Origin of the sequence: Thermus neutrinimicus (assembly GCF_022760955.1) — a bacterium.
In the GTDB taxonomy this organism is placed as follows: domain Bacteria; phylum Deinococcota; class Deinococci; order Deinococcales; family Thermaceae; genus Thermus; species Thermus neutrinimicus.
In genome coordinates, this window is sequence record NZ_JAKTNU010000006.1 from 55,185 (window position 1) to 104,294 (window position 49,110).

Below are 49,110 nucleotides of genomic sequence, written 5' to 3' on the forward strand. Positions count from 1 at the left end.
GCACGAAGAGCCGGGTACGGACCCTTTTTTCCTCGGCCCACGTGCCCTCCGTGTTGGCGATCAGGACCTCTTGCTCCCACTCCTGGAGGCTGGCCTCCACCTGCTTGATTTCCGGGGAGATGCGAGCGCCCGCCTCGGCTTCCAAGAGCCTTTCCAGGCGGTAGCGCTTGTCCTTTTCCCCGTAGGGCGTGCTGGGGGCGTGAAGGCCCCTGGGGAGAGCCTTGCGGAAGTCCAGGCCCCCAGCGCCCCTCTCGTCCACCTGGCCCAGGCCTCCCTTGGCCCGGAGAAGGGTTTCCAGGGCCTCCAGGAGGCCTTCAGGGGTGAGCTGGTTGGTGTAGGCGTAGACCACCTCGGTGCCGAAGAAAAGCCTTAGGCCTGCCCCGTAGTCCAGGCCGGAAATGGCTTCCTCCATTCGGCCCGCGCGCACCGTCATGCGCCGTCTTCTGGAGCGCTCCGCGTAGATCTCGGCGAAGTCGGCCCCGCCCTTTAGCGCCTGCCGCAGGAGGCTTTCCACCAGATCTGGGCTTAGCATGGAAGGAGGCTAACCCAGGGCTGACCTGTGGGTCAACTCCCTAGGCAGGGATTCCCCGGGGTGGTGTCATTGAGGCCCTGCCGGCGTGAGGCGGAGGAGGGTGTGGACCGCCCTTTCCAGGGCCAGCCAGGGATCCTTGCCTTCCTTGGCCCGGCGTTCCGCCTGGATCAGGGCGTCCAGGCTGCCCTCGAGGGTCTCCCTAGCCAGGCCTCGTGCCAGCTCCAGCGCCCTTTTGGCCGCATAGGGATGGGCCTCGAGGCGGGCGAGGTCCGCCTCCGTGGGCCTGGGGTTTTCCCGAAGGAGCATCCAGGCCCTGGCCAGAAGGGAAAACTGCCAGGCGAAGGCTCCGAGGAGCCTCAAGGGTTCCTCCCCCTCCTCCCTTAGCCGCCTGAGGTGGCGGAAGGCGGCCCTGGCATCCCGATCCAAGACGGCCCGCACCAGGTCAAAACCGCTTATGGGGGGTTTTAGGGCCACCACCCGCTCCACCTTCTCCAGGGTGAGGGGAGGTGGCAGGAGGGCAAGCTTTTCCAGCTCCCTCTCCAGGGCCTCGAGGTCCCCCTCCAGGGAGGCCAGGTACTGGGCGATGCCCGCGGGCAACCTAAACCCCAGGCGCTTGGCCCGGTTTTCCAGGTGGCGTACGAGGTCCTTACCCCTCGGGGTGGGGAAGTCCCGCCTTTCGCGGGTGCGGTAGAAGGCGGCCCGGGCGGTGGTGGGCTTGGGGTCAAGGAGGAGCACGGCCACCTCCTCGGGGACGTTTTCCAGGAGGGGTTTTAGCGCCTTCCATTCCCCGTCGCTCACCTCCCGCAGGTCCAGCATGGCCCCCGCCCCCCCGAAAAGCCCAGGGCTTAGGGCCTCTGAGAGGGCCTCGGGGGTGGGCTCGGTGAAGCGGCTAAAGCCCCTGAGGGAGGCCTCCTGGAGGAGCGCCTCCTTGGCCAGGAAGTGGTCTCCCGTGAAGGCGACGACCATGCCCGCCGTTTCCCGCCTCCTACAGGGCGTTCAGCCCCGTGGCCTCCCGCCCCAGGACCAGGGTGTGGATGTCGTGGGTGCCCTCGTAGGTGTAGACGGTTTCCAGGTTAAGCATGTGGCGGATGGCGTGGTACTCCAGGGTGATGCCGCTTCCCCCCAGGATGTCCCGGGCCAGGCGGGCCGCCTTCAAGGCCTTCCACACGTTCTGCCTCTTAGCCAGGGAGACCTGGGCGGGCTTAAGCTTCCCCTCGTCCTTGAGCCGGGCCAGGCGCCAGGCGAGAAGGAGCCCCTCCGTGTGGTCGGCAAGCATCTCCGCCAGCTTGGCCTGCAAAAGCTGCTTTTGGGCAAGGGGCGTTCCGAAGGTGCTCCGGCTTTTGGCAAACTCCACCGCCTCCGTGTACACGGCCTCCAAGGCCCCCAAGGCCCCCCAGGCGATGCCGAAGCGGGCCTGGGTGAGGCAGGAAAGGGGGGCTTTTAGGCCTATCGCCTGGGGCAGGCGTAGGGCCTCGGGCACCCTCACCTCCTCCAGCACCAGCTCGCTGGTCACCGAGGCCCTTAGGCTCATCTTGCGCTTCACCTCCCGGGCCTGGAAGCCTTTGGTGTCGGTGGGGACGATGAAGCCTAGGACCCGCCCCTCCTCGTCCTTGGCCCAGATGATGGCGATGTGGGCCAGGTTGCCGTTGGTGATCCACATCTTGGTGCCGTTCAGGACCCAGGTGTCCCCCTCGAGGCGGGCCTTGGTCTTCATGTTGCCGTAGGGGTCCGAACCTCCGTCGGGCTCGGTGAGGCCGAAAGCCCCCACCATCTCCCCCCGGGCCAGCCTGGGGAGGAACTCCCGCTTCTGCTCCTCGCTGCCGAAGGCGTAGATGGGGTACATGACCAAGGAGCTTTGCACGCTCACGAAGCTCCTAAGCCCCGAGTCCACCCGTTCCAGCTCGTAGGCGATGAGGCCGTAGGCGGCGCTGGAGACCCCTGCCCCCCCGTACTCCGGGGGCAGGGTGGGGCCTAGGAAGCCCAGCTCCGCGAACCGGGGTATGAGGTGGGTGGGGAAGACCCCTTCCTCCCACCACTGGCCGATGTAGGGCAGGGCCTCCCTTTCCAGGAAGCGACGGGCTGCCTTTTGGATCTCCTTCTCCTCCGGGGTAAGGAGGTCTTCTATGGCGTAGAAGTCCAGCATGGGGCACCTCGAGGGGAAGTTTACCGGAAAGGGTTGGCCCCATTCCCCTTCTCGCCCCACCCTGCCCCCAAAGGGTTCTAAACCCATGTGGGCAAGGGATTTGCCGGGGTCCCCACCGCGGTGGAGGCCAAGGGGGGTGGGATTAGAGCATCCCCGCCAAAAAGCCCTCTTCCCGGATGGTGCGGAGGAGGTCCATCACCGTGAGGACCTGGGGATCGTACTCCACCAGGACCTGGGCGGGGCCGGTGGCCTGGACCTGGGAGGTGCCCTCGAGGGCCCGTAGGGCCTTGAGAATCCGCTCCATCCCCTCGGGGGTAGGCTCCCCCCGGATGCCGATGAGAACCCGGTTCATGCTCCTCATTCTAGGACGCCCCGGGTTTCGCCCCGTTGCCCGCGGCTTCCCAGGACCCTCACCGCCAGGACCAGGGGTTCTACGGAGAATCCCTGGGCCTGTAGGGCCGCCTGGAGGTCTTGCCGTTTGGGGTCCAGGTGCAGGGCCACCTCGTAGACCCCAGCGTCGTAGGCGCTTTTCACCACGGCGGCCAGGAGGCCTTCCAGGACGGCCTGGCTCCTGCCCTCCACCCGGCTGACGAGGACCGTGATGGCCTCCCCCTGCCACACCGCCTGCGCCAGGGCAAAGCCCATGGGCTCCTCCCCCTCTTCCGCCAGGAAGGAGTGGCCGGTGCGGGCAAAAAAGCGCACGGCGCCCAGGCTCAGGGGCCGGCTTCCGGCTACGCGATTGAGGAGGTCCAGATCCAGCTCGGTGAAAGGACGGAAGCGCATGGGCCCATTATGCCTCCTGGGCCTGGGGTTTGGGGCGGAAGAGAAGGGCTTCCAGGAGGAGCACCAAGGCGGCGAGGAGGGCAAGGAACCGGCCTGCCCCTCCTTGGCTTTGCGGAAGGAAGCTGGGCCCAGGGGTGGGGAGAAGGGTTTCCCCTGGGGAAAGGAGGCCCGTGCGCACCTCCCGGTAGGGTTTGAGGAAGTTGTAGACCAGCAGGGGGAAGAAGGGGCGGTCCTGGATGGCGGCCAAGGGGGGCAGGTAAAGGCCTCCTTCCGTGTGGTAGATGAGGCCTACCCCGTCCTCCCCTTCCGCCAGGGACCGCCAGGAAGAGGGGGGTGGGGGAGGAGGGGAGAGGTGCTCCCCCACAAGGGTCACCCCTTCCAGGAGGGGGTGAGGGGTGGTGAGGAGAACCGGGGTGGGGTCTCCCCCGGAAGGGGCGAGTAAAAGGGTGGGCCCATCGGGGGGCCCTTGGGGCACCGCCACGCGCACCCGCACCTCCCTCCCTGGAGTTGCCCCCAGGAGGAGGAAGAGCCTTTCCAGGGCGGGGGTCCTGGGGTAGTCCACCCCAAGCCGCTTGAGGCCGAAGCCCACCTCGTCGTCCAGAGGGAGGGCATCCCCATTCAGGAGCTGGGCGGTAAAGGTGGGGGGCAGGTTTTCCAACCGGGCAAAGCCCCGGGGCGGAACCGGCACCTCCTCTACCTCACCGCCCACCTCCACCCGGGCGGTAAGGGTGCGGTTTGCGCTGTTGCCAAGGGCCAAAAACCCTTGGGCCACGGCCACGATTCCCAGGTTCTCCCTGGGGCTTCCCACCCCTAGGTACCCATCCGCCCCAGGGGGCGGAGGCCCGTCGCTGACCACCAGCACCGGGGCCCTGAGGAGCCTCCGCCCTAGGGCCATGGCCTCCTCCAGCCTGGCCTCCCGGTCCTTGGCCTCCAGCTCCAGAAGCCTGGCCCTCAGGACGATCCCGGGGGCGGGGCCATAGGCCTCGGGCTTTTCCCCAGCCCGCACCAAGACGGCCTCCGGGGTTCTTTCCAGAAGGGGGAGGAGCCTTTCCTTGGCCAGGTCCAGACGGGTCTTGGCCCCCTCCTGGGCGGCCATGCTGGCGGAGGTGTCCACCACATAGACCATGGGGGAAGGTCCTAAGGGGGGATCCTCGAGGGCCAGGACCACGAGGGCGGCCGCCAGGAGGAGGAGAAGAAGCCTTAAGTCCAGCCGGGGCCGAAGGCGTTGCCTCCTGCTCCTCTGCCATAGCCACACCCCGGCCCAGGGGCGGACCCGGGGCCTTTTCGCCCGGTAGAGGAGGTAGACCAGAAGGAGGACCGGAGGAAGAAGCCAGAGCATTGCCCTTAGCCTAGCCCCCGCCTGGGGGCATGGGCTAGAGTGACGGAAGGGGATGTTGTGCCGGGTGCCCGGGCTTCCCGAGGAGCCCTCTAAACCCCCGGTGCAGGACCTAAGGGAGGGGTAGACGTGTGGGTTTTGGGCATCGACACCTCCTGCGACGACACGGGGGTGGGCCTGGTGAAGGAGGGGGAGGTGGTGGTGAACCTGGTGGCGGGCCAGGTGGCCCTGCACCAGGCCTTTGGCGGGGTGGTGCCCGAGCTGGCCAGCCGGGAGCACCTGAAGGTGATCCGTCCCTTAGCGGAGAAGGCCTTGGCCGAGGCGGGGATAGCCCCTAAGGACCTTTCCCTGGTGGCCGCCACCCGGGGCCCAGGGCTCATCGGGGCCCTGCTGGTGGGGTACACCTTCGCCAAGGGCCTAGCCTGGGCCCTGGGGAAGCCCTTCTACGCCATCCACCACCTCGAGGCCCACATCGCCGCCGCCTGGCCTCCCGGCCTGAACCCCCCCTTCTTGGCCCTGGTGGCCTCGGGCGGGCACACCCACCTTTTCGCGGTGGAGGCTTTGGGACGCTACCGGCTTCTCGGGGCCACCCGGGACGATGCCGCCGGGGAGGCCTTTGACAAGGTGGCGAGGCTTCTCGGCCTGGGGTTTCCCGGGGGGCCTGAGATTGAGCGCCTGGCCCAGGAGGCCAGGGAGAAGGTGCCCTTCCCCGTCCCCCTCAAGGACCAGAAGGGGTACGAGTTCAGCTTCTCCGGCCTCAAGACCAAGGCGGTGCAGCTGGTGGAGGCCGGATATCCCGCCCCGGCCTTGGCCAAGGGGTTCCAGGAGGCGGCGGTGGAGCACCTGGCCCAGGTGGTCCTCCGGGCTGCCCAGGACACCGGGCTCCGGGTCCTTCTGGTGGCCGGGGGGGTGGCGGCGAACCGGGCCTTGCAGGCTCGCTTCCGGGAGGCGGGGCTTAGCGTGTACTTCCCCCCCAAGGGGCTTTCCCAGGACAACGGGGCCATGGTGGCCTTGGCCGCCTGGCGGCGCTACCAAGGGGGTTTTCCCCCTAGCCCCTTGTCCCTGGGGGCCGCCGCTTACTGGCCCCTCGAGGAGGCCTGAAGGCTTTCTCATCCTGTGGGGGTACAATCGGCCTTAGGATGCTGGGCCTCATACGGAAGCTGTTTGACAACAACGAGCGGGAAATCGCCCGCTACTACAGGCAAGTGGTGGAGCCCACCAACCGGCTGGAGCCGGAGGTGGAGAGGATCCCCGACCTAGCCGCGGCCTATGCGGAGCTTAAGGAGAGGCACGAGAGGGGAGCGAGCCTCGAGGAGCTTCTCCCCATGGCCTTCGCCTTGACCCGGGAGTCCGCCAAGCGCTATTTGGGCATGCGCCACTTTGACGTGCAGCTCATCGGCGGAGCGGTGCTCCACGAGGGCAAGATCGCCGAGATGAAGACCGGGGAGGGCAAGACCCTGGTGGCCACCCTGGCGGTGGCCCTGAATGCCCTGAGGGGCAGGGGCGTGCACGTGGTCACGGTGAACGACTACCTGGCCCGCCGCGACGCTGAGTGGATGGGGCCCGTGTACCGGGGCCTGGGCCTCACGGTGGGGGTCATCCAGCACGGCTCCACCCCTGAGGAACGCCGCAAGGCCTACTTGGCGGACGTCACCTACGTGACCAACTCCGAGCTGGGCTTTGACTACCTCCGGGACAACATGGCCATCAGCCCGGATCAGCTGGTGCTTCGCCACGACACCCCCTTGCACTACGCCATCATCGACGAGGTGGACTCCATCCTCATCGACGAGGCCCGCACCCCCCTGATCATCTCCGGCCCGGCGGAGAAGGCCACCGACCTCTATTACAAGATGGCGGAGATCGCCAAGAAGCTGGAGCGGGGCCTTCCCCCGGAGCCCGGGGTGCGCAAGGAGCCCACGGGGGACTACACCATCGAGGAGAAGAACCGGGCCGTGCACCTCACCCTCCAGGGCATCGCCAAGGCGGAGAAGCTCCTTGGGGTGGAGGGGCTTTTCAGCCCCGAGAACATGGAACTCGCCCACATGCTCATCCAGGCCATCCGGGCCAAGGAGCTTTACCACCGGGACCGGGACTACATCGTCCAGGATGGCCAAGTCATCATCGTGGACGAGTTCACGGGCCGCCTGATGCCAGGGCGGCGCTACGGGGAGGGCCTCCACCAGGCCATTGAGGCCAAGGAGGGGGTCAGGATCGAGCGGGAGAACCAGACCCTGGCCACCATCACCTATCAGAACTTCTTCCGCCTCTACGAGAAGCGGGCCGGGATGACCGGCACCGCCAAGACCGAGGAGAAGGAATTCCAGGAGATTTACGGCATGGACGTGGTGGTGGTGCCCACCAACCGCCCCATGATCCGCCAGGACTTTCCCGACGTGGTCTACCGCACGGAAAAGGGCAAGTTCTACGCGGTGGTGGAGGAGATCGCCGAGAAGTACGAAAGGGGCCAGCCGGTCCTGGTGGGCACCATCAGCATCGAGAAGTCTGAAAGGCTTTCCCAGATGCTCAAGGAGCCCCGCCTCTATCTGCCGCGGCTAGAGATGCGCCTGGAGCTTTTCAAGAAGGCCAGCCAGAAGCAGCAGGGGGAGGAGTGGGAACGCCTAAGGAGGCTTCTGGAAAAGCCCACCCAGCTTAGGGATGAAGACCTTGCGGCCTTTGAGGGGCTCATTCCCCCTAAGGGCAACCTGCGCGCCGCCTGGGAGGGCTTAAAGCGGGCGGTGCATACCCTTTCGGTCTTGCGCCAGGGCATCCCTCACCAGGTCCTGAACGCCAAGCACCACGCTAAGGAGGCGGAGATCGTGGCCCAGGCGGGCCGGAGCAAGACGGTTACCATCGCCACCAACATGGCGGGCCGGGGGACGGACATCAAGCTGGGGGGCAACCCCGAGTACCTGGCCGCGGCCCTTTTGGAGAAGGAGGGCTTTGACCGGTACGAGTGGAAGGTAGAGCTCTTCATCAAGAAGATGGTGGCGGGCCAGGAGGAGGAGGCCTTGGCCCTGGCCCGGGAGCTGGGGATCAAGCCTGAGCTTCAGGAAAAGATCCGCCAGATCCGGGAGGAGTGTAAGGCGGATGAGGAGCGGGTGCGACAGCTGGGGGGGCTTTTCATCCTGGGCACTGAGCGGCACGAGTCCCGCCGCATCGACAACCAGCTGCGGGGCCGGGCCGGGCGCCAGGGGGACCCGGGGGGAAGCCGCTTCTATGTGAGCTTTGACGACGACCTCATGCGCCTTTTCGCCTCGGACCGGGTCATCGCCATGCTGGACCGCATGGGGTTTGACGACTCCGAACCCATCGAACACCCCATGGTGACCCGCTCCATCGAGCGGGCCCAGAAGCGGGTGGAGGACCGCAACTTCGCCATCCGCAAACAACTGTTGCAGTTTGACGACGTGATGGCCCGCCAGCGGGAGGTCATCTACGCCCAGCGCCGCCTGATCCTCTTGGGCAAGGATGAGGAGGTGAAGGAGGCGGCCTTGGGGATGGTGGAGGAAACGGTGGCCGGGATTGCGGAAAACATCCTGAATCCCCAGGTGCACCCCGAGGACTGGGACCTGGATGCCTTGAAGGCCACGCTCCTGGACACCGTGCCCCAGCTGGCCGGCTTCCCCTTTGAGGAGCTTCGCACCCTAAAGCCTGAAGAAGGCGTGGAGCGCCTGGTGGAGGCGGCCTTGAAGGCCTACGAGGCCAGGGAGGAGGAGCTTTCCCCTCCCCTCATGCGGGCGGTGGAGCGCTTCGTGATCCTCAACGTGGTGGACTCCGCCTGGAAGGAGCACCTGCATAACCTGGACGTCCTCCGCCAGGGGATCTTCCTGCGGGGCTACGGCCAGAAGGACCCCTTCCAGGAGTACAAGATCGAGGCCACCCGGCTCTTCAACGACATGGTGGGTTTCATCAAGGGGGAGGTGGCCAAGTTCCTCTTCCGCCTCAAGGTGGAGGCGGAGCCGGTGCGCCCGGTGCGGGAGGCTCCTTATGTGCCCGTGCCCGCTCCTAAGGAGGAGGCCCGGCCCTTCGGCGTGGAGAAGAAGCGCCCCACCACCCCACCGCCCCAGCCCGGCCTTTCCCGGGCCGAGCGCCGAAGGCTCATGCGGGAGGAGAAGAAGCGCAAGAAGGAGTGAGCAAACCGGCCCGGGGTTAGCCCCGGGCCGGGGGGCCTTTCGGCTAGGCTTCCACCTGCAAGCTGGTGGGGTCCAGGTTGGTGTAGACGTGCTGCACGTCGTCCAGGTCCTCCAAAGCCTCCACCAGGCGCATCACCTTGGCGGCCTCCTCAGGGGGCAAGGCCACGGTGTTCTGGGGGTGTTGCACCACCTCCACGGCCTCCACGGGTATGCCCCGCCTTTTGAGCTCCTCGGCCATGCGGTAGGTTTCGCTGGGATCGGTGTAGATGGTGAGGCTTTCCCCTTCCTCCTCGAGGTCCAAAGCCCCCAGCTCTATGGCCACCTCCTGGGCGGCCTCGGAGTTCTGGCAGACCACCACGCCTTTGCGCTCAAACTGCCAGGCCACGCTGCCCGTGGCCCCCAGGGAACCCCCGTACTTGTTGAAGACGTGGCGCACCTCCCCGGCGGTGCGGTTGCGGTTTTCCGTGAGGGCGTAGACCAGAAGGGCTACCCCGCCTGGGGCGTAGCCCTCGTAGACGATCTCCTCGTACTGCTCAGCCCCTTCCCCACCCCCTTGCAGCTTCTGCAGGAGGCGTTCGATGTTCTCCATGGGGACATCGTCGGCCCGGGCGGCTTCGATGGCGTTGCGGAGCTGGACGTTGGCCTCGGGGTAGGGGCTTCCCCCAGCGCGGGCTGCCGCCTGGATGGCCCGTAGGTGCTTGGAGATGATCTTGCCGCGTTTGAGGTCGTTGGCGGCCTTTTTGCGCTTGATCTGTGCCCACTTGCTATGACCGGCCATGGCTCACCTCACCCATTATAGCCAGCTTTTCCAGCACCTTCTCCGCCAGGCGTTCCCCGGCCTCGCGGAAGGGGTGGAAGAGGAGGCTCACCCCGGCGCCTTCCAGAATGGGGTCCTCCTCCAGGTGGAAGCTGGTGGCGGCCAGGATCCCCTTAAAGCCCCGCTCCTTGAGCCAGCGGGCGGCGAGGACCTTGGCCTCCAGGTCCGGTAGGGCCAGAACCACTGCCCTAAGGCCCTTAAGGTCCAGGCGCTCCCAGAGCTCGGGGTCCTCCGCATCCCCATAGAGGACCTTCCGCCCCTTGGCCTGGTGGCGGGCCACCTTCTCGGGGTCGGCATCCAGGCCCACAGGGCTTTCCCCCCTGGCCTCCAGGATGCGGTAGACGGCTCCCCCGGTGCGGCCCATGCCCACGATGAGCACCGTGGCCCCTTCCAGGCGCTCGGGTTCCTGGTCGGGGTGGCGCCCCGGGCGCTCCAGGGGAAGGAGGCGGGCCTCGAGGCGTTTGTAAAGACCATGGCTGTAGCGGGCAAGGGGTGCGGAAACCGCCATGGAAAGGGCCACCACCAGGGCTAGGGTGGAGAGGCTATAGGGGAGAATCCCTGCCCGCTCCAGCACCACCCCCACGATGAGGGCAAACTCCGAGTAGTTGCCCAGGTACATGCCGCTGACGAAAGCGGTGCGGGCCCGAAGCCCCAAGAGGAGAAATAGGGCGAAGAAGAGAGGGGTCTTGACCAGGGCCAGGAGGAGAAGGGAGAGGACCACGCCGGGCTCCACGCCCCGGAGGCCTTCCCTAAGGCCGATATCCAGGAAAAAGGCCACCAAAAAGGCCTCTTTGAGGCTCCAAAGCCCCTTGGCCATCTCCCCCCCTTTTTCGTGGCCCGAGAGGAGGACTCCCATGATTAAGGCCCCCAGTTCCGGGGACAACCCTACCTGGCGGAAGCCCTCCCCCCCAAGAAGGGCAAGACCCAGGCCAAAGAGCACCAGTAGCTCGTCGTGGCCGCTTTTTTCCAGAAGCCAGGCCACGGCAAACCGCAGCAGGGGCAAGAGGAGAACCAGCCCTGCCCAGGGGCTTACCCGGTTCTCGCCATAGAGGGTGATGAGGCCCACCGCCACCAGGTCCTGCAGGACCAGGATGCCCACGCTGAGGCGGCCGTGGTAGGTGGTGAGTTCCTTCTTGTCCTCGAGGACCTTCACCACCAGCACGGTGCTGGAAAAGGCCAGGGCTAGGGCAAGGGGCAGGTTGCCGAGAAGGACAAAGGCCAAGGAGGCGAAAAGCACGAGGTGCAGACCCCCTGCCCCCAGGATGCGGGGCTTAAGAAGGTCCTGGAAGCGGAGCTTTAGCCCCACGGTGAAGAGCAAAAGGAGTACCCCTATCTCCGCCGCACGGTGCAGGAATTCCGTCTCCCTTAGGCCCATCCCGTGCAGGGCAAAGCCCGCTCCCAAATAGCCCACCAGGGGGGGAAGCCCCAGGCGGCTAGCCAAGAAACCTAGGGCAAAGGCAGCGGCCACCCAAAGGGCTTCCATGGCTTCCAGGGTAGCAGACCCGCACTAAGACCAGGGGGGTGTAGCCCCCCTGGTCCCTACACCAAAAGGTTCACCTCTTCCCTGCCAGGGCCTTGTCCAAGAGGGTCTTCCACTCCTCGTAGGGCAAGAAGCCCGTGCGCTTTTCCCCGGCGATGAAGAAGGTGGGGGTGCCGGTGAGGCCTAGGTCCGAGGCCAGCTTCTGGTCGGCCAGGACACCCTCGCGGTGCCTACCGGAGGAAAGGCACTGGCTAAAGGCCTTCTCATCCAGCCCCATCTGCCCCGCCAGGTCCACCAAATAGCGGTCCAACACGCTTCCCTGGAGGTTTCCCCAGCTGGAGCTGGCCCGGAAGAGAACCTCGTGGTACTCGTAGTAGCGCCCTTGGTCGGCGGCGCAGGCGGCGGCCTCGCTGGCCCGGATCACCTGGGCTTGGCCGGGGAAGGGGAAGTCCCGGAAGAGGTAGCGGACCTTTCCGGTGTCGATGTACCCAGCCTTAAGTCGGGGGAGAATGTTTAAGGCGTGGTTCTGGCAGTGAGGGCAGAGGTAGTTGGAAAAGTCCACCACCACCACGGGGGCGTTGGGGTCGCCCAGGGCAAAGCGGGCACCTTGGGTGGGGTCCAGCCCGGCTTTCCCTTTGGGGCCCCAGAGGATCCAGCCCAGGCCCAAAAGGGCCAGGGCCAGTACGACGAGCACTATAGCCCGCTGCATGGGTTTACTCTACCACGCTCCCGGTGAGAAGCCCTTAAGGATCTCCCCTCTAGCCCCGGTAGGGAGCTTGCCGGGCCTCCCCCTCAGGGGTCACGTAGAAGGGGTTTTGGTCGGTGGATACTAGGGTCTCCTTATCTATGGCCTCCTGGATGTCCTTGGGCAGGATGAACATGGCCTCGAGGTAGGGGGCGGAGAGGTGGCGCAGGGCCAGGCTCCGTTCCCGGATGCGGGCCTCGATGACCCCCTCGGAGAAGGCGGCGGGATCAAAGGCATCCGAGGCCAGGAGGAAGCCAAAGTTCAGGAAGAAGCCGGGGATGTGGTTCTTGTAGCTCCGCACATAGCGGAAAGCCTCCCGCACCGTGCGGTGCACCACGGGATGCACCCGGTGGTGGGTGAGCATGATCATGCCCGCCTGCATGCCCATGATCCCTCCCGGGTTTAGGTGGGCCTTCACCAGACGGTAGAACTCCACGGTGTAGAGAAGCCTTGCGGGGTTGTCCTCCCCCACGGGATCCGTGAGGTCGATGATGACCACATCGTACATATCTTGGGTATGCTCCAGGTAAGCCCGGGCGTCCTCGATGATCAGGACCGCCCGGGGGTCCTCAAAGGCCCCCTGGTGCCATTCGGGCATGTGGCGCTTGGCCACCTCCACCAGCTCCCCGTCGATGTCCACCATCACCGCCCGTTCCACGGTGGGGTGCTTGAGCACCTCCCTCAGGGTGGCCCCTTCCCCGCCTCCCACGATGAGCACCGTCCTGGGCTCGGGGTGGGAGAGCATGGCCGGGTGAACCAGGGTTTCGTGGTAGATGTACTCGTCCCTTTCCGTGCTCTGCACGTCCTTGTCCAGGACCAGCACCTTGCCGAACCCCTGGGTCTCAAAGAGGAAGTAGTCCTGGTACTTGGTGCGGCCGGAGGCGATCACCCGCTCCATGCGCCGCACCATGGTCTCAAAAGGGGTGATGTGCTCGAAAAAGTACATGCCGTAGTCCATAGCTATCCTCCTTGCTGGCCGCCAAAGGCCCGGCGCCGGATGGCGTGCTCCGTTCCCCGCCAGTAGCGGAAGGCCGATTCCTCCTTGGCCCCAAAGGCCCGGGAAAGCCCCTTCAAGACCTCCTCCGGGTTCACCCCATCCCGGTAAAAGTAAAGGTCCAAGGTGGCGGAGGCGTTGTCCTCGGGCCAGGTGTGGATCATCACCGCTGCCACCGGGCTCACCACCGCCGCGGAGAGCCCCTGGGGATGGAACTTGTACACCACCGACTGGGCCGAGCCCCTGGGTGCTCCCAGGCGCATCACCGCATCTAGGAGGGCTGCTTCCACCATCCTGGGGTTTTCCAGGACATCCAGGTCACAACCGTAGATCTCCGCCACCCAGCGCCCGCCCGGCACCGTTTCCACAAAGGGCCATGATAGCACACCTTTACCCGAAGAAGTCCTTGAGCTGCTCCTTGGTGATGAGGACTTCCCGGGGCTTGGAACCCTTGGAGGGCCCCACGATCCCCATGGCCTCGAGGGCATCCATCAGCTTCCCGGCCCGGGCGTGGCCGATGGAAAGGCGGCGCTGCAGGCGGCTTACGGAGCCGTAGCCCTCCTCCACCACGATCTCCGCCGCCTTCCGGAGAAGGGGATCGGAAAAGTCCACCTCGCCTGGGCCTGCCCCTTCCGGCCCCTTGGGGGGTTCAAAGTCCTGGCCGTAGGCTTCGGCGAAGCGGTCTTCAAAGCTTTGCCCCCTGAGGAAGCCCGCCAGGCGCCCCACCTCCTCCTCGGAGAGGTAGGGTACCTGCAGGCGCACGGGCTTGGTTAGCCCAGGCTGGTAGAAGAGGGCATCCCCCTGGCCGATGAGCTTTTCCGCCCCCTGGGTGTCCAGGATGGTGCGGGAGTCAAAGCCGCTGGACACGGCAAAGGCCAGGCGGGCGGGGATGTTCACCTTGATGAGGGAGGTGAGGATGTCCACGCTGGGCCGCTGGGTGGCCAGGATGAGGTGCATGCCCGTGGCCCGGGCCATCTGGGCCAGGCGCAGGATGGCGGACTCCACCTCCTTGGGGGCGGTCATCATCAGGTCGGCCAGCTCGTCCACCACGATGATCAGGTAGGGAAGGGTTTCCCCGCCCTCCTTTTCCATCTTGGCGTTGTACTGTTCCAGGTTTCTGGCCCCTACCCCGCTCAGGAGCCGGTAGCGCCTTTCCATGTGGGCCACCGCTCCTTGCAGGACCCCGGCGGCCTCCTCGGGGCTAGTGACCACGGGGCGCACCAGGTGGGGGATGCCCTCGTAGGGGGTGAGCTCCACCATCTTGGGGTCGATGAGGAGGAAACGCAAGGAGGTGGGGAGGTGTTTGAAGAGGAGGCTTGCGATAAGGACGTTGATGGCCACGCTCTTGCCGCTTCCCGTGGAGCCGGCGATGAGGAGGTGGGGCATTTTGGCGAGATCCCGCACCCAGATCTCCCCCTCAATGCTCTTGCCCAGGACCAAGGGCAGAAGGGCCTTGGCGTTTTGGAAGGCAGGGGAGAGGACCGCCTCGGAGAAGCGCACCAGCTCCCTTTTGGGGTTGGGCACCTCGAGGCCCACGGTGTTCTTCCCGGGGATGGGGGCCTCGATGCGCACCGCCCCCACTGCCAAGGCCCGGGCTAGGTCGTTTTGCAGGCTCTGGATGCGGCTGATCTTCTCCCCAGGGGCAGGAAGAAGCTCGTAGCGGATCACGGAGGGTCCGCGGGCATGGCCCACCACCTCCGCCTGCACCCCGAAGTGCTTGAGGGTGTCGGCGATGGTGCGCTTTAGCCTTTCCACCTCCTCCAGGCCCCGGGCGGTTCCTTTTGGCTCCGGGGGGTCCAGGAGGTCCGGGGTGGGAAGGGCCAAGGCGGTGGTTTGGGGCAGGGAGCGGGGCGGCGAGGGGGCATCCGGCGGGGCTTGGGGTGGGGAAGGTTCGGGAAAGACCAGGTCCAGGTCAAAGGCCTCCGGTTCAGGGGCAGGGGATGGGGGAGAGGAGACGGGCGGAGGATTCCCCGTGAGCAAGGCCCTTAGCCCCTCCGCCTGGGCCTCGGGATGGCGGGAGAGGAAGGATAGCCAAGAGGAGAGTTCCTCGTGGCGTGCCTCCAGGTCCTGCACCAAACCGGCAAGCTCCTCCCAACGGGCCTTGCGCTCCTCCCGAAGCCTTAGGCCCTGGACCAGCCCCCCCACGCTGGGCCTGGGGGCGGGAAAGGTGAGGAGAGCTTTTAAACGGGATAGGAGGGCCTGGGCCTCGAGGTGAAGGGCCGCCCGCCGTTCCTCCAGGGCATCCCGCAGGGGACCTTCCCCGGGTACAGGGGTTTTCAAGCCTTGGAGAAGGGCTTGGAGCCGGGGTTCTAAGGGGCGCTGGTCCTCCTCCATCTGCCGCTTCAGCTCGGCGGCCCGTTCCTTAAGGAATTCCCTTAGGGCCTTTTCCACCCCTGGAAGCTCCGCAGGGGAGAGGTTCTCTGCCAGGGCCTTCAGGGCGGTGTGTTCGGGGTAGAGGCGGGCGAGGAGGCGGATCCTTTGCTTAAGGAGAAGGGGTTTTAACCGATAGCGGACCCGCCGCACCCCCTCCACCCCCAGGTGCAGGCCGGTGAGGAGAAGGTGAAGGGGGGGTTTTCGCCGCCAGAGGTCCAGGACCAAGGAGGCCAGGATAGGGGGGAGGAGGAGGCCCAAGGCCCCGGCCTTGGCCTCCAGGAAGGAGCGCACCTCCTCCCCCAGCCGGCCCGCGAGGGGTCCCAGGAGGGGAAGGAGGGCGAAGGCCAGGAGGTGGAGGAAGAGGAGGTGGCGAAGGAGGGATTTTACGGGTTTGTTCCTGAAGAGGTAGGCTCCCAGGAGGAAAAGGCTTGGCGGTAGGAGGTAGGCGGGCAGGCCTAGCGTCTGGTAAAAGGCTTCCCGGAGGAACGAGCCGAAGGACCCCGTGGATAGGGGCAGAAGGGGAGCGGCGAAGAAGACCCCTGCCCCCAAGGCCAGGGTGCCCAGGGCCTCGAGGTCGCGGTTTCGGCTGGCACTGGCCGGCTTCCGCTTCGCCATCGGAAGGATTATAACCTGAGGGAACGGGAGGGAAAAGGGAAGCCCGGGGCGCGCTTTCCCCGGGCCTAGGGTTAGAGGGCTATTTCTTCAGCTCCCGAATCACCGCCTGGGTAAGCTCGGTGTCCTCGTCGGCGTAGACCACCAGCCCCGACTGGGCTGCCACCTGGCGGCTCATGACCACGGCGAAGCCCTGGGCCTTGGCCACCTTGGCGATGGCTTTGTCCACGTCTTCAAGGATGGGCTTGAGCACGGGATTCTGCCGGTCCTGCCATTTCTTTAAGGTGTCCTGGTAGGTCTTGAGGAGGGCCTCGTAGTCCTGGCGCTCCTTGGCCGTGGCCTGGCCCGAACGGATCTTCTGGTCCAGGGGCTTGAGTTTTTCCTCTAAGGGAGCCAGTTCCTTACGGGCCTGGGCCTGAAGGTCCTGCACCTTCTTGTAGTCGGGGTGGGCCTGCACCAGGGCATCGGCATCCACAAACCCCACCCGGGTGGCCACGTTCTTGTTCTGGGCCAGCATGGGGGCGAGGAGGGCGCCAAGGGCAAGAAGGAGGGCGGCTAGGGAAAAGCGCTTCATGGTAGAAAGCGTATAGCCTTAGGGTGAAGGGTGCGTGAGAGAAGGCTCTCTTTCGCTTGGCCCCAGAAGAGGGTAGTATGCGCGGAGGAGGTGGGTTATGCGGAAGATGCTCTTGGTTTTGGCGTTGTTGGCCCTAGGCACGGGCGCTTTTGCCCAGCGGGCGGTGTCCTTCCGCCTCTCCCTGCCCCCGGCAGGGCTGGGGCTGGGCCTCGAGGCGCCCCTGGAGCGCAACCTGGCCTTCCGGGGCTTCGTGGACCTCTTTCCCGGTGAGCCCAGCTTCCTTTTGGCGGGCGAGGTGCTGTTTAAGCCGGATCTGGGCCAGTTGGACCGGGACCTTCGGGGTATACGCCCGTATTTTGGGGGAGGCCTGGGGATGAGGTTTGGCACTCCGGAGGTGGGGCTTAACCTCTCCCTGGGGGTGGAGTTCCTCCTGGATGCTCGCACGGGGATCTTCCTGGACGGGGAGTACTTCTATGCCTTTGGGGGAGGCCGCTTCCCGCGCACGGTAATCGGGGCCAACCTGCGCTAGAACTACGCTTTGCCCCCGCCCAGTTTTGGGCGGGGACATTTTTCTTTTTGTCACCGGGTAGACTGGGAACCGGAGGTGAAGCCATGCTGGTCAGGGACTGGATGACCAAAGACCCCCTCACCGTGGCCCCGGATACCCCGGTGCTGGAAGCCATCAATCTCCTGAAGAACAAGGGTTTCCGGCGCTTGCCGGTGGTGAAGGACGGAAAGCTCATCGGCTTGGTCACCGACAAGGACCTCAAGGACGCCATGCCCTCCAAGGCCACCACCCTCTCGGTGTGGGAGATGAACTACCTCCTCTCCAAGCTCACGGTCCAGGAGGTCATGGCCAAACCCGTGATCACCGTGGAGGCCGACGCGCCCCTGGAAAAGGCGGCCCTTTTGCTGGAGGAGAAGAAGATCGGCGGCCTGCCGGTGATGGAAGGGGAGAAGCTTGTGGGCATCATCACCGTGACCGATGTCCTGAGGGCCTTCATTGAGGTCTTGGGGCTTAAGATGGGGGGTTTGCGCATCACCGTGGACATCCCCGACGTGCCCGGGGCCCTGGCCCAGATGGCTCGGGCGGTCCCCCCGGCCAACATCGTCTCCATCGCCACCGCCGCCCACTTGAATGGGTACCAGCGCCTGGTCCTGAGGGTGGTGGGGGAGGATGTGGAAGGTGTCCCTGAACGGCTAAAGGCTGCCGGGGAGCGGGTGGTGGACGTGCGCCCCGGTTAGGCCCCGTTGCGGTAGGCGGGATAGGAGCCCAGAACCTTTAGGAAGGCGGCCCGCCTGAGAAGGCCCAGAAGGGCTTGGGCGGGCCCGGGATCTTCCAGGTGGCCCTCGAGGTCCAGGTAGAAGAGGTAGCTGAAGGGCTTATCGCGCCTCGGCCGTGACTCCAGCTTGGTGAGGTTCACCCCGGCCTCGGCGAACACGGTAAGAGCCTCCAAAAGCCCTCCAGGCCGATGGCGCACCGCGAAGACGATGCTGGTCTTGTGGGGGCCTTCCTCCCTTTTGGCCTCCTCCCGCCCGATGACGAAGAAGCGGGTGTAGTTGTGGGGATAGTCCTCGATGTTTTCCGCCAGCACCTTTAGGCCGTAAAGCTCCGCGGCCCGCCGGCTGGCGATGGCCCCTACCCCGGGCTCAGGGTTCTCCGACAGGGACCGGGCTGCCCCTGCGGTGTCAAAAACCGGGATGGGGGTGAGGCGCATGCGGGCCAGGAAGCCGTCGCACTGGGCCAGGGCCTGGGGGTGGCTTTTGACCGCCTTGAGGTCTTTGAGCTCGGTCCCCTGAGGAGCGAGGAGGCAGTGCTCCACCCGGTGGATGATCTCCCCCACCACGTGGAGGTCGCTTTCCAGAAGCAGGTCATAGGTCTGGTTGATGCTGCCCGCGGTGGTGTTCTCCACGGGTACCACCCCGAGATCCGCTTCCCCCCCTTCCACCGCCTCAAAGACCTGGTGGAAGGTGGGAAAGCCCATGGGGGTGGAACCGGGGAAGTTCCTGAGCAGGGCCTCCTCGCTATAGGCCCCTTCTGTCCCCTGGAAGGCGATCCTCATGCCCTCCATCCTACTGCTTCCCGTAGACAGGGAAAAGGCGCCTCCCTTAGCATGGCCCTTGTGGCGCGGCTGCTTGTGGTGGACGATGATCCCCGCATCCGGCACCTGTTGGAGCTCCTCCTTTCCGGGGCCGGCCACCAGGTGGTGCTGGCGGACTCGGCGAAGGTTGCCCTGGAGTATCTGCGAAAGGAAACTCCGGATCTGATCCTCCTGGACATCATGATGCCGGATATGGATGGCCTCACCCTGTTGGGGCGCATCCGGGCGGTGCGCCGCTTGGCCAAGGTGCCGGTGATCATGTTCACCGGGGGCGGAAAGGAGCTGGAGGGACCAAGCCGGGCCTTAGGAGCCGATCTCTTCCTGGAGAAGCCCGTTTCCGGTCGCCGGCTTAGGGAGGTGGTGGAAAGCCTTCTTGCCCGGGAAGGGTATCTCTTGCCTGGTGGGGAACGGGTAACGAGCCTCGAGGAGGTGGCCCGCCGCTTGCGGCATGCCTTGCCCGAGGAGGCCCGTTTCAAGCTCCTTTGGCGAAAGACGGCAAGCCGCCGTGCCCTTCTGCAAAACCTTTTGGCCAAGGGCTGGACCGAAGCCCTTTTGCGGCGCATTCTTCCCGGTGAATACGATCTCTATGACCTCCTCGGCCACCTGGCCTTCGGCTGGCCCCTGGTGCCCTTGAGGGAGCGGGCGGCCAGGGTGCAGGACCCCCGCTTGGCCTCCCACCTGGAGGCCTATCTGGAGGCGAAGCGGCTACCCCTGGAGGGGGATGGCCTCCTGGAAGAGCTGGCCCAGGCCCTGTACGCTTAGGGGGTGGCCGAGCTTCTAGAGATCACCGATCCCGAGGCCTGGAACCGGATGGTTTCCAGCTTTCCCATCACCAGCGCCCTGCAGTCCTGGGGCTGGGGGGAAGTGAAGCGGCTTTCCGGCTGGGTGCCCAGGCGGCTTGCGGTCTACGGGAAGGAAGGGCTTTTGGGGGCGGCCCAGGTGCTGCTGCGCCCCCTGCCTGGGGGTCTCTTCCTGGCCTACGCCCCTAGGGGCCCCGCGCTTTTCCGCCTCGAGGACCTTCCCCTGGTGGCCAAGGCCTTGGCCTGGGGGGTGCGGGGTACCCACCTGGTCCTCGAGCCCGAGGCAGGCTTGCCGGCGGAAGAACCTCCCCCCACCTTCCCTGGCCTCCTTCCGGAGGAATCCATCCAGCCCGCCTATTCCCTATGGCTGGACCTCACCCAAGGGGAGGAGGCCCTCCTTAAGGGGATGAAGGAGATGCACCGCCGTAACGCCCGCCTGGCCCTCAAGCGCACGGAGCTTGGCGTGGAGGGGGAGGAGGCCTTTCCCGAGTTCTTCCGCCTCTTTGAGGAGACCAACCGCCGGGCCAAGCTTCTGCAACACGCAAAGGAGTACTACCAGGCGGTGCTTAGGGAGATGAACCAGCCCTATGGGGAGGCCTTCTTGGCCGTGGCCCGTAAGGAGGGGGAAGCCTTGGCGGCGGGGCTTTTCGTGGCCTTCGCCGGTAGGGTGGACTACCTCTATGGGGGAAGCAGCCGCGCCCACCCCGAGGCCAAGGCTCCCATGGGCATGCACCTGGCGGCCATCCGCCATGGGATGGGACGCGGCTACCGGATCTACGACCTCTGGGGGGTCCCCAGGACCCCGGAGGGCAGCCATGCGGAGGGGATATGGCGCTTCAAGGAGGGGTTTGGGGGTAGGCGCGTCCAGTTTCCCGCCTTCGCCCTGCCCCTTTCCCCCCTCTACCGCCCTTTGAAGCTCCTCTTACGCCTGCGCAAGACCTGGGTGAACCTGCGGGTACGGGGAAATGCGCGGGATGTCCTGGGGTGAAAGGGCTTGGGGGTCCTGTCATCTTTCTCAAGGGGCCTTGGGTAAGGTGGGAAGGTGGTGCGCCTCCTCCTCCTCCTTGTGGTCCTCGGTATGGTTTTCTGGTTCCTCCGGCCCCCGCCCAAGCCCTTGCCCCCGGAAGGCGTGCGCCTTAAGGGGGTGGAGTTCTACCTTTTCCCCGAGGAGGAGGGGGTGAAGTGGCGGTTCACCGCCCAGGAGATGGTGGAGGAGGGAGGGGTTTTCCGTATCCAGGGGGGGCTCGAGGGGGAACGGTACGTGGAGGGCCGGCTGGACCTGCGCCTTTTTGCCCCCCAGGTGGCGGTGGAGCCAGGGGATAACCTGCGGGCTCCCTTCGCCAGGGTGGAGATCCTGAAAGGATGCTTCCGCCTTCAGCTTTCCGCCCCGGGCAAGGGAGAGGTCCTCATCCGTCAAAAGGAGGGCTTTTTCGCCCCCTGGGTGCGGATCGAGGCCCCTAACCTCAGGGGAGAGGCCCAGGGCTTTCGCTCGGATTTCGGCATGGAGCGCATAGAGGCGGACAGCCCGCGGTTTGAGTTTCCCGCGGGTGGCACCTTTGGTCCTTGTACCGTGGAAGGAGGAAGCTCATGAGAAGGTGGGTTTGGTGGTCCCTTTTGGGTTTGGCCTTGGCCGCTTCCGGCGTCCGGGTTATTCAGGTGGAAGGGGGACGGCTTTCCGGGGACCTGCGTTACGGCCCCTGGACCTTTGAGGGAGAGGTGAGGGGACGGGTGAAGGACCTGGAAATCCGCTCCCCCAAGGCCACCCTCAGCGCCCCCAAGGGCAAGACCATGCAGGAGGCGGAAGGGGAGCGGGAGGCCCGCTTTGAGGGCGGGGTGGTGGTGCGCCGGGGCCGGGTGGAGGCCAGGGGGCCGGCTCTGGTCTATCGGGAGAAAACCGGGGAGGGGGAGCTTTTAGGCCCGGCCCGCATGCGCCAAGAGCCCAAACCTGGGGAGGACCCGGTGGAGGTGGAGGCGAGCCGGATGACCTTCCAGGTGGACACGGATACCTCCGGCAGCGAAAACGCCCTCCTAAGGAGCGGGAACCAGGAGGGGCGGGCAGCCTTTGTCTACTATGAGGAGGAGAAGGGTCTGGCGGTGTTCACCGACCCCAAGGAGGTGGTCCTCGTCCGCAAGCGCAAGGACGGGGACCTGGTGATCCGGGCCAAGGAGGTGCGAAGCCTCACCGGACCCAAGAAGCTCATCGCCACCGGGGGAGTAAGGCTTCAGGATGGGGATTTGGTCACCACGGGGGAAAGCCTCTACTACGACGACACCACCGGGGAGGCCATCGTTTTGGGCAGGCCCGCGGTGAGCGAGAACAGGAAGGAAGGGTTTAGGCTTTCGGGAAACACCCTCCAGCACAACGTGAACCGCCACCAGGTGCGGGTGTACGGCAAGGCCTTCCGCCTGCCGGTGGAGGAGTTCAGGAAGCTGGGGGAGAAGTGAGGACCTCGAGGTGACCCCTTCCCGCCCCTGGCGCCATCCCCAAAAGCTCCTCCTGGTTCTGGCTGCCCTTTTTCTCCTGGCCTTGGCCCAGGAGGTCTTCCGCCCCCAGGTGGAGCTCACCCGGAAGGAGAAAAAGGTGGTGGCCTGGGTGAGCGGGGAGGAGGGGAGCCTCTTCTATGCGGACTACGGGGACCTCCTGGTGGGGGAGCTGGAGTCCCTCTCCTCTGAAAGGGTCCAGGTGGGGGGCCGGGCCTTCTTCTGGGATCCGGGAAGCGTGGTGGAGAAGGGGCTAGGGGTGGGGGAAAGGGTGGAGGTGGCCTATAACCCCGACTGGGAAAAGGAGGGGCTTCCCTACCTGATGCGTTTGCGGAGGGCTGGAGCAGGGAAGGGGGAGCGCTACCTCCGGCTCGTCCTCTTTGACCCCAGGGGGGTGGAGGTGCGCCTGGGGGAAGAGGTGGAGGCCAGGGGGCCCCTGGCGGTGGTGGAGCGGGGTGGGGTGGAGGAGCTCTACCTCTCCGGGGGAGAGGCCCAGTACCTGGAGGAGGAAGGCCGGCTGGAGCTAAGGCCAGCTCCCGGGAAGGTGGCGGTGGTTCAAGGGCAGGTGCGGGTGGAGGGGCAGAGGCTTCGCTACCAAAACGACACCGGGGAGGCCCTCTTGGCGGGGCCTCTGGAGGTGCGGCGGGAAGGGGAAAAACCCCTTACGGGCAAAGCGGGAAGCCTGCGCTACCTTCTAGACGAGGACCGGCTTTGGCTTCTCGGGGGGGTGGAGCTTACCCAGGAGGGGCGCACCACCAAGGCGGAACGGGCCCTCCTGCGGGAGAAGGAGGGGTACGCCTACCTCTATGGGGGGGTGGAGAGCCGGGACGAAAAGGGCCTGGTGCGAGGGGAACGGGTGCGCTACGCCCTCAAAAGCGGGGAGGTGGTGGTCCTAGGCCAGGTGAGGGGAGAGTTTCGTGGGGACTAGGCAGAAATGCCAGCCATGAGAAGTCCCAGGCGCTCCTCCTTGGCCTCCTCGGGGGTAAGTTCCCCCACGATCCGCCCCTCATACATGACCAGGATCCGGTCCGACAGGCTGATCACCTCGGAGAGGTCCGCGGAGACCAGAAGCACCGCCAGGCCCTGGTCGCGGGCCTCCACCAGGCGCTGGTGGATGAACTCTATGGCCCCCACGTCCACGCCCCGGGTGGGCTGGGCGGCGATGAGGAGCCGGGGCCTCCGCAAAAGTTCCCTGCCCACCACGATTTTCTGCTGGTTTCCCCCGGAGAAGCGCCGGGCGGAGAGGTCCGTGGAGCGAGGGCGGACGTCAAAGGTTTCCACCAGGGTACGGGCATGCTGCTCCATGGCCATCCCGTCCAGAAAGCCTAGAAAGCCGCGGAAGGGCAAGCGGCGCTGGTCCCCCAGGATGGCGTTTTCCCGCACGGAGAAGTCCAGAACCAGCCCCCGGGCAAGCCGGTCTTCGGGGATATGGCTCACGCCCGCCTCCCGCACCTTAAGGGCCAGGTGGGGAAGAGGGTGGCCCAGGTAGCGCACGGTGCCCCGGTACCTGCGCAGGCCCGCCAGGGCCTCCACCAGCTCGGTCTGGCCGTTCCCCTCCACCCCGGCAATGCCCACGATCTCCCCCGCCCGCACGGAGAAGCTCACCCCCTTTAGCCTTGGGGGAGCCTCGAGGTCCTCCACCTCCAGGACCACCTCCCTTGGCCGGGCAGGGCCCTTTTCCACCCTCAAGACCACCTCCCTGCCCACCATCATCCGGGCCAGCTCCTCCAGGGAGGTTTCCGGGGTCTTCACCGTGCCCACCACCCTTCCGTCCCGGATCACCGTGACCCGGTCGGAGACGGAAAGCACCTCCTTCAGCTTGTGGCTGATGAAGATGGCGGCGTTCCCCTTGGCCACATAGGTCCTGAGGAAGCGGAAAAGCTCCTCTGCTTCCTGGGGGGTTAGGACGGCGGTGGGCTCGTCCAGGATGAGGATCTTGGCCTGGCGGTAAAGGGCCTTGAGGATCTCCACCCGTTGCTGTAGCCCCACGGGGAGGTTCTCAATGCGCTCGTCCAAAGGGACCTGGAAGCCCAGTTCCGCCATGAGGGCGGTGGCCCGCTTCCTGGCCTCCTCGAGGTTGAGGTAGAGGGAGCTTCCCGGCTCGAGGCCCAGGACCAGGTTCTCCAGCACGGTGAAGGGTTCCACCAGCATGAAGTGCTGGTGCACCATGCCGATGCCGTGGGCGATGGCGTCCAGGGGGCTTTTGGGCCGGTAGGGTTTGCCGTTCACCCACATCTCCCCTTGGTCCGGGGGCTGTAGGCCATAGACGATCTTCATCAGGGTGGACTTTCCCGCCCCGTTTTCCCCCACCAGGGCCAGGACCTCGCCCCAGTTCAGGTCCAGGCTGATGCGATCGTTGGCCAGGACCAGGGGGAAGCGCTTGGTGATGTCCTTTAGGACCAGGGCCTTTGAGGTAGTTCCGCCGACCTCCACGCCCGGAGTATACAAAAAGGCCGGGAGGTTCCCGGCCTTTTGCTGAGCCCGCCTTCCTAGCGTTTTTCGGGCACCTTAAGCTGGCCCTTGATGATCTGCTGCTTCAAGACCTCCAGCTTGCTGACCACGGCGGCCGGGATCAGGGCCTTGTTGTACTCGTCCAGGGCGTACCCCACCCCGTTGTTGGCCAGGCCGAACTCCCGCACCCCGCCCTTAAAGGCCTTCTGCACCACGCTCTTGATGACCTCGTAGGTGGCCACGTCCACCCGCTTCATCATGGAGGTGAGGCCGTGGTTCAGGGTGCTGGGGTTATTGTCGGTGTCCCCCAGGTAGTTCTGGTTGGCGTCCACCCCGATGAAGAAGAGGGGCGTGGCCTTGGTGCCGTCGGTGCCGCAGGTCTTGGTGTAATCCGCGTACTTGGGCACCTTGGCGTAGGGGTCGGCCTTGCGCACAAAGCGGATGGCCCCGCCCTCCTTGAGGCACTTGGCCTGCTTCACGTAGTCGATGAGGCCCAGGCCCGAGCCTCCGGCGGCGGCGTAGATGATGTCCGCCCCCTGGCGCACCTGGCTGGCGGCGATCTCCTTGGCCTTGGCGGGGTCGTTCCAGGCGGCGGGGGTGTTGCCCACATAGCCCACCAGGACCTTGCCCTGGATCTTGTCCTCCTTGAAGGCGTACTCCGCCCCGGCCCGGAAGCCCGCCTCAAACTTGTGGATGAGGGGGATGTCCATGCCGCCGATGAAGCCCACCACCCCGGTGCGGGTCATCTTGCCGGCGATGTAGCCCACCAGGAAGCTCCCCTCGTGCTCCCGGAAGACCAGGCCCACGGCGTTCAAAAGCTTGCCCTCCCCGGGGACGGCGTCAATGACGGCAAAGTTCACCTTGGGGAACTCCTTGGCGGTGGCGGTGATGGCGGGCTCGTTGGCGAAGCCCACCCCGATCACCAGGTCAAAGCCCTCCTCGGCGAAGGTGCGGATGCCCTGGCCTACCTGGGAGGGGTCGGCGGGCTCAAAGTCAAAGAGCTTGACCCCAAAGTCCTTGGCTGCCTTCTGCGCCCCTTCCCAGGCGGACTGGTTGAAGGAGCGGTCAAACTTACCCCCAGCGTCAAAGGCGATGCCCACGCGGACTTGGGCCAGGCTCAGGCCCAGGGCCAATACTGCCAAAAGGGTTACGATACGTTTCATCTACCACCTCCTATGGCGTTTCGCCGTAGGGCATTATACCGGGTTGGGTAAACTCAAGGCATGACCCTGGAGGAAGCCCGCAAGCGCATCAATGAGCTACGGGACCTGATCCGCTACCACAACTACCGCTACTACGTCCTGGACTCCCCCGAGATCTCCGACGCCGAGTACGACCGGCTTCTGAGGGAGCTGAAGGAGCTGGAGGAGCGCTTTCCTGAGCTCAAAAGCCCCGACTCCCCCACGGAGCAGGTGGGGGCAAGACCCCTCGAGGCCACCTTCCGTCCCATCCGCCACCCAAGCCGCATGTACTCCCTGGATAACGCCTTCACGCTGGAGGAGGTTAAGGCCTTTGAGGAGCGGATCGAGCGGGCCCTGGGGAGGAAGGGGCCCTTGGTGTACACGGTGGAGCACAAGGTGGATGGGCTTTCCGTGAACCTCTACTACGAGGAAGGGGTTCTGGTCTGGGGGGCCACCCGGGGGGATGGGGAAACAGGGGAGGAGGTGACCCAGAACCTCCTCACCATCCCCACCCTTCCCCGAAGGCTACAAGGGGTGCCGGAGCGCCTCGAGGTCCGGGGGGAGGTGTACATGCCCATAGAGGCCTTCCTCCGCCTCAACGAGGAGCTGGAGGAAAAGGGAGAGAGGATCTTCAAAAACCCCAGGAACGCCGCCGCCGGCTCCCTCAGGCAAAAGGACCCAAGGGTTACCGCTAAGAGGGGCCTTAGGGCCACCTTTTACGCCCTGGGGCTTGGTCTTGAAGAGTCTGGGTTAAGGACCCAGTATGAGCTTCTCCACTGGCTTAGGGAGAAGGGCTTTCCCGTGGAGCACGGCTTCGCCCGGGCCCAAGGGGTGGAGGGGGTGGAGAGGGTTTACCAGGCCTGGCTTAAGGAGCGGCGGAGCCTACCCTTTGAGGCGGATGGGGTGGTGGTGAAACTGGATGAGCTTTCCCTTTGGCGGGAGCTGGGCTATACCGCCCGGGCCCCGCGCTTTGCCATCGCCTACAAGTTCCCCGCCGAAGAGAAGGAAACCCGCTTGCTGCAGGTGGTCTTCCAGGTGGGGCGCACGGGTAGGGTCACGCCGGTGGGGGTCCTGGAGCCTGTTTTTATTGAGGGAAGCGAGGTGAGCCGGGTTACCCTTCACAACGAAAGCTACATAGAGGAGCTGGACGTGCGCATCGGGGACTGGGTCCTGGTGCACAAGGCGGGGGGGGTGATTCCCGAGGTGCTCAGGGTCCTGAGGGGAAAGAGAACGGGGGAGGAGAGGCCCATCCACTGGCCAGAAACCTGCCCCGAGTGCGGCCACCGCCTGGCCAAGGAGGGCAAGGTGCACCGCTGCCCCAACCCCCTGTGCCCGGCCAAACGCTTTGAGGCCATCCGCCACTACGCCTCCCGCAAGGCCATGGACATCGGAGGCCTTGGGGAGAAGCTCATCGAGAAGCTCCTGGAAAAGGGCTTGGTGAGGGATGTGGCCGACCTTTACCGGCTTAAGGAGGAGGACCTGGTGGGCCTCGAGCGCATGGGGAAGAAGAGCGCAGGGAACCTTCTCCGTCAGATTGAGGAGAGCAAGGGCCGGGGCCTGGAACGCCTCCTTTACGCCTTGGGGTTGCCGGGGGTGGGGGAGGTTCTGGCCCGGAACCTGGCGGCCCACTTCGGCACCATGGACCGCCTCCTCGAGGCCACGCTGGAGGAGCTCCTCCAGGTGGAGGAGGTGGGGGAGCTCACGGCTCGCGGGATTTACGAGACCCTGCAGGACCCCGCCTTTCGGGACCTGGTGAGGCGCCTTAGGGAGGCTGGGGTGGAGATGGAGGCCAAGGAACGTGGCGAAGAGGCCCTAAAGGGCCTGACCTTCGTCATCACCGGGGAGCTTTCCCGCCCCCGGGAGGAGGTGAAGGCCCTCTTGAGGCGCCTGGGAGCCAAGGTGACGGACTCGGTTAGCCGCAAGACCAGCTACCTGGTGGTGGGGGAGGCCCCGGGGAGCAAGCTGGAGAAGGCCCGGGCCCTGGGGGTGCCCACCCTGACGGAGGAGGAGCTTTACCGGCTCCTAGAGGAGCGCACGGGGAAGCGCCTGGAAGCCCTGGCCTCTTAGGCCTGGTGGCCGGGTGGAAAGAGCTTTTCCAGGGCCTCCTGGAGCCTGGAACCGGAAAGGCCAAGCTCCTTTAGGGCCTTTTCGTAAAGCTCCGGGGTAATAAGCCCCCGGAGGGCCTTTAGCTCCGTATGGGAGAGCTGGGCTCCCTTTAGAACGTGCTCCTCAAAGCTCCCCCAGGCCAGGGGTACATGGGCCTTCACCATCTCGGCGATGGCCTTGGCGTACTGCCTTATCTCCCACTGGGCGTGGGGGTCTAGGCGCAGGGCTAAGAAATGAAAGAGGTTGTGCAGGTCCTGCTTCCAGTAAAACTCCGTGTAAAGGTTGAGGGGCAGGACCATCCGGGCCATCTCCCGGGCGATCCCCTTTTCCAGAAGGGTTTGGTAGGCATGATAGGCTTCCCGCTCCACCCCCTTGAGGAGAAGGGAGGCCTCCTCATCGGAAAGCTCCCCCTCCGAGCCCTGCCTGTTCCGCCGAGCTTGTTGCCGCCAGGCTTCCGGTTCGTAAAACTCCTCCTTGAGGACGGAATAGCGCCCGGAGATCTCGTTCACGCTGGCGGTGCGGTGGCGGAACCACTGGCGCACCACGAAGATGGGGGCCTTCACGTGGAACTTGAACTCCACCATCTCAAAGGGGCTGGTGTGGCGGTGGCGCATGAGGTAGTCGATGAGGGCGGCATCCTCCCGCACCGTCTTGGTGCCCGGGCCGTAGGAAACCCTGGCCGCTTGGACGATGGAGGCATCGCTTCCCATCACCTCCACCAGGCGCACGAATCCCTTGTCAAGGACCGCAATCTCCATGCCCTAGAGTCTACTTGCCCTTTAGGGCAAAGGGGTCTACCCTAAGCTCATGCGGGTCCGCACCCCCTTTGCCTACAAGTGGCGGCACGGGCGCTACAGGCCTTGAGGGCCTTGGCTCTAAGGGCTTGCGGCTTGTAGGATGGATAGGCTTTGTGGCGCCAGCGCGCCCATTTTCGGAGCGAGTATGTTGAGGTTGCCAGACTTTCCCCTGCCCGACCCTCGAGGGCGCTTCGGTCCTTACGGAGGAAGGTATGTCCCCGAGACCTTGATCCCGGCCCTGGAGGAGGTGGAGGCTGCCTACAGGGAGGCCAAGAAGGACCCTGCGTTCTTGGCAGAACTGGAGTACTACCTCAGGACCTTTGCCGGCCGGCCCACCCCCCTTTACCACGCCAAAAGGCTTTCCGAGTACTGGGGTGGGGCCCAGGTTTACCTGAAGCGGGAGGACCTCCTGCACACCGGGGCCCACAAGATCAACAACACCCTGGGCCAGGCCCTCCTGGCCCGGCGCATGGGCAAAAGGCGGGTCATCGCCGAAACCGGCGCCGGGCAGCACGGGGTTTCCGTGGCCACGGTGGCCGCCCTTTTCGGCCTGGAATGCGTGGTTTACATGGGTGAGGAGGATGTGAGGCGGCAGGCCTTGAACGTCTTCCGCATGAAGCTTCTGGGGGCCGAGGTGCGCCCGGTGGCCGCGGGAAGCCGCACCCTTAAGGACGCCACCAACGAGGCCATCCGGGACTGGCTCACCCATGTGCGCACCACCTTCTACATCCTGGGCTCGGTGGTGGGTCCCCACCCCTACCCCATGATGGTGCGGGAATTCCAAAGCGTGATCGGGGAGGAGGTGAAGGAGCAGAGCCAAAAGCTTTTTGGCCGCTTTCCCGACGCCCTCATCGCCGCCGTGGGGGGAGGGTCCAACGCCATCGGGCTCTTTGCCCCCTTTGCCTACCTTCCCGAAAGGGAGCGCCCCCGGCTCATCGGGGTGGAGGCCGCCGGGGAGGGGCTTTCCACCGGTAGGCACGCCGCCAGCATCGGGGCGGGGAAGCGGGGGGTGTTGCACGGCAGCTACATGTACCTTCTCTACGACCACGACGGCCAGATCACCCCGGCCCACTCGGTGTCCGCCGGGCTGGACTACCCCGGGGTGGGGCCGGAGCACAGCTACTACGCCGACCAGGGCATCGCCGAGTACGCGGGGGTGACGGACGAGGAGGCCCTGGAGGGCTTCAAGCTCCTCGCCCGCCTCGAGGGGATCATCCCCGCCCTGGAGTCCGCCCATGCCATCGCCCACGCGGCCAAGGTGGTCCCGGAGATGGACAAGGACCAGATCGTGGTCATCAACCTCTCGGGCCGAGGGGACAAGGACGTGACCGAGGTGATGCGCCTTTTGGGAGGGGAACTATGACCACCCTGGAAGCCTTTGCCCGGGCCAGGGCCGAGGGCCGGGCCGCCTTGATCCCCTACCTCACCGCGGGCTTCCCCAGCCGCGAGGGGTTCCTGCAGGCGGTGAAGGAGGTGTTGCCCTACGCCGACCTTCTGGAGATCGGCCTCCCCTACTCCGATCCCCTGGGGGACGGCCCGGTGATCCAGCGGGCCAGCGAGGAGGCCTTGAGGAAGGGTATGAGCGTCCAGGGCGTTTTGGAGCTCTTCCGGGAGGTGCGCGCCCTCACGGAAAAGCCCCTTTTCCTCATGACCTACCTGAACCCCGTGCTGGCCTGGGGGCCGGAGCGGTTCTTCAGCCTGTTCAAGCAGGCGGGGGCCACGGGCCTCATCCTGCCCGACCTTCCTCCCGATGAGGACCCCTCCCTGGTGCGCCTGGCGCAGGAGATCGGGCTGGAAACAGTGTTTCTCCTGGCCCCCACCTCCACGGATAGGCGGGTGGAGACCGTGGTGGGCTACGCCACCGGGTTCATCTATGCGGTCTCCGTTACCGGGGTCACTGGGGAGCGGGAGCGCCTGCCCGAGGAGGTGCGGGACCTGGTGCGGCGGATCAAGGCCAAAACCTCCTTGCCCGTGGCTGTGGGCTTTGGGGTTTCCGGGCGGGAAACCGCGGCCCAAGCGGCGGTGGCCGACGGGGTGGTGGTGGGAAGCGCCTTGGTGCGGGCCCTCGAGGGGGGTAGGCCCTTGGCCCCCCTCCTGGAGGAGATCCGCCTAGGGTTATTGCAGAAGGAACCCGCTTAGGCCAGGGGAAGCCCGGCTTCCTCACCTAGGATGGCCCTGGGGTCCGGATAGCGCAGGATGCGGTAGAGGGGGTCCCGCTCCGCGGGCCGGAAGCCCGCATCCACGATGTGGCGCACGATCTCCCGCACCGTGGCGTGGGTGCGCCCATGCCCCCCGGCTGCCGAAACCACGTTCTCCTCCAGCATGGTGCTGCCGAAGTCGTCGGCCCCGTAGTAAAGGGCGGCCTGGGCCACCTTGAACCCCAGGGTGGGCCAGGAAGCCTGGAAGTGGGCAAAGTTGTCCAGGGCAAGCCTGGCGATGGCCAGGGTCTTCAGGTACTCATGGCTAGTGGCCCCAGGGGCCTTTCCTTTCAGGCGGGTGTGCTCCACCTGCAGGGTCCAGAGGGCGAAGGCGGCAAAGCCATTCCGGTACTGCTTCAGGGCCTTGTCCTGCTGGGCGCGGATGCCCAGGAGGTGAAGGGTGCGCTCCCTTGGGCCTTCCCCAAAGCCGATCACCATGCTGGCCAGGGTGTAAAGCCCCAAGGCCTGGGCGGCATCCACGATGCGGTACCAGTCCGCGGTCTTGATGCGGGCGGGAGCGGCCTTTTGCCGCACCTCGTCCACCAGGATCTCCGCCCCGGCCCCCGGCATCCCATCTAGGCCAGCCTCCATCAGCTTTTCCAAGATCTCCCCGGCCTTAAGCCCCGTGAGCCTTTCCAGTCCGAGGATCTCCTCGGGGCTGAAGGCGTCAATGCGCAGGTCGGGGAAGCGGTTCTTGAGGTAGCGGAGAAGGTCCAGGTACCACTCCAGGGGAAGCTCGGGGTTCACCCCCCCTTGCATCAGGATGCGCCTTCCCCCCACCTGGTAGAGTTCCGCTACCTTCTCGGCGATGGCTTCGTAGGTGAGGGTGTAGGCATCCTTCTGCCGCCGGGTGCGGTAAAAGGCGCAAAAGGCGCAACCCACCGTGCAGACGTTGGTGTAGTTGATGTTGCGGTCTATGAGAAAGGTCACCACCTCTGGATGGGTTTTCTGAAGGCGCACCTCGTGAGCGGCGGCAGCCAGCTCGGGCAGGGGGAGGTCAAAAAGGGTAAGCACCTCGGCTTCGGTAAGCCTCTCCCCCCCTACGGCCTTTTCCAGAACCTCCATGGGACCCATGCTACACCTTTCGGACCCCCTGGGGTTGGGTCTTGGGCCACGGATAAAATGGGGGCATGGAACTCAAGCTCATCCCCATAGAGAAGCCGGAAAACCTCAACGTCATCCTGGGCCAGGCCCACTTCATCAAGACGGTGGAGGACCTCCACGAGGCTTTGGTGACCGCCGTGCCGGGCATCAAGTTCGGCTTGGCCTTCTCCGAGGCCAGCGGCAAGCGCCTGGTGCGGCGCTCGGGCACCGATCCCGAGCTTACCGAGCTTGCGGTGAAAAACCTCCTCAACCTGGCGGCGGGACACACCTTCCTCATCTTTTTAGGGGAGGGGTTTTACCCCATTAACGTGCTCCATGCGGTGAAGGCCTGCCCAGAGGTGGTGCGCATCTTTGCCGCCACCGCCAATCCCCTCAAGGTGGTGGTGGCGGAGGAAGGAGAGCAGCGGGCCATCCTGGGGGTGATGGATGGCTTTACGCCCCTGGGGGTGGAGGACGAGGCCGAGGTGGCCTGGCGTAAGGACCTTCTCCGCCGTTTCGGCTACAAACTTTAGCGCCCCCTTATCCCTGCTCCGGGGGCTTGGGGTAAGATGCCCCCATGGAGCCTGGAACCCTTGCGTCCGACTTCGCCCTGCCGGACCAGGAGGGGCGGATTCACCGGCTTTCCGATTACCGGGGGAAGTGGGTGGTTCTCTACTTCTACCCCAAGGACGACACCCCGGGTTGCACCAAGGAGGCTTGTGGGTTTCGCGACCGCATGGGGGATCTACAGGAGCTGGGTGCCGTGGTGCTTGGGGTGTCGGCGGATGACGTCCAGAGCCACAAGCGCTTTGCCGAGAAGTACGGCCTAAACTTTCCCCTTCTTGCCGATCCCGAGCGGCAGGTGATCACCGCTTACGGGGCTTGGGGGAGGAAGAAGCTTTACGGCAAGGAGTACGAGGGGATTTTGCGCCAGACCTTCCTGATAGACCCCGAAGGGCGCATCGCCAAGGTATGGAAAAAGGTGTCCCCGGAGGGGCATGCCGAGGAAGTGGCCGAGGCCTTGCGGAGCTTAAGGGGGTTCTAGCCATGGAAAGACCCTTGGAATCGTATAAGAAGGAGGCGGCCCACGCCGCTGTGGCCTATGTCCAGGATGGCATGGTGGTGGGCTTGGGAACGGGGTCCACGGCCCGGTATGCCGTCTTGGAGCTGGCCCGGCGCCTCCGGGAAGGGGAGCTTAAGGGGGTTAAAGGGGTTCCCACCTCGGAGGCCACCAAGGACCTGGCCCTTAGGGAGGGGATCCCCTTGCTGGACCTTCCTCCGGAGGGGGTGGACCTCGCCATTGACGGGGCCGATGAGATCGCCCCGGACCTTTCCCTGATAAAGGGCCTGGGCGGGGCTCTCCTGCGGGAGAAGATTGTGGAGAGCAACGCCAAGGAGTTTATCGTGATCGCCGACCACACCAAGAAGGTGCCCGTGCTGGGCCGGGGGGTGGTGCCGGTGGAGATCGTGCCCTTTGGCCATCTGGCCACCTTGAAGGCCATCCGCGCCCTGGGCGGGGAGCCGGAGCTCAGGATGGAGGGGGATGAGTTCTACTTCACCGATGGGGGTCATCTCATCGCCGACGTGCGCTTTGGCCCCATCGGGGATCCCTTGGGCCTGCACAAGGCCCTCCTGGAGATCCCCGGGGTGGTGGAAACGGGGATCTTCGTGGGACTCGCCACCCGGGCCTTGGTGGCGGGGCCCATGGGGGTGGAGGAGATCCTCCCGTAAGGTGTAGAATCGGACCCATGAAGGGCATGCCCCATTCTTAGGGCGGGAGGGCCTTCCCGCCCGGGGCGCATGCCCCGGTTTTTCTTGGAGGAGGGATGGAAAAGGTTTTTTACATCACCACCCCCATCTACTACGTGAATGCGGAACCCCACCTGGGCCACGCCTACACCACGGTGGTGGCGGACTTCCTGGCCCGCTGGCACCGGTTGGACGGATACCGGACCTTTTTCCTCACCGGCACCGACGAGCACGGGGAAACCGTCTACCGGGCGGCCCTGAAGGCGGGAGAGGAGCCAAAGGCCTTTGTGGACCGGGTATCCCAGCGCTTCCGCAAGGCTTGGGAGCTTTTGGGCATCGCCTACGACGATTTCATCCGTACCACCGAGGAGCGGCATAAGCGGGTGGTGCAACGGGTCTTACAGAAGGTCTACGAGGCTGGGGACATCTACTACGGGGAGTATGAGGGGCTTTACTGCGTAAGCTGCGAGCGTTTTTATACGGAGAAGGAGCTTCAAGGGGATCTTTGCCCCATTCACGCCCGCCCCGTGGAGCGGAGACGGGAAGGGAACTACTTCTTCCGCATGGAGAAGTACCGGGAGTGGCTCATCGATTACCTCCAGACCCACCCGGACCTGATCCGGCCTGAGGGGTATAGGAACGAGGTGCTCTCCATGCTCTCCGAGCCCATTGGGGACCTTTCCATCTCCCGGCCCAAGGCCCGGGTACCCTGGGGCATCCCCTTGCCCTGGGATGAGGCCCACGTGACCTACGTGTGGTTTGACGCCCTCATCAACTACGTTTCCGCCCTGGGCTACCCCGAGGACCCTCGCTACGCCACCTTCTGGCCCCAGGCCTGGCATCTGATCGGCAAGGACATCCTGAAGCCCCATGCCGTCTTCTGGCCCACCATGCTGAAGGCGGCGGGGATTCCCATGTACCGGCACCTGAACGTGGGGGGGTTCCTGCTGGGGCCGGATGGGCGGAAGATGAGCAAGACTCTGGGGAACGTGGTGGATCCCTTTGCCCTCACGGAGAAGTACGGCCGGGATGCGGTGCGCTATTACCTTTTGCGGGAGATTCCCTATGGCCAGGATACGCCGGTGAGCGAGGAGGCCTTGAAGGCTAGGTACGAGGCGGATCTCGCCGACGACCTGGGCAACCTTCTCCAGCGCACCCGGGCCATGCTCTTTCGTTTCGCTGAGGGACGCATTCCCGAGCCGGTTCCCGGGGAGGAGCTGGAGGAGGGCACGCGCCTTGCGGGACGCCTCAGGGGTCTGGTGCGGGACCTTCGCTTCCACGTGGCCCTCGAGGAGGCCATGGCCTACGTCAAGGCCATAAACCGCTACATCAACGAGAAGCGTCCCTGGGAGCTATTCAAGGGGGATCCCAAGGAGGCCAGGGCGGCGCTCTACCGGGTGGTGGAGGGTCTGAGGATCGCTTCCATCCTCCTTACCCCGGCCATGCCGGGCAAGATGGCCGAGCTAAGGCGGGCCTTGGGCCTGAAGGAGGAGGTGAGCCTCGAGGAGGCGGAGCGCTGGGGCTTGGCGGAACCCCTCCCCCTTCCCCAGGAGGCAGGGGTTCTCTTTCCCAAGGAGGCCAGGGGTTCCGGAGAGGGCCAAATGGAGGATCATCCAGAGGATCGCCTCATCGGCATAGAGGATTTCGCCAAGGTGGAGCTGAGGGTGGCGGAGGTGGTGGCGGCGGAGAAGCATCCCAACGCCGATAGGCTTTTGGTGCTCCGGCTTTCCCTGGGGAACGAAGAGCGCACCGTGGTTTCCGGCATCGCCCGGTGGTACCGCCCCGAGGAGCTCGTGGGGAAGAAGGTGGTGCTGGTGGCCAATCTGAAACCGGCCAGGCTCCGAGGAGTGGAGAGCCAGGGAATGATCCTGGCGGCTTCGGAAGGGGATAGGCTCACCCTGGTCACCGTGGAGGGGGATATTCCCCCGGGGGCGGTGGTGAGATAGCTTTAGGGGTGCAGCGGACCGCCAAGGCCCCACCTCGGCGGAGCCAGGGTGGGGTGGGCCAAAGAGGCCGGGGAAAACCCGGCCCCTTCGGCCATCCGCCCAGGCTAACGGGCGGCCTTAAGCTCCTCCAAGGCCCGCTTGAGGATGGCGTCTCCCTCCAGGTCCAAGACCGCCTGCCCCCGGTCTTCGGGAAGGGGCCGCTGGCGCTGGGGCTCGGCGTAGGTGAACTTACCCTCGGCATCGGCCTTCACCTTCACGGTCTTGCCGTTTAGGGTTACGCTGACCTCGGCCCCCGGGGGTGCCCCGACCCCTTGTAGGGAGAGGGGGGTGGGGAAGCGGGTGTCCTTCACCTCGATGTCGGGCTTCAGGCCCTCCTTGTTGATGGCCCGGCGCTTGGGGGTGAGCCACTCAAAGGTGACCAGGGTGAGCTCGCCCCCGTTGGCCAGGGTGTAGGGGGTCTGGCCCACGCCCTTGCCGAAGGTTTTCTCCCCGATGACCTTGGCCCGGCCGTGGTCCTGCAGGGCCCCGGCCACGATCTCGCTGGCGGAGGCGCTGTTCCCGTTCACCAGGACCACCATGGGGCCATCCCACAAGGGCCTCCCCGAGGCCTCGCACCAGACCCGGGTGAGGTTCTTGGTGCGGGTGTAGACGATGGGGCCTTCCTTAAGGAAGGCGCTGGCCACGGCGCAGCCCTGGTCCAAAAGGCCTCCTCCGTTGTCCCTGAGGTCAAGGATGAGCTTCTTGATGCCCTGGGCCTTGAGCCCATCAATGGCCTTCTTCAGCTGGTCCTCCACCTTGAAGTTGGCGAAGGTCTCCAAGGCCACATAGCCCACATCCCCGATCCTCCCCGTGGAAACCGAGATGATTTCCACCTTTTCCCGGATGAGCTCGAAGACCAAGGGGGCAGGGGCCCCTTCCCGCCGCACCTTGATGGTGACCTTGGTGCCCTCCCGGCCGCGGATTCTGGCCACCACTTCCTGGAGGGGAAGCCCGGTCACATCCTCCCCGTCCACCTCGAGGATCACATCCCCGGCCCGCATACCGGCCCGCTGGGCGGGAAGGCCCTTCATCACCCCTTCGATCCTCGCCCCCGTGCCGTCGGGGTTGGCGGGGGAGAGGGTGGCCCCGATGCCGAAGAACTCCCCCCTGAGATCCTCCTGCCGGAGGCTTGCCCGCTGGGGTGGGGAGTAGCTGGTGAAGGGGTCCTTCAGGGCGGAAACCATGCCCCCGATGGCCCCTTCCAGGAGGGCGTTGAGCTTCTCCCGGGGCAGGGGTTCCAGATAGTCCTGCTGGATCCTCTGGTAGACCTCCAGGAGGGCCTGGCCGTTGGGGTTTTGCAGGAGGTTTTCCGCTTGGGGACGAGGTAGCTGGGCGTATACCAGGGCCAGGATCACCCCGAGCCCGGCGATGAACCATGCGCGTCTTTTCATCTCTTCCCTCACCTAGCCTCCACTATAGCGCCCCACCATGAGAAACAACCGTGGTCTGCCTTCCGTATAGTAAGGGCATGATCGCCTTCCACCGGGTGGGCCTGGAGTACCCCCGCACGGGGACTAAGGCGCTTTACAACGTGAGCCTCGAGGTCAAGAAGGGGGAGTTCGTCTACGTGGTGGGCCACTCGGGGGCGGGAAAGTCCACCCTGCTTTCCCTGATCTTGCGCCGGCTTCTTCCCACCCAGGGGGCGGTGTACTTCGCCGGGCAAAACCTGAGGCTCCTCAAGGGGGACCAGGTGGCCCTCCACCGTCGCAGGATCGGCATGGTCTTCCAGGACCACCGCCTCCTTTCCGACATGACGGTGGAGGAGAACCTGGCCTTTGTCCTCCGGGTGCAGGGGGTTCCCCAGAGGGAGTGGGGGGAGCGGATCTTTACCGCCCTGCGCCGGGTGGGGCTTGCCCACAAGAAAAGGGCTTTTCCCGAGGAGCTTTCCGTGGGGGAGGCCCAGCGGGTGGCCCTGGCCCGGGCCCTGCTTTTGGACCCTCCCGTGATCCTGGCCGACGAGCCCACGGGGAACCTGGACCTGGATAACGCCCTAGGGGTGCTGGACATCCTCAAGGCCGCCCACCAGCGGGGGGCCACGGTGGTGGTGGCCACCCACAGCCGGGAGCTCCTGGAGGCCTACCCGGCCCGGGTGGTGGTGCTGAAGGCGGGGCAGGTGGTGCGGGACGAACGTCCGGGGGAAGGTGGTAGCATAAGGGTAAGGGAAAGCCCTGACCGGGGCGGAAAGGAGGGCGCATGAACGTCTACAAACTCATCGGTCGCAACCTGGAGATCACCGACGCCATCCGGGACTACGTGGAGCGGAAGCTCTCCCGCCTGGACCGCTACCAGAACGGGGAGCTCATGGCCAAGGTGGTGCTTTCCTTGGCGGGCAGCAATCACGTGGCCCGCAAGGCCAAGGCCGAGGTACAGGTGGACCTCCCCGGGGGGCTCGTGAGGGTGGAGGAGGAGGACGCGGACCTTTACGCGGCCATCGACCGCATGGTGGACCGCCTGGAAACCCAGCTCAAGCGCTTCAAGGAGCGCCGCTTTATTGGCAAGCGCCACTCGTACCAGGGGCCTCCGCCCCCGGAGGTGCAGGACCTCGAGGCCCTGCGCAAGCCCGAGGAGGAGGAAGGTCCCAGGATCGTCCGGGTCAAGCGCTTTGAGATGAAGCCCATGGGCCCCGAGGAGGCGGCCTTCCAAATGGAGGCCTTGGGCCACGATTTCTTTGTGTTCCGCAACGCCAGGACCGACGAGATCAACGTCATCTACCGCCGCAAGGACGGCCACTACGGGCTTATCGAACCGGCATAGCCTTAAAGGCCCCTAGTAGTAGGCGGAGGGATCCACGAAGCGGGTCTCTCCGCTCACGCGTACCGCCACCCTGAATTCCAGCTCCTCCGGGCGGATGAGGAGGCCGCCCCCCGTGTAGCCGAGGAGCTGGCCCCGCTCTACCCTTTGCCCCTCCTGCACCAGGGGCTCCTGCAGGTTGGTGTAGACGGTGGAAAGGGTTTCCGTATGCGCCAGCATCACCGTGTAGCCCAGGTTGGGCAGGTAGAGGATACCGGCCACGTATCCCTCGGCGGCTGCTTGCACGGGGCTTCCCGGGGCTGGGCCCTGGATCACCTGGAAGGGTCCTTCCTGCCCATAGGGCACCAGGATCCTGCCCCCGGGTACGGGGAAGGCCAGCCGGCCCACGGTGGCGGGCAGGGGGGGAGGGGGCACCACCACGCTGGCTTCCCGGGGCGCCCTTTGGGCCGCGGCTTGGCGGCGTTCGGCCTCCCGCCTTCGCCGTTCCTCCTCCTGGCGCTTGAGCTCCAGGAGGCGTTGCCTCTCCGCCAGGACCCGGGCCTGGAGCTGGGCCAGCTCCGCTTGCAGGCGCCCCCTTTCCTGTAGGGCGTCCCGCAGGAGGGCTCTTTTGCCCTGGGCTTCCCGCTCTAGGCTGGAGAGGGTAGCCTCCAGCTCCCTCTTCTGCCCCTCCAGGGCCTTTTGGGTTTCCCCAAGGGCCTTTTCCTTGGCGGTGAGGTCGGCGAGGAGAAGGCTTAGGCGCTCCCGTTCCTCCCTCAGGGCCTTCAGGGTGGCCTGAAGGGCGCGAACCAGGTCCGCATCCCGCTTGGAGATGTACCCCACCCAGCGGGCCCGCACCGCCAGATCGGTGAAGGATTGGGCCCTGAGGAGGGGTAGGTAGCGGCCCGCCTTTTCCCGGTGCAGGTTTCGCATCAGGGCCTGAAGCCGTTCCTTGAGGCTTTCCAGATCCATTTCCAGCTTGGCGATGCGCCCTTCTGTACGGCGTATCTCCTCTTTCAGCTGGGCGATCTGCCGGCTTAAGGCGGCGCGCTCCCTTTCCAACCGGGTGATTTCCCCCTCCAGGCGGGCCTTCTCCTTAAGTAGGTTCTCCACCCGACTGGAGAGGCGGGAGAGCTCCTGGTTTAGGATCCGGATCCGCTTTTGGCTTTGCTCCTCGAGGGCCTTAGCCCGGTTCAGCTGGCTTTCCAGGTTGCGCAGGGTGCCCTCTACCAGCTGGCTTTGCTGGGGGGCGGACACGTTCTGGCCCAAGGCCCATGGGAGAAGGCCTTGGCACAAAAGCACGGGGAGGAGAAGCCAGCTAAGGCGCATCCTAGACTTCCCTCAGATAGGCCCGGGTGGCCATGAAGGCTCCGCCAGCCCCCAGGATGGCTGCCAGGGCCAGGACCATAAGACCCGTCTGCCAGAGGTCCTTGGCCCCCAGCACGGGGAGGAAGGGAAGGAGCCCCTGGAGGGCCTGCGCCAGGCCCCGGTACAGGAGGCTACCCAAGGACACCGCCAGGAGGCTTGCCCCCAGGGTGAGCAGGAGCCCTTCCACCACGAAGGGGGCCTGGATGAACCGCCGAGTGGCCCCCACCAGGAGCATGATGCCCAGGGCTTCCTTGCGGCTTTCCAGGGATAGGCGGATGGAGCCCATGACGCTGAAGAAGGTGTTGAGGAGAAGGAGCCCCACCAGGACCCCCATGGCCAGCCGGCTTCCGGATAGCACCTGGACCAACCGTTCCGTGAGCTCCCCCCCGTACTCCACCCCTTCTACCCCGGGAAGCTTCCTGAGCCTTTCCGCCACCTGGCGCACCGCCTCCGGATCCTTAAGCCTCAGGCGCAGGGTGTCGGGCAAGGGGTTTTCCACCAGGTCCTTGGCCTCGGCCAGGTAGGGGTAGTCCAGGACCAGCTGGGCCAGGGCCTCCTCCTTGCTTTGCAGCCGCACCTCGCCCACTTCCGGCCAGCCCTGGATCTCGGTGAGAAGGGCTTCCACATCGGCCTTCTTTTGCAGGAAGGCCGCCACTTCCAGTTCCCGCTCCAGGGTGTGCACCACCCGCTCCAGGTTCCAAAGGACTAGGCCCAGGAAATGGAGGAGGGCGAAGGATACCAGGGCGGTGAAGAAGGTGGCGAGGCTGGCCGTGGGATGGCGGAGGATCTGCCGCAGGCCCTCGCGCAGGGCGTACATGCTCTACATCTTACGCCCCTGGCTTGAGAAAAGGCTTGGGAGGGGATAAAGGGGGCATTGGCAGGAGGTGGGGCGTGAAACGCGCTCCCTTTTTGAGCGGCTCTTGGCCCACCAGGACCCCCTTGACCCTAAGCGTGGCCCCTTGGGCCAGGGGGTACCCCCCTTCAGGACACATTTGGCCGGAGTAGGGCCTTGCCCTTGGCGGAAAGGGCCTTTGGCCAATCGGTGAGGGGGAAGATGCCCCCGATGAGGGCCTCGAGGCCTCGGAGCTCGGGAAGGAGTCCCACCGCCTGGGCAAACTCCTCGGGGCTATAGGTGTAGCTTCCCACCAGGCCCACCTCCTTGAACCAGAAGGGGGAGAGGTCGGCCCAGTCCAGCCCCGGGGCCCCCAGGAGGAGGACCCGGCCTCCTTCCTGGGCCAGGGCAAGGGCCTGGCGGAAACCCGCCCCGCTTCCCGAGGCCTCGAGGACCGCCTCGTACCCACCCCGGTATCCCTCAAAGAGGAGGTAGCGGTAGCGCCTGGCCCTTTCCCGCAGGGCCTCCTTGGCGCTCCCAAAAACCCCGTCCGCCCCGAAGGCCAAAGCCCGTTCCGCCTGGTGGGGGTACTTGGCCACGGCATAGACCCTTCCGGAAAACCCCAGGGCCCTAAGGGCCTGGAGGGCCAGGAGGCCCAAGGTACCCATGCCCAGGATCAGGACCTCCTTGGGCCAGGGCTTTAACTTCTTGAGGCCCCGCACCACCACCGCCAAGGGTTCGGCGAGCACCGCCCGTTCCTCGGGCACGCCTTCGGGAATGGGGTAAAGCCTTTCCGGCCGGGCCAGGACCCACTCCCCAAAGCCCCCGGGGAGGTCCCGGTTGTAGCCCAGCATGCCCGGGGCCAGGGACCCTTCCGCCACGTTTTGGCATAGGCCTTCCTCGCCCTCCTGGCACTTCGGGCAAGGGGGAAGGCCCCGGTCGGCGCAGGTGAGAAGGGGGTTCACCGCCACCAGGCTTCCCTCCACCTCCCCCAGGATCTCGTGGCCAAGGACGGCGGGAAAGGAGAAGAAGGGGCTGATGGATGGGGGGCTTTTCCCATAGAGAAGGGCCAGGTCCGAGCCACAGACCCCGCTAAGCCGCACCTTGACCCTTACGAAGCCTGGCCGCTCGGGAAGGGGAAGTTGGACGAGGCTTAGGGGCAGAAGGCCCTTGGGGAGTCGCTTGCCCAGGGCCCTGGCGGCGAGGAAGCGGGGAAGGGAAGGGGTGTAGAGGAGGGCCTTCATGACATGGGGACGGTGCGGACGAGCTTGCCCTCTATCCGCTCCATGATCTCGTCCAGGCTGCGCCCGGTGATGGTGAGGCCATGGTTCTTCAGGCCCACCACCGCCCGGGTGGGGTCTGGGGCCTGGCGCACCTTCTCCGCCACCGCCTGGGCCAGCTCGTAGGTGCCGCAGGGGTAGTTGAAGGGGGTGGCGGGAACCCCTTCCATCCAGGCGTGCACGTGCAGGATGGCCCCGACCCCGGGGTGCTCCCGGTAGATCATCCAGTGCTCGATGGCGTCCACGCTCACCCGCCTGGGTTCCACGTGGGGGGGCACGGAGAGGAGGATGGCGTTTTCCTGGGGGTCGTAGTCCTTCACCATCAGGATGTCCCGGCCGATCTCCTTGAGGTTGGCCTTGTCCACCCCGCTGGCCGACATCCAGAAGCGGCGCTCATCCTTGCGCACGGAGAGGTTGCCGTAGGAAAGCCCCCCGATGCCGTAAAGCCGTTTGACATGCCGGAGGTCCTCGGGGGGCAGGATCTCCTCGATGGGGAAGGGGGCAGGAAGAAGGTCCCACTCCTTGAGTTTCTTCCCTGCCCGGTACATGCTTGCCGTAAGCTCATCCCCCTGCCAGAGTTCGGGCTCGAGGTCCTTGTGGAAGATGTTGTTGATGACCAGGCGGCTGCAGGCGATGGGCCTTAGGCGCGCGGCCACCCTCTCGTAAAACCCTTCCCCGTTGGGCTCGTCGTAGTGCCCGAGCTCCAGGGTGAGGAACTTGACCCCCCGGCTGGGCACATAGGCCAGAAGCACGTTGGAAAGGGCCCGGACCAGGTAGGGATAGAGGGCCTGGAGGGGGTTTTCGGGAAAGTCGGGGAGCTCCAGCACCGAGGCCACGAAGGTGGCCTGGGCCCGCCGGCGGTAAGGGCGTGGGTTTTCCGGGGAGATGGCGTTCAGCACCAGGTTGGGAGCCTTGGCCTCGGGGTTGTAGCGGAACCCCTGGGCCTCCAGGGCTCTTCCCAGTCCTTCTAAAAAGGCTTGGACCCTAGGGGAAGGTTCGCCGTGGATCATGTACTCCCACATAATGCCCTCCTTGCTCTGGTCCTTAGCCTACCCCATACTGGTCCCATGGCGGAAGCCTTGGCAGGCAGCCGGGCCCTCCTTGCTGGGCTCGGGGTGGGGCATTTCACGGACCTCGAGGCCCTCACCGGCTCCACCGTGGTCCTGGCGGAGGAGGGCTGGGTGGGAGCGGTGGACGTGCGGGGGGCGGCCCCCGGTACCCGGGAGACGGACCTCCTCTTGCCGGAAAACACCGTGGAGAAGGTGCAGGCCATCCTGCTTACCGGGGGAAGCGCCTTCGGCCTGAGGGCGGCGGATGGGGTCATGCGCTACCTGGCGGAGAGGAAGAAGGGCTTCTTCACCCCGGGGGGCGTGGTGCCCATCGTGCCCGCGGCGGTCCTTTACGACCTGGGCCGGGGAAGAGCCCACCGCCCGCCGGGGGAGGACGCCGGGTACCAGGCGGCCTTGGCCGCGGGGGAAAGGGTGGAGGAAGGCAGCGTGGGGGCGGGAACCGGGGCGGTGGCGGGTGGGGTCAAGGGTGGGGTGGGCTTGGCGGGGTACCTTCTGGAGGAGGGGTACCAGGTCATGGCCTTGGTGGCGGTGAACAGCCTGGGCCGGCCCTTTGACCCCAGGACGGGGAAGCTTTACGGGGAGGATCTCCTGGCGGAGGAGGAAAGAGCCCTTCTTCCGGACCGCTCCCGTTACCAGGGGAGGCCTGAGGACTACCGCTACCCTTTCCTTTTGGGCCAGAGCACTACCCTGGCGGTGGTGGCCACGGATGCCCCCCTGAGCAAGGCCCAGGCCAAGAGGCTTGCCATCATGGCCCAGGATGGGATCGCCCGGGCCATCCGTCCGGCCCATACGCCCCTGGATGGGGACCTGGTCTTCGCCCTGGCCCTGGGGGAGGGGAAGGGGGTGGACCCCTACACCCTCTTGCGCCTTGGGGCCTACGCCGCCGATGCCGTGACCCGGGCGATCCTTCGGGCGGTTCTCCTTGCGGATGGTGTGCCGGGGATTCCCTCTTATCGGGACCTCATGGGGTGATCACCTGCCAGGAAAGGGGGCGAGCTCCGCCTCCACCTGTAGGACCTCCCCGCCCCGGCGCACGCTAAGGCGGATCCTGTCCCCCACCTGGTAGCGGCGCACCTCCCGCAGGAGGTCCTCGAAACTGTTCACCTTGACCCCGTTGACCTCGAGGATCACATCCGGCACCCCTCCTGCCTCCAACCCCCTTAGCCCTGCCCGGTGGGCGGCCCCGCCCGGAACCACCTCGCCCACCAGCACCCCACCTGGGGGCAGGCCCAGCTCCCGGGCCAGCTCCGGGGTTAAGGCCCTGGGCCCCCTCAGGCCCAGATAGGGCCAGTAGCTTCGCTTACCCCCTTCCATCCCCGACAGGACCTGGTCCCGGCCCAGGAGGGGGGTGAAGAAGCTGCGGAAGCCCTCCTCCGTCTGGCCGATGGCCACCGCCACCCCCACCGCCTTCCCCTCGAGGTCCAGCACAGGTCCGCCCGAGTCCCCAGGGGAGAGGGGCAGGCTGGTTTCCACCAAACCTGAAGGCAGGAAAGGCGAGGGGTCCACGAAAAGGCGGGTGATGCGCCCATACCGGGGGGCGATGAACTGGTTGCGCCCGTTGCCGATGTGCAAGACCGCTTCCCCCACCTGGGGGCGCCTTTGCGTTTCCAGGGAAAGGAGGGCGGGGGCTTGGGCCTCCGTGGCCAGGATGGCCAGGTCCAGGGGTTCGGCGAAACCCAGGAGGGTGGCCGTGGCCCGCTTTTGGTTGGCGAGCACCAGGGTATAAGGCCCGCCCTCCGCCACCACGTGGTAGGCGGTGAGGACCAGGCCCTCCCGGTAAAAGAACCCCGTGCCCCGGCCTCCCTCCGGGCCATCGATGCGCAAAACGGCGGGATGGGCCTTGGCGTACACCTCCTGCAGGCGTTCAGGTGGGGCCTGGGCCAGCTCCCAAGCCACATCTCCCGACCCACCCCAAGGCGGTGCGGGCTGGCTCCACAGGGCATAAAGGGCCCCGGCCAAGGGAAGGAGGAGGAGAATCCCCCAGGCTTTCCTCATGCTTACATTTTCCCAGGGAGCGGAAGGGGGAGGGTGGTTTTGGCCACCATGGGCCTCAGTGCCAAAGAAGGAGGAACCCCAGGAGGAGGAAGCCGACCCCGGGCCAGGGGTGGGGCTTTTTCAGGAGGAGGTGAAGGAGGGCCACCCCGATAAGGGCTAAAAGGGGGTGGGGAAGGGGTTTCCAGAAAAAGGCCAGGTAGAGGAGGCCCAAGAGGGCATTCAGGTCGTAAAGGCCCAGCAGGATGCGCACGGGCCTGTTGACCTCCTTCCGGAGGAGGAGGTAAAGACCTGCCAGAAAGGCCAGGCCCACCAGGGCCCATCCCAGGAACCGGTGCAAAAGGGGCACCCCCAAAAGGGCGGTGGGAAGGCCCTGGAGGGTGTAGCCCAAAGCGGTGGCCAGGACCACCAGAAGGCCAAAGCCCATCTGTGTCCAGCCGATGACCTTGGCTTCCACCGGTGGCCTTAAGAGGGCCAGACTTCCATACAGGGCCAGGAGGAAAAGGGCAAGGGTGGTGGGAGCGGGCAGAAGCCCCTGGCCTTGGAGGAGGAGGGCCAGGAGTAAGGAGGCCCAAAGGGCCAGGTGGGCGGGGTAAAGCTTAGGGTTACTTCCCCGGGCCCTGAGCACCTGGGTACGGGCGTAGTAGAGGGCGGCCACATCCCTCAGGGCCAAGGCCAGGAAGCTTCCCAAAGCGGTCTCCGGCCCAAGGCCCCCGGCCAGAACCCCGGCTGGGGCCAAGGAGGCCATGGCCAAGGCGGCGGCCACCTCGGGGAAAAGGTCCCGGGAGCGGTTTAGGGCATCCGCCCAGAGCATGTAGGCCCCCAAGGGCAGGGCCAGGAGGAGGGGAAGGAGGAAGGGGCCTTGCGCGGTCAGGGCGGTAAGGAGAAGGCCGAGAAGGGCCAAGGCGGAATAGGCCCCGCCCACCTTCAAGGCCAGTTGGGTACGGGGGTAGCGCTTCCCCTTCCGTAGGTCCTGGTAGGCCAACTTCAAGGGGTGCCGGGCCAAGAACCCGAAAAGGCCCAGGAGGGATAGCCCCAGGGTGTGGGGTCCCGGCGAGAGGAACAGGCCGAGGAGGAGGGGTTCTAGGGTAAACCCCCAGCCCCCGTGCTCCGTGGGGAGGGCCACGCTCTTAAGGGGAACACTGGTCGCACGCATACTCTTCTCCTTGGTAAGGTCCGAAGAACCCTTAGCGCCAGAGTACTTCCAGCATGAGGAGGACGAAGAGGCTCCCTGCCAAAAGCGAAAGGAGAGCGAAAAGCCCCCATATCTGGGTTCCAAGCCCCAGGCCCCAGGCTAAGGCCATCCCTAGAAGTCCGAGGTTGGCCAAGAGCACCTGGAAGAGAGCCAGTCCTGGCCTACGGAAGGCCACCCCTCGGAATCGGGGCAAGGCGTGGTAGGCCACCCCGTAGATCATTAGGCTCACGAAGCCCAGAAGTTGCATGTGGGCGTGGGCGGGCCTCCAGCTGTAGGGCACGAGGCCCAGGCCTAGAAGCAGGCCCACCAGCCCCGCGGCCAGGAACCAGAGGAGGGCGGTGGTGAGGGCCAGCCGGCTCGCCGGAATCATGGCCTGGGGGTGATGATGCCAAGCACCAAAAGGGTTCCCTCCCCGGCTTTGGCCCCATGGGCTTCCCCGGGCTCTACCGCCAGGAGGGTGCCCGGGGTGGCGGGGAGGGTGCGCTCCCCGGCCCACAGGACGCCCTCCCCCTCGAGGCAAAGGAGGTGCACCCTTGGCTCCCCTTGGCCCCGCACCTCCTGCCCTTTTTGCAGGCTAAAGAGGACCAGGCGTACCTCCGGGTGGTCGGCCAGGAGCTCCACCCCGCGGACCTCACCGTAGCGGGCCTTCTTCTGAAGGTTCATATCCTCGCCTCCCCAAAAAGGCCAGGAGGGCAGTTAACACCTCCTCTGGGTTCTTCCCCGCTTGGCGGGCGGCTTCTTCCAGGGGATCGGCCCCGCCGCAGCAGGTATCTATACCCAACTCGTTGAGTAGGCTCACCGCTTCCGGATAGCGTTGGAGCACCTCGTTTACCGTGGTCTTTAAGGTGAGTTCCACCATACCCTCCTAAGCTTGGCGCCCATGGGGGTTTACCGCCATGACCTGGGTCAAGCGGTCTTGGTGGTCTCGGGCAGGAGGTCCTTTAGGGTGAAACCTGCAAGGGTTTTCCGGATCTCCTGGTTCATGCGCACCAGGCTTGGCTTTAGGTAGCAGAATCCCCGCCTCTCCTCGGTGGGGCAGCGCTTTAAGGTGGCGCAAAGATCTATGGCCACGGGACCGGAGAGGCTTTCCATCACCCTGAGGAGGGTGATCTCCTCTGGGGGAATCCGGAGCCACACCCCCCCGGTCCGGCCCATGCGGCTTTCCACCAGGCCTGCCTTGGCCAGCTTGGAGAGAACCTTGGCCATGAAGGCAGGAGGGGCCTTGAGCTTGGCGGCGACCTCCGCCGCGCTTAGGCCGGGTTCCTCGGCCAACAACAAAAGCGCATGGAGAGCGTAGGACTCCTCGCGTCTTAAGAGGCTCCGCACCGGCATGCTTACATGGTAAACTCCCAGCAAGAGGGTGGCCATTTATGGAGGGCAGGGGAAGGTAAAGGCTCCCCCAAACTGGAAATTGTCCCCAAAGCTCCCAGGAAGGCACTTGACCGCTCCCAAACCGTGTCCGGGGAAAGGGAGCTCGTGCCCATCCCGGGAAGACCGGGATGGGCCCTTGGGTTTTCTAGCCCTCTGGGAGCTCTTGGTCTTTTGGGCCTTCCTCCGGCGCTAGGGTGGGGACCCGCGACCAGATGAAGTAGAGGCCATAGGCGATAAGGAGGAGCACGGCTACTTGGCCTGCAGGATGGGGTAGGCCGTAAGCGCTTATGCCCGCTGCCCCCAAGGCCAAGGCCGTGGCTAGGACCTTGGTCTTTTTGGAGATGCCCCGGCCTTCCCGGTAGTTTTTCACCAAGGGGCCTACCTGGGGTAGGGAAAGGAGCCAGGCCTCGAGGCGGGGGTGGCTTCGGGAAAAGAGATAGGCCGCTATCAGGAAAAAGGGGGTGGAGGGGAGGATGGGGAGGAAAGCCCCTAAGAACCCTAGCCCCGTGAAGAGCAAGCCTAAACCCACAAAGGCTAGCCTCATGACCTCGAGGATATCCCTATCCCTGCATGCAACGCTTTGACCGAGGTCAAGGGTAGGTAAGGTGTTCGGCGCGAGTATCCTACTTTGGGACATTTGTCACAAGGACACCTGTCCTTGGGAGGTGGTGCTAAAACACGGATGTAGAGGTCCGAGTAAGGACCTAGGAGGTGAAAGATGCGCAAAGTTTTAAGCATACTCGTAGGGTTGGTTTTAGGGGTTCCGGGCATAGCGGTGGAAAGGCACTTTACCCTCGAGGCCCGCTCTAGCATCTTCGAGGTGGATAAAGGGGTTTACCTCAGGGGCTTCTCATTCAACGACATGAGCCCTGGGCCCATGCTGGTGGTGGAGGAGGGGGATACCGTATACATCACCCTTCGGAATTCGGATAGCGTTACCCATGGTCTGTCCATCCATGCCGCCAACACTCAGACCTCGAGGTTCCTGGGCAATGTCCAACCGGGGGAAACCCGGGGGTTCAGCTTTACGGCAGATTTTCCTGGGATTTTTATGTATCACTGCGCCCCTGGGGGTCACGGCATTATGGCCCACACCATGGGGGGCCAGTTTGGGATGATCGTGGTGGAGCCCAAGGAGAAGTATCGGATGGAGCGGGAGCTCGGCCGGGGGCCGGACCTCAAGCTCTACATAATCCAGAGTGAGGTTTACGCTTCAGGGCGCGATTTTTACGATGGAAAGGCCCTTTACGTGATGTTCAATGGTAAGAACTTCCGTTATGTACACGAACCCATACCAGTTCGTCCCGGGGACTATCTGCGCATCTACTTTCTTAACGTTGGGCCTAACCTTACCAGCACGTTCCACATAGTGGGCGGGGTCTTTGAGTACCTGTACTACCAGGGCAATCCGAAGAACCTTGTGGTGGGCTCCCAGACCGCTTTGGCGGGGCCGAGCGATTCCTGGGTCATCGAATGGCGGGTACCGCCGGTAGAGGGGGATTACGCTCTGGTAACCCATGTCTTCGGTACCGCTATCAAGGGGGCTTTGGGGATCCTGCGGGCCAAGAAGGACGCACCCCGGATCCCAGAGGTGCGGGCGGAAGGTATTCCCGGGGTAAAGGAAATCCCCGCTACCGCCAAGCGGGTGGTAGATCCGTATGGGCTTGCTTCCCCCAGCCACGAGCACACCGTGCGGGTGCCCCTGGATCCTGCCCTGGCTCAGCCTGTCGCTGTTGGGGCCAAGGCTTTAGAGCCCCTTCCCTATGTACACGTCAAAACCTCCATAGGGCATAACCCCAAGGGACTTCCGCGCCTTC

The 49,110-nt window shown here is 65.4% G+C and carries 50 protein-coding genes (1 of these 50 cut by a window edge); 20 read left to right on the forward strand and 30 right to left on the reverse strand.

Annotated elements, in window-relative coordinates:
* The 6 genes from L0C59_RS05500 to L0C59_RS05525 form a co-directional block, all read right to left on the reverse strand.
* A protein-coding gene (locus tag L0C59_RS05500; RefSeq protein ID WP_243090196.1) for a TldD/PmbA family protein crosses the window boundary here: on the reverse strand, positions 1 to 532 show its start. Its footprint begins 863 nt before the window's first position; only the first 532 of its 1,395 coding nucleotides appear in the window; it begins with the start codon at positions 530 to 532; its stop codon lies off the left edge, out of view.
* Between the two features lie 66 nt (positions 533 to 598).
* Complete coding sequence (holA, locus tag L0C59_RS05505; protein WP_243090197.1) at positions 599 to 1,498, reverse strand: DNA polymerase III subunit delta; 900 nt, start codon at positions 1,496 to 1,498, stop codon at positions 599 to 601.
* 19 nt (positions 1,499 to 1,517) lie between these two features.
* A complete protein-coding gene (locus tag L0C59_RS05510) occupies positions 1,518 to 2,675 on the reverse strand; it encodes an acyl-CoA dehydrogenase family protein (RefSeq protein ID WP_243090198.1) in 1,158 nt (385 codons plus the stop codon).
* Positions 2,676 to 2,817: 142 nt separating this feature from the next.
* Positions 2,818 to 3,027 carry a heavy-metal-associated domain-containing protein gene (locus tag L0C59_RS05515; protein WP_243090199.1) on the reverse strand — a complete coding sequence of 70 codons (210 nt, stop codon included), beginning with the start codon at positions 3,025 to 3,027 and terminating at the stop codon, positions 2,818 to 2,820.
* A gap of 5 nt (positions 3,028 to 3,032) precedes the next feature.
* A complete protein-coding gene (locus L0C59_RS05520; protein WP_243090200.1) occupies positions 3,033 to 3,458 on the reverse strand; it encodes a DUF1999 family protein in 426 nt (141 codons plus the stop codon).
* Between the two features lie 7 nt (positions 3,459 to 3,465).
* Positions 3,466 to 4,797, reverse strand: a complete 1,332-nt coding sequence (locus L0C59_RS05525) for a vWA domain-containing protein (RefSeq protein ID WP_243090201.1) — start codon at positions 4,795 to 4,797, stop codon at positions 3,466 to 3,468.
* A gap of 126 nt (positions 4,798 to 4,923) precedes the next feature.
* Between L0C59_RS05525 and tsaD the strand changes: the two genes are divergently transcribed.
* Positions 4,924 to 5,895 carry a tRNA (adenosine(37)-N6)-threonylcarbamoyltransferase complex transferase subunit TsaD gene (tsaD, locus tag L0C59_RS05530; RefSeq protein WP_243090202.1) on the forward strand — a complete coding sequence of 324 codons (972 nt, stop codon included), beginning with the start codon at positions 4,924 to 4,926 and terminating at the stop codon, positions 5,893 to 5,895.
* A gap of 38 nt (positions 5,896 to 5,933) precedes the next feature.
* Positions 5,934 to 8,930 carry a preprotein translocase subunit SecA gene (secA, locus tag L0C59_RS05535; protein WP_243090203.1) on the forward strand — a complete coding sequence of 999 codons (2,997 nt, stop codon included), beginning with the start codon at positions 5,934 to 5,936 and terminating at the stop codon, positions 8,928 to 8,930.
* Between the two features lie 43 nt (positions 8,931 to 8,973).
* Here secA and L0C59_RS05540 read toward each other — a convergent pair whose 3' ends face one another.
* The 7 genes from L0C59_RS05540 to L0C59_RS05570 all read right to left on the reverse strand — a co-directional run bounded on the left by L0C59_RS05540 (position 8,974) and on the right by L0C59_RS05570 (position 16,525).
* The gene (locus L0C59_RS05540; RefSeq protein WP_243090204.1) at positions 8,974 to 9,708 is read right to left on the reverse strand and encodes a YebC/PmpR family DNA-binding transcriptional regulator; all 735 of its coding nucleotides are present in this window, start codon (positions 9,706 to 9,708) and stop codon (positions 8,974 to 8,976) included.
* Complete coding sequence (locus tag L0C59_RS05545) at positions 9,695 to 11,230, reverse strand: cation:proton antiporter family protein (RefSeq protein WP_243090205.1); 1,536 nt, start codon at positions 11,228 to 11,230, stop codon at positions 9,695 to 9,697. The genes L0C59_RS05540 and L0C59_RS05545 overlap by 14 nt, the downstream gene beginning before the upstream one ends.
* Before the next feature lie 70 nt (positions 11,231 to 11,300).
* Positions 11,301 to 11,936, reverse strand: a complete 636-nt coding sequence (locus L0C59_RS05550) for a DsbA family protein (RefSeq protein WP_243090206.1) — start codon at positions 11,934 to 11,936, stop codon at positions 11,301 to 11,303.
* A gap of 49 nt (positions 11,937 to 11,985) precedes the next feature.
* Entirely contained in the window at positions 11,986 to 12,930 is a 945-nt protein-coding gene (gene speE, locus L0C59_RS05555; RefSeq protein WP_243090207.1) for a polyamine aminopropyltransferase, read from the reverse strand.
* Positions 12,931 to 12,932: 2 nt separating this feature from the next.
* Positions 12,933 to 13,334: an S-adenosylmethionine decarboxylase gene (gene speD, locus L0C59_RS05560; protein ID WP_243090208.1), complete on the reverse strand. Its 402-nt coding sequence runs from the start codon at positions 13,332 to 13,334 to the stop codon at positions 12,933 to 12,935.
* Positions 13,335 to 13,356: 22 nt separating this feature from the next.
* Complete coding sequence (locus L0C59_RS05565) at positions 13,357 to 15,954, reverse strand: FtsK/SpoIIIE family DNA translocase (protein ID WP_243090209.1); 2,598 nt, start codon at positions 15,952 to 15,954, stop codon at positions 13,357 to 13,359.
* 79 nt (positions 15,955 to 16,033) lie between these two features.
* Entirely contained in the window at positions 16,034 to 16,525 is a 492-nt protein-coding gene (locus L0C59_RS05570; RefSeq protein ID WP_243090210.1) for an OmpH family outer membrane protein, read from the reverse strand.
* A 97-nt stretch (positions 16,526 to 16,622) separates the two neighbouring features.
* Between L0C59_RS05570 and L0C59_RS05575 the strand changes: the two genes are divergently transcribed.
* Both L0C59_RS05575 and L0C59_RS05580 read left to right on the forward strand, forming a co-directional pair.
* Complete coding sequence (locus tag L0C59_RS05575; protein WP_243090211.1) at positions 16,623 to 17,054, forward strand: hypothetical protein; 432 nt, start codon at positions 16,623 to 16,625, stop codon at positions 17,052 to 17,054.
* An 83-nt stretch (positions 17,055 to 17,137) separates the two neighbouring features.
* Complete coding sequence (locus L0C59_RS05580; RefSeq protein ID WP_243090212.1) at positions 17,138 to 17,770, forward strand: CBS and ACT domain-containing protein; 633 nt, start codon at positions 17,138 to 17,140, stop codon at positions 17,768 to 17,770.
* Here L0C59_RS05580 and pheA read toward each other — a convergent pair.
* On the reverse strand, positions 17,767 to 18,588 hold the full coding sequence (pheA, locus tag L0C59_RS05585; RefSeq protein WP_243090213.1) for a prephenate dehydratase: 822 nt from the start codon (positions 18,586 to 18,588) through the stop codon (positions 17,767 to 17,769). The genes L0C59_RS05580 and pheA overlap by 4 nt on opposite strands.
* A gap of 51 nt (positions 18,589 to 18,639) precedes the next feature.
* Between pheA and L0C59_RS05590 the strand changes: the two genes are divergently transcribed.
* The 5 genes from L0C59_RS05590 to lptC are packed head-to-tail and all read left to right on the forward strand — an operon-like array spanning position 18,640 to position 22,836.
* Complete coding sequence (locus L0C59_RS05590; protein WP_243090214.1) at positions 18,640 to 19,389, forward strand: response regulator; 750 nt, start codon at positions 18,640 to 18,642, stop codon at positions 19,387 to 19,389.
* A 3-nt stretch (positions 19,390 to 19,392) separates the two neighbouring features.
* Positions 19,393 to 20,415: a lipid II:glycine glycyltransferase FemX gene (locus L0C59_RS05595; RefSeq protein WP_243090215.1), complete on the forward strand. Its 1,023-nt coding sequence runs from the start codon at positions 19,393 to 19,395 to the stop codon at positions 20,413 to 20,415.
* A gap of 54 nt (positions 20,416 to 20,469) precedes the next feature.
* Positions 20,470 to 21,018, forward strand: coding sequence for a hypothetical protein (locus L0C59_RS05600; RefSeq protein WP_243090216.1), 549 nt, complete (start codon positions 20,470 to 20,472; stop codon positions 21,016 to 21,018).
* Positions 21,015 to 21,872, forward strand: a complete 858-nt coding sequence (locus L0C59_RS05605) for an LptA/OstA family protein (protein ID WP_243090217.1) — start codon at positions 21,015 to 21,017, stop codon at positions 21,870 to 21,872. Before L0C59_RS05600 ends, L0C59_RS05605 begins: the two co-directional genes overlap by 4 nt.
* A gap of 10 nt (positions 21,873 to 21,882) precedes the next feature.
* Positions 21,883 to 22,836, forward strand: coding sequence for an LPS export ABC transporter periplasmic protein LptC (lptC, locus tag L0C59_RS05610; protein WP_243090218.1), 954 nt, complete (start codon positions 21,883 to 21,885; stop codon positions 22,834 to 22,836).
* On the opposite strand, the gene L0C59_RS05615 is transcribed toward lptC, so the two are convergent.
* Positions 22,833 to 24,341 carry an ABC transporter ATP-binding protein gene (locus L0C59_RS05615; protein WP_243090219.1) on the reverse strand — a complete coding sequence of 503 codons (1,509 nt, stop codon included), beginning with the start codon at positions 24,339 to 24,341 and terminating at the stop codon, positions 22,833 to 22,835. The genes lptC and L0C59_RS05615 overlap by 4 nt on opposite strands.
* 56 nt (positions 24,342 to 24,397) lie before the next feature.
* Positions 24,398 to 25,522, reverse strand: coding sequence for a BMP family lipoprotein (locus L0C59_RS05620; protein ID WP_243090220.1), 1,125 nt, complete (start codon positions 25,520 to 25,522; stop codon positions 24,398 to 24,400).
* Between the two features lie 60 nt (positions 25,523 to 25,582).
* Here L0C59_RS05620 and ligA point away from each other — a divergent pair, with 60 nt between their 5' ends.
* On the forward strand, positions 25,583 to 27,607 hold the full coding sequence (gene ligA, locus L0C59_RS05625; protein WP_243090221.1) for an NAD-dependent DNA ligase LigA: 2,025 nt from the start codon (positions 25,583 to 25,585) through the stop codon (positions 27,605 to 27,607).
* Here the strand turns inward: ligA and thyX are convergent.
* Positions 27,604 to 28,404, reverse strand: a complete 801-nt coding sequence (thyX, locus tag L0C59_RS05630) for an FAD-dependent thymidylate synthase (protein ID WP_243090222.1) — start codon at positions 28,402 to 28,404, stop codon at positions 27,604 to 27,606. The genes ligA and thyX overlap by 4 nt on opposite strands.
* Before the next feature lie 184 nt (positions 28,405 to 28,588).
* Between thyX and trpB the strand changes: the two genes are divergently transcribed.
* Positions 28,589 to 29,806, forward strand: a complete 1,218-nt coding sequence (gene trpB / locus L0C59_RS05635) for a tryptophan synthase subunit beta (RefSeq protein ID WP_243090223.1) — start codon at positions 28,589 to 28,591, stop codon at positions 29,804 to 29,806.
* Positions 29,803 to 30,582: a tryptophan synthase subunit alpha gene (gene trpA / locus L0C59_RS05640; RefSeq protein ID WP_243090224.1), complete on the forward strand. Its 780-nt coding sequence runs from the start codon at positions 29,803 to 29,805 to the stop codon at positions 30,580 to 30,582. Before trpB ends, trpA begins: the two co-directional genes overlap by 4 nt.
* Here the strand turns inward: trpA and mqnC are convergent.
* Positions 30,579 to 31,715, reverse strand: coding sequence for a cyclic dehypoxanthinyl futalosine synthase (mqnC, locus tag L0C59_RS05645; protein ID WP_243090225.1), 1,137 nt, complete (start codon positions 31,713 to 31,715; stop codon positions 30,579 to 30,581). The two genes, trpA and mqnC, sit on opposite strands and share 4 nt — an antisense overlap.
* Before the next feature lie 56 nt (positions 31,716 to 31,771).
* On the opposite strand from mqnC, the gene L0C59_RS05650 reads away from it, so the two are divergent.
* The 4 genes from L0C59_RS05650 (at position 31,772) to metG (ending at position 35,419) form a co-directional block, all read left to right on the forward strand.
* Positions 31,772 to 32,257: an adenosine diphosphatase gene (locus L0C59_RS05650; protein ID WP_243090226.1), complete on the forward strand. Its 486-nt coding sequence runs from the start codon at positions 31,772 to 31,774 to the stop codon at positions 32,255 to 32,257.
* 44 nt (positions 32,258 to 32,301) lie between these two features.
* The gene (bcp, locus tag L0C59_RS05655) at positions 32,302 to 32,769 is read left to right on the forward strand and encodes a thioredoxin-dependent thiol peroxidase (RefSeq protein WP_243090227.1); all 468 of its coding nucleotides are present in this window, start codon (positions 32,302 to 32,304) and stop codon (positions 32,767 to 32,769) included.
* Between the two features lie 2 nt (positions 32,770 to 32,771).
* Positions 32,772 to 33,455: a ribose-5-phosphate isomerase RpiA gene (gene rpiA, locus L0C59_RS05660; RefSeq protein WP_243090228.1), complete on the forward strand. Its 684-nt coding sequence runs from the start codon at positions 32,772 to 32,774 to the stop codon at positions 33,453 to 33,455.
* 95 nt (positions 33,456 to 33,550) lie between these two features.
* Positions 33,551 to 35,419 (forward strand): methionine--tRNA ligase, encoded by a 1,869-nt coding sequence (metG, locus tag L0C59_RS05665; RefSeq protein ID WP_243090229.1) that lies wholly within the window; start codon positions 33,551 to 33,553, stop codon positions 35,417 to 35,419.
* A 104-nt stretch (positions 35,420 to 35,523) separates the two neighbouring features.
* On the opposite strand, the gene L0C59_RS05670 is transcribed toward metG, so the two are convergent.
* Positions 35,524 to 36,849, reverse strand: coding sequence for a S41 family peptidase (locus L0C59_RS05670; protein ID WP_243090230.1), 1,326 nt, complete (start codon positions 36,847 to 36,849; stop codon positions 35,524 to 35,526).
* 77 nt (positions 36,850 to 36,926) lie between these two features.
* On the opposite strand from L0C59_RS05670, the gene ftsE reads away from it, so the two are divergent.
* Both ftsE and hpf read left to right on the forward strand, forming a co-directional pair.
* Complete coding sequence (gene ftsE / locus L0C59_RS05675; protein WP_243090231.1) at positions 36,927 to 37,655, forward strand: cell division ATP-binding protein FtsE; 729 nt, start codon at positions 36,927 to 36,929, stop codon at positions 37,653 to 37,655.
* Entirely contained in the window at positions 37,652 to 38,212 is a 561-nt protein-coding gene (gene hpf, locus L0C59_RS05680; protein ID WP_243090232.1) for a ribosome hibernation-promoting factor, HPF/YfiA family, read from the forward strand. The genes ftsE and hpf overlap by 4 nt, the downstream gene beginning before the upstream one ends.
* 12 nt (positions 38,213 to 38,224) lie before the next feature.
* Here hpf and L0C59_RS05685 read toward each other — a convergent pair whose 3' ends face one another.
* The 4 genes from L0C59_RS05685 to L0C59_RS05700 all read right to left on the reverse strand — a co-directional run bounded on the left by L0C59_RS05685 (position 38,225) and on the right by L0C59_RS05700 (position 42,687).
* Complete coding sequence (locus tag L0C59_RS05685) at positions 38,225 to 39,514, reverse strand: murein hydrolase activator EnvC family protein (RefSeq protein WP_243090233.1); 1,290 nt, start codon at positions 39,512 to 39,514, stop codon at positions 38,225 to 38,227.
* 1 nt (position 39,515) lies between these two features.
* A complete protein-coding gene (locus L0C59_RS05690) occupies positions 39,516 to 40,370 on the reverse strand; it encodes a cell division protein FtsX (protein WP_243090234.1) in 855 nt (284 codons plus the stop codon).
* A 164-nt stretch (positions 40,371 to 40,534) separates the two neighbouring features.
* Positions 40,535 to 41,629, reverse strand: a complete 1,095-nt coding sequence (locus tag L0C59_RS05695) for a zinc-dependent alcohol dehydrogenase (RefSeq protein ID WP_243090235.1) — start codon at positions 41,627 to 41,629, stop codon at positions 40,535 to 40,537.
* Positions 41,626 to 42,687 (reverse strand): class II aldolase/adducin family protein, encoded by a 1,062-nt coding sequence (locus L0C59_RS05700; protein ID WP_243090236.1) that lies wholly within the window; start codon positions 42,685 to 42,687, stop codon positions 41,626 to 41,628. The genes L0C59_RS05695 and L0C59_RS05700 overlap by 4 nt, the downstream gene beginning before the upstream one ends.
* A gap of 45 nt (positions 42,688 to 42,732) precedes the next feature.
* Here L0C59_RS05700 and L0C59_RS05705 point away from each other — a divergent pair, with 45 nt between their 5' ends.
* Positions 42,733 to 43,707 (forward strand): P1 family peptidase, encoded by a 975-nt coding sequence (locus L0C59_RS05705; RefSeq protein WP_243090237.1) that lies wholly within the window; start codon positions 42,733 to 42,735, stop codon positions 43,705 to 43,707.
* On the opposite strand, the gene L0C59_RS05710 is transcribed toward L0C59_RS05705, so the two are convergent.
* From L0C59_RS05710 to L0C59_RS05740, 7 genes are all read right to left on the reverse strand, one after another.
* The gene (locus tag L0C59_RS05710; RefSeq protein WP_243090238.1) at positions 43,708 to 44,730 is read right to left on the reverse strand and encodes a S1C family serine protease; all 1,023 of its coding nucleotides are present in this window, start codon (positions 44,728 to 44,730) and stop codon (positions 43,708 to 43,710) included.
* Positions 44,731 to 44,785: 55 nt separating this feature from the next.
* Positions 44,786 to 45,883 (reverse strand): YwiC-like family protein, encoded by a 1,098-nt coding sequence (locus L0C59_RS05715; protein WP_279232540.1) that lies wholly within the window; start codon positions 45,881 to 45,883, stop codon positions 44,786 to 44,788.
* Positions 45,884 to 45,914: 31 nt separating this feature from the next.
* The gene (locus tag L0C59_RS05720) at positions 45,915 to 46,292 is read right to left on the reverse strand and encodes a hypothetical protein (RefSeq protein ID WP_243090239.1); all 378 of its coding nucleotides are present in this window, start codon (positions 46,290 to 46,292) and stop codon (positions 45,915 to 45,917) included.
* Complete coding sequence (locus L0C59_RS05725) at positions 46,289 to 46,585, reverse strand: AraC family ligand binding domain-containing protein (protein ID WP_243090240.1); 297 nt, start codon at positions 46,583 to 46,585, stop codon at positions 46,289 to 46,291. The genes L0C59_RS05720 and L0C59_RS05725 overlap by 4 nt, the downstream gene beginning before the upstream one ends.
* A complete protein-coding gene (locus L0C59_RS05730) occupies positions 46,554 to 46,781 on the reverse strand; it encodes a DUF542 domain-containing protein (RefSeq protein WP_243090241.1) in 228 nt (75 codons plus the stop codon). The genes L0C59_RS05725 and L0C59_RS05730 overlap by 32 nt, the downstream gene beginning before the upstream one ends.
* Positions 46,782 to 46,828: 47 nt before the next feature.
* Entirely contained in the window at positions 46,829 to 47,254 is a 426-nt protein-coding gene (locus tag L0C59_RS05735) for an RrF2 family transcriptional regulator (RefSeq protein WP_243090242.1), read from the reverse strand.
* A 184-nt stretch (positions 47,255 to 47,438) separates the two neighbouring features.
* Positions 47,439 to 47,837 (reverse strand): YbaN family protein, encoded by a 399-nt coding sequence (locus L0C59_RS05740; RefSeq protein WP_243090243.1) that lies wholly within the window; start codon positions 47,835 to 47,837, stop codon positions 47,439 to 47,441.
* A 174-nt stretch (positions 47,838 to 48,011) separates the two neighbouring features.
* Here L0C59_RS05740 and L0C59_RS05745 point away from each other — a divergent pair.
* Positions 48,012 to 49,110, forward strand: a 1,099-nt coding sequence (locus L0C59_RS05745; RefSeq protein ID WP_243090244.1) for a multicopper oxidase domain-containing protein, incomplete at its 3' end; no start/stop codon positions are given.

Coding starts and splice junctions, on each gene's coding strand:
- holA (WP_243090197.1), bottom strand. CDS start 1,498: ATGGTCGTCGCCTTCACGGGAGACCACTTCCTGGCCAAGGAGGCGCTC.
- L0C59_RS05510 (WP_243090198.1), bottom strand. CDS start 2,675: ATGCTGGACTTCTACGCCATAGAAGACCTCCTTACCCCGGAGGAGAAG.
- L0C59_RS05515 (WP_243090199.1), bottom strand. CDS start 3,027: ATGAACCGGGTTCTCATCGGCATCCGGGGGGAGCCTACCCCCGAGGGG.
- L0C59_RS05520 (WP_243090200.1), bottom strand. CDS start 3,458: ATGCGCTTCCGTCCTTTCACCGAGCTGGATCTGGACCTCCTCAATCGC.
- L0C59_RS05525 (WP_243090201.1), bottom strand. CDS start 4,797: ATGCTCTGGCTTCTTCCTCCGGTCCTCCTTCTGGTCTACCTCCTCTAC.
- secA (WP_243090203.1), top strand. CDS start 5,934: ATGCTGGGCCTCATACGGAAGCTGTTTGACAACAACGAGCGGGAAATC.
- L0C59_RS05540 (WP_243090204.1), bottom strand. CDS start 9,708: ATGGCCGGTCATAGCAAGTGGGCACAGATCAAGCGCAAAAAGGCCGCC.
- L0C59_RS05545 (WP_243090205.1), bottom strand. CDS start 11,230: ATGGAAGCCCTTTGGGTGGCCGCTGCCTTTGCCCTAGGTTTCTTGGCT.
- L0C59_RS05550 (WP_243090206.1), bottom strand. CDS start 11,936: ATGCAGCGGGCTATAGTGCTCGTCGTACTGGCCCTGGCCCTTTTGGGC.
- speE (WP_243090207.1), bottom strand. CDS start 12,930: ATGGACTACGGCATGTACTTTTTCGAGCACATCACCCCTTTTGAGACC.
- L0C59_RS05565 (WP_243090209.1), bottom strand. CDS start 15,954: ATGGCGAAGCGGAAGCCGGCCAGTGCCAGCCGAAACCGCGACCTCGAG.
- L0C59_RS05570 (WP_243090210.1), bottom strand. CDS start 16,525: ATGAAGCGCTTTTCCCTAGCCGCCCTCCTTCTTGCCCTTGGCGCCCTC.
- L0C59_RS05575 (WP_243090211.1), top strand. CDS start 16,623: ATGCGGAAGATGCTCTTGGTTTTGGCGTTGTTGGCCCTAGGCACGGGC.
- L0C59_RS05580 (WP_243090212.1), top strand. CDS start 17,138: ATGCTGGTCAGGGACTGGATGACCAAAGACCCCCTCACCGTGGCCCCG.
- pheA (WP_243090213.1), bottom strand. CDS start 18,588: ATGAGGATCGCCTTCCAGGGGACAGAAGGGGCCTATAGCGAGGAGGCC.
- L0C59_RS05590 (WP_243090214.1), top strand. CDS start 18,640: ATGGCCCTTGTGGCGCGGCTGCTTGTGGTGGACGATGATCCCCGCATC.
- L0C59_RS05605 (WP_243090217.1), top strand. CDS start 21,015: ATGAGAAGGTGGGTTTGGTGGTCCCTTTTGGGTTTGGCCTTGGCCGCT.
- L0C59_RS05620 (WP_243090220.1), bottom strand. CDS start 25,522: ATGAAACGTATCGTAACCCTTTTGGCAGTATTGGCCCTGGGCCTGAGC.
- ligA (WP_243090221.1), top strand. CDS start 25,583: ATGACCCTGGAGGAAGCCCGCAAGCGCATCAATGAGCTACGGGACCTG.
- thyX (WP_243090222.1), bottom strand. CDS start 28,404: ATGGAGATTGCGGTCCTTGACAAGGGATTCGTGCGCCTGGTGGAGGTG.
- trpB (WP_243090223.1), top strand. CDS start 28,589: ATGTTGAGGTTGCCAGACTTTCCCCTGCCCGACCCTCGAGGGCGCTTC.
- trpA (WP_243090224.1), top strand. CDS start 29,803: ATGACCACCCTGGAAGCCTTTGCCCGGGCCAGGGCCGAGGGCCGGGCC.
- mqnC (WP_243090225.1), bottom strand. CDS start 31,715: ATGGGTCCCATGGAGGTTCTGGAAAAGGCCGTAGGGGGGGAGAGGCTT.
- L0C59_RS05650 (WP_243090226.1), top strand. CDS start 31,772: ATGGAACTCAAGCTCATCCCCATAGAGAAGCCGGAAAACCTCAACGTC.
- bcp (WP_243090227.1), top strand. CDS start 32,302: ATGGAGCCTGGAACCCTTGCGTCCGACTTCGCCCTGCCGGACCAGGAG.
- rpiA (WP_243090228.1), top strand. CDS start 32,772: ATGGAAAGACCCTTGGAATCGTATAAGAAGGAGGCGGCCCACGCCGCT.
- metG (WP_243090229.1), top strand. CDS start 33,551: ATGGAAAAGGTTTTTTACATCACCACCCCCATCTACTACGTGAATGCG.
- L0C59_RS05670 (WP_243090230.1), bottom strand. CDS start 36,849: ATGAAAAGACGCGCATGGTTCATCGCCGGGCTCGGGGTGATCCTGGCC.
- ftsE (WP_243090231.1), top strand. CDS start 36,927: ATGATCGCCTTCCACCGGGTGGGCCTGGAGTACCCCCGCACGGGGACT.
- hpf (WP_243090232.1), top strand. CDS start 37,652: ATGAACGTCTACAAACTCATCGGTCGCAACCTGGAGATCACCGACGCC.
- L0C59_RS05685 (WP_243090233.1), bottom strand. CDS start 39,514: ATGCGCCTTAGCTGGCTTCTCCTCCCCGTGCTTTTGTGCCAAGGCCTT.
- L0C59_RS05690 (WP_243090234.1), bottom strand. CDS start 40,370: ATGTACGCCCTGCGCGAGGGCCTGCGGCAGATCCTCCGCCATCCCACG.
- L0C59_RS05695 (WP_243090235.1), bottom strand. CDS start 41,629: ATGAAGGCCCTCCTCTACACCCCTTCCCTTCCCCGCTTCCTCGCCGCC.
- L0C59_RS05700 (WP_243090236.1), bottom strand. CDS start 42,687: ATGTGGGAGTACATGATCCACGGCGAACCTTCCCCTAGGGTCCAAGCC.
- L0C59_RS05705 (WP_243090237.1), top strand. CDS start 42,733: ATGGCGGAAGCCTTGGCAGGCAGCCGGGCCCTCCTTGCTGGGCTCGGG.
- L0C59_RS05710 (WP_243090238.1), bottom strand. CDS start 44,730: ATGAGGAAAGCCTGGGGGATTCTCCTCCTCCTTCCCTTGGCCGGGGCC.
- L0C59_RS05715 (WP_279232540.1), bottom strand. CDS start 45,883: ATGCGTGCGACCAGTGTTCCCCTTAAGAGCGTGGCCCTCCCCACGGAG.
- L0C59_RS05720 (WP_243090239.1), bottom strand. CDS start 46,292: ATGATTCCGGCGAGCCGGCTGGCCCTCACCACCGCCCTCCTCTGGTTC.
- L0C59_RS05725 (WP_243090240.1), bottom strand. CDS start 46,585: ATGAACCTTCAGAAGAAGGCCCGCTACGGTGAGGTCCGCGGGGTGGAG.
- L0C59_RS05730 (WP_243090241.1), bottom strand. CDS start 46,781: ATGGTGGAACTCACCTTAAAGACCACGGTAAACGAGGTGCTCCAACGC.
- L0C59_RS05735 (WP_243090242.1), bottom strand. CDS start 47,254: ATGCCGGTGCGGAGCCTCTTAAGACGCGAGGAGTCCTACGCTCTCCAT.
- L0C59_RS05740 (WP_243090243.1), bottom strand. CDS start 47,837: ATGAGGCTAGCCTTTGTGGGTTTAGGCTTGCTCTTCACGGGGCTAGGG.